Annotated in this window: 60 protein-coding genes, 2 pseudogenes and 1 riboswitch; of the genes and pseudogenes, 31 read left to right on the forward strand and 31 right to left on the reverse strand. The window is 70.5% G+C overall.

Going from position 1 to position 55,032, the window contains the following annotated elements:
• Window positions 1-145 precede the first annotated feature (145 nt).
• Window positions 146-1,498, reverse strand: a complete 1,353-nt coding sequence (locus tag DKT69_RS18620) for a hypothetical protein (RefSeq protein ID WP_109802806.1) — start codon at window positions 1,496-1,498, stop codon at window positions 146-148.
• Window positions 1,495-2,001: a SigE family RNA polymerase sigma factor gene (locus tag DKT69_RS18625; protein ID WP_109802807.1), complete on the reverse strand. Its 507-nt coding sequence runs from the start codon at window positions 1,999-2,001 to the stop codon at window positions 1,495-1,497. Before DKT69_RS18625 ends, DKT69_RS18620 begins: the two co-directional genes overlap by 4 nt.
• An 88-nt stretch (window positions 2,002-2,089) precedes the next feature.
• On the opposite strand from DKT69_RS18625, the gene DKT69_RS18630 reads away from it, so the two are divergent.
• The 3 genes from DKT69_RS18630 to DKT69_RS18640 all read left to right on the forward strand — a co-directional run bounded on the left by DKT69_RS18630 (window position 2,090) and on the right by DKT69_RS18640 (window position 4,844).
• Entirely contained in the window at window positions 2,090-3,058 is a 969-nt protein-coding gene (locus DKT69_RS18630) for a LysR family transcriptional regulator (RefSeq protein WP_109802866.1), read from the forward strand.
• A gap of 153 nt (window positions 3,059-3,211) precedes the next feature.
• Window positions 3,212-4,063, forward strand: coding sequence for an aldo/keto reductase (locus DKT69_RS18635; protein WP_109802808.1), 852 nt, complete (start codon window positions 3,212-3,214; stop codon window positions 4,061-4,063).
• Window positions 4,064-4,619: 556 nt separating this feature from the next.
• Window positions 4,620-4,844 (forward strand): hypothetical protein, encoded by a 225-nt coding sequence (locus DKT69_RS18640; RefSeq protein WP_109802809.1) that lies wholly within the window; start codon window positions 4,620-4,622, stop codon window positions 4,842-4,844.
• Window positions 4,845-4,846: 2 nt separating this feature from the next.
• Here DKT69_RS18640 and DKT69_RS18645 read toward each other — a convergent pair whose 3' ends face one another.
• Complete coding sequence (locus DKT69_RS18645; protein ID WP_161557878.1) at window positions 4,847-5,338, reverse strand: MmyB family transcriptional regulator; 492 nt, start codon at window positions 5,336-5,338, stop codon at window positions 4,847-4,849.
• Between the two features lie 104 nt (window positions 5,339-5,442).
• Between DKT69_RS18645 and DKT69_RS18650 the strand changes: the two genes are divergently transcribed.
• From DKT69_RS18650 to DKT69_RS18665, 4 genes are all read left to right on the forward strand, one after another.
• On the forward strand, window positions 5,443-5,691 hold the full coding sequence (locus DKT69_RS18650; protein WP_109802810.1) for a hypothetical protein: 249 nt from the start codon (window positions 5,443-5,445) through the stop codon (window positions 5,689-5,691).
• Window positions 5,692-5,943: 252 nt separating this feature from the next.
• Complete coding sequence (locus DKT69_RS39920; protein ID WP_236648003.1) at window positions 5,944-6,234, forward strand: aldo/keto reductase; 291 nt, start codon at window positions 5,944-5,946, stop codon at window positions 6,232-6,234.
• A 156-nt stretch (window positions 6,235-6,390) separates the two neighbouring features.
• Window positions 6,391-7,788, forward strand: a complete 1,398-nt coding sequence (gene tnpB / locus DKT69_RS18660; protein WP_236648004.1) for an IS607 family element RNA-guided endonuclease TnpB — start codon at window positions 6,391-6,393, stop codon at window positions 7,786-7,788.
• The gene (locus tag DKT69_RS18665) at window positions 7,785-8,288 is read left to right on the forward strand and encodes an aldo/keto reductase (RefSeq protein ID WP_236648005.1); all 504 of its coding nucleotides are present in this window, start codon (window positions 7,785-7,787) and stop codon (window positions 8,286-8,288) included. Before tnpB ends, DKT69_RS18665 begins: the two co-directional genes overlap by 4 nt.
• 73 nt (window positions 8,289-8,361) lie before the next feature.
• Here the strand turns inward: DKT69_RS18665 and DKT69_RS18670 are convergent, their stop codons facing one another.
• Both DKT69_RS18670 and DKT69_RS18675 read right to left on the reverse strand, forming a co-directional pair.
• Entirely contained in the window at window positions 8,362-9,948 is a 1,587-nt protein-coding gene (locus DKT69_RS18670) for a S8 family peptidase (protein WP_161557879.1), read from the reverse strand.
• Window positions 9,949-10,103: 155 nt separating this feature from the next.
• Complete coding sequence (locus tag DKT69_RS18675) at window positions 10,104-10,601, reverse strand: GNAT family N-acetyltransferase (protein ID WP_109802812.1); 498 nt, start codon at window positions 10,599-10,601, stop codon at window positions 10,104-10,106.
• Between the two features lie 256 nt (window positions 10,602-10,857).
• Between DKT69_RS18675 and DKT69_RS38390 the strand changes: the two genes are divergently transcribed.
• Window positions 10,858-11,358, forward strand: coding sequence for an SRPBCC family protein (locus DKT69_RS38390; protein ID WP_255420212.1), 501 nt, complete (start codon window positions 10,858-10,860; stop codon window positions 11,356-11,358).
• Window positions 11,359-11,450: 92 nt separating this feature from the next.
• On the opposite strand, the gene DKT69_RS18685 is transcribed toward DKT69_RS38390, so the two are convergent.
• Window positions 11,451-12,536 carry a Gfo/Idh/MocA family protein gene (locus DKT69_RS18685; protein ID WP_109802814.1) on the reverse strand — a complete coding sequence of 362 codons (1,086 nt, stop codon included), beginning with the start codon at window positions 12,534-12,536 and terminating at the stop codon, window positions 11,451-11,453.
• Between the two features lie 271 nt (window positions 12,537-12,807).
• Here DKT69_RS18685 and DKT69_RS18690 point away from each other — a divergent pair, with 271 nt between their 5' ends.
• The 11 genes from DKT69_RS18690 (at window position 12,808) to DKT69_RS39045 (ending at window position 17,709) form a co-directional block, all read left to right on the forward strand.
• Complete coding sequence (locus DKT69_RS18690) at window positions 12,808-13,224, forward strand: YbaB/EbfC family nucleoid-associated protein (protein WP_236648007.1); 417 nt, start codon at window positions 12,808-12,810, stop codon at window positions 13,222-13,224.
• Window positions 13,225-13,231: 7 nt separating this feature from the next.
• Entirely contained in the window at window positions 13,232-13,549 is a 318-nt protein-coding gene (locus tag DKT69_RS18695; protein ID WP_109802816.1) for a hypothetical protein, read from the forward strand.
• Window positions 13,550-13,553: 4 nt separating this feature from the next.
• On the forward strand, window positions 13,554-14,048 hold the full coding sequence (locus tag DKT69_RS18700) for a WXG100-like domain-containing protein (protein WP_109802817.1): 495 nt from the start codon (window positions 13,554-13,556) through the stop codon (window positions 14,046-14,048).
• Window positions 14,041-14,559 (forward strand): hypothetical protein, encoded by a 519-nt coding sequence (locus DKT69_RS18705; protein ID WP_109802818.1) that lies wholly within the window; start codon window positions 14,041-14,043, stop codon window positions 14,557-14,559. The genes DKT69_RS18700 and DKT69_RS18705 overlap by 8 nt, the downstream gene beginning before the upstream one ends.
• Window positions 14,559-15,011, forward strand: coding sequence for an SUKH-3 domain-containing protein (locus DKT69_RS18710; RefSeq protein ID WP_109802819.1), 453 nt, complete (start codon window positions 14,559-14,561; stop codon window positions 15,009-15,011). The genes DKT69_RS18705 and DKT69_RS18710 overlap by 1 nt, the downstream gene beginning before the upstream one ends.
• A gap of 157 nt (window positions 15,012-15,168) precedes the next feature.
• On the forward strand, window positions 15,169-15,507 hold the full coding sequence (locus DKT69_RS18715) for an ArsR/SmtB family transcription factor (protein WP_109802820.1): 339 nt from the start codon (window positions 15,169-15,171) through the stop codon (window positions 15,505-15,507).
• A complete protein-coding gene (locus tag DKT69_RS18720; RefSeq protein WP_109802821.1) occupies window positions 15,504-15,959 on the forward strand; it encodes an SRPBCC family protein in 456 nt (151 codons plus the stop codon). Before DKT69_RS18715 ends, DKT69_RS18720 begins: the two co-directional genes overlap by 4 nt.
• A complete protein-coding gene (locus DKT69_RS18725; RefSeq protein WP_109802822.1) occupies window positions 15,956-16,555 on the forward strand; it encodes a dihydrofolate reductase family protein in 600 nt (199 codons plus the stop codon). Before DKT69_RS18720 ends, DKT69_RS18725 begins: the two co-directional genes overlap by 4 nt.
• Window positions 16,556-16,872: 317 nt before the next feature.
• Entirely contained in the window at window positions 16,873-17,238 is a 366-nt protein-coding gene (locus DKT69_RS18730; RefSeq protein WP_236648009.1) for a GYD domain-containing protein, read from the forward strand.
• A gap of 24 nt (window positions 17,239-17,262) precedes the next feature.
• A complete protein-coding gene (locus DKT69_RS39040) occupies window positions 17,263-17,487 on the forward strand; it encodes an SDR family oxidoreductase (RefSeq protein WP_201749732.1) in 225 nt (74 codons plus the stop codon).
• Window positions 17,488-17,547: 60 nt separating this feature from the next.
• Window positions 17,548-17,709, forward strand: coding sequence for a hypothetical protein (locus DKT69_RS39045; RefSeq protein ID WP_201749730.1), 162 nt, complete (start codon window positions 17,548-17,550; stop codon window positions 17,707-17,709).
• A gap of 36 nt (window positions 17,710-17,745) precedes the next feature.
• Here DKT69_RS39045 and DKT69_RS18740 read toward each other — a convergent pair whose 3' ends face one another.
• The 7 genes from DKT69_RS18740 to DKT69_RS18770 form a co-directional block, all read right to left on the reverse strand.
• The gene (locus DKT69_RS18740; RefSeq protein WP_236648014.1) at window positions 17,746-19,254 is read right to left on the reverse strand and encodes an NAD-dependent succinate-semialdehyde dehydrogenase; all 1,509 of its coding nucleotides are present in this window, start codon (window positions 19,252-19,254) and stop codon (window positions 17,746-17,748) included.
• Between the two features lie 84 nt (window positions 19,255-19,338).
• A complete protein-coding gene (locus tag DKT69_RS18745) occupies window positions 19,339-20,166 on the reverse strand; it encodes an SDR family NAD(P)-dependent oxidoreductase (protein WP_109802824.1) in 828 nt (275 codons plus the stop codon).
• A gap of 20 nt (window positions 20,167-20,186) precedes the next feature.
• Window positions 20,187-20,798 carry a hypothetical protein gene (locus DKT69_RS18750; protein ID WP_109802825.1) on the reverse strand — a complete coding sequence of 204 codons (612 nt, stop codon included), beginning with the start codon at window positions 20,796-20,798 and terminating at the stop codon, window positions 20,187-20,189.
• Between the two features lie 34 nt (window positions 20,799-20,832).
• Window positions 20,833-21,891 carry an ABC transporter ATP-binding protein gene (locus DKT69_RS18755; protein ID WP_109802826.1) on the reverse strand — a complete coding sequence of 353 codons (1,059 nt, stop codon included), beginning with the start codon at window positions 21,889-21,891 and terminating at the stop codon, window positions 20,833-20,835.
• The gene (locus DKT69_RS18760) at window positions 21,888-22,697 is read right to left on the reverse strand and encodes an ABC transporter permease (protein ID WP_146231127.1); all 810 of its coding nucleotides are present in this window, start codon (window positions 22,695-22,697) and stop codon (window positions 21,888-21,890) included. The genes DKT69_RS18755 and DKT69_RS18760 overlap by 4 nt, the downstream gene beginning before the upstream one ends.
• A gap of 5 nt (window positions 22,698-22,702) precedes the next feature.
• Window positions 22,703-23,617, reverse strand: a complete 915-nt coding sequence (locus tag DKT69_RS18765) for an ABC transporter permease (RefSeq protein WP_109802828.1) — start codon at window positions 23,615-23,617, stop codon at window positions 22,703-22,705.
• Complete coding sequence (locus tag DKT69_RS18770; RefSeq protein WP_109802829.1) at window positions 23,617-24,798, reverse strand: ABC transporter substrate-binding protein; 1,182 nt, start codon at window positions 24,796-24,798, stop codon at window positions 23,617-23,619. Before DKT69_RS18770 ends, DKT69_RS18765 begins: the two co-directional genes overlap by 1 nt.
• Before the next feature lie 284 nt (window positions 24,799-25,082).
• Between DKT69_RS18770 and DKT69_RS18775 the strand changes: the two genes are divergently transcribed.
• From DKT69_RS18775 to DKT69_RS18795, 5 genes are read left to right on the forward strand one after another with little or no spacing between them, the layout of a single operon-like run.
• Complete coding sequence (locus DKT69_RS18775) at window positions 25,083-25,838, forward strand: IclR family transcriptional regulator (RefSeq protein WP_109802830.1); 756 nt, start codon at window positions 25,083-25,085, stop codon at window positions 25,836-25,838.
• Window positions 25,839-25,848: 10 nt separating this feature from the next.
• Entirely contained in the window at window positions 25,849-26,235 is a 387-nt protein-coding gene (locus DKT69_RS18780) for a cupin domain-containing protein (protein WP_146231128.1), read from the forward strand.
• Window positions 26,232-27,083 carry a transketolase gene (locus tag DKT69_RS18785; protein WP_109802832.1) on the forward strand — a complete coding sequence of 284 codons (852 nt, stop codon included), beginning with the start codon at window positions 26,232-26,234 and terminating at the stop codon, window positions 27,081-27,083. The genes DKT69_RS18780 and DKT69_RS18785 overlap by 4 nt, the downstream gene beginning before the upstream one ends.
• Window positions 27,080-28,069 carry a transketolase family protein gene (locus tag DKT69_RS18790; protein WP_201749731.1) on the forward strand — a complete coding sequence of 330 codons (990 nt, stop codon included), beginning with the start codon at window positions 27,080-27,082 and terminating at the stop codon, window positions 28,067-28,069. The genes DKT69_RS18785 and DKT69_RS18790 overlap by 4 nt, the downstream gene beginning before the upstream one ends.
• A gap of 19 nt (window positions 28,070-28,088) precedes the next feature.
• Window positions 28,089-29,066 carry an NAD(P)H-quinone oxidoreductase gene (locus tag DKT69_RS18795; protein WP_109802833.1) on the forward strand — a complete coding sequence of 326 codons (978 nt, stop codon included), beginning with the start codon at window positions 28,089-28,091 and terminating at the stop codon, window positions 29,064-29,066.
• A gap of 250 nt (window positions 29,067-29,316) precedes the next feature.
• Here DKT69_RS18795 and DKT69_RS18800 read toward each other — a convergent pair whose 3' ends face one another.
• From DKT69_RS18800 to DKT69_RS38395, 8 genes and pseudogenes are all read right to left on the reverse strand, one after another.
• Window positions 29,317-29,721 carry a hypothetical protein gene (locus tag DKT69_RS18800; protein ID WP_236648021.1) on the reverse strand — a complete coding sequence of 135 codons (405 nt, stop codon included), beginning with the start codon at window positions 29,719-29,721 and terminating at the stop codon, window positions 29,317-29,319.
• Complete coding sequence (locus tag DKT69_RS18805; protein WP_109802834.1) at window positions 29,718-29,978, reverse strand: hypothetical protein; 261 nt, start codon at window positions 29,976-29,978, stop codon at window positions 29,718-29,720. Before DKT69_RS18805 ends, DKT69_RS18800 begins: the two co-directional genes overlap by 4 nt.
• A gap of 13 nt (window positions 29,979-29,991) precedes the next feature.
• Window positions 29,992-30,723: a hypothetical protein gene (locus DKT69_RS18810; RefSeq protein WP_236648028.1), complete on the reverse strand. Its 732-nt coding sequence runs from the start codon at window positions 30,721-30,723 to the stop codon at window positions 29,992-29,994.
• Window positions 30,724-31,539: 816 nt separating this feature from the next.
• Complete coding sequence (locus tag DKT69_RS40645) at window positions 31,540-32,199, reverse strand: nucleotidyl transferase AbiEii/AbiGii toxin family protein (protein WP_109802837.1); 660 nt, start codon at window positions 32,197-32,199, stop codon at window positions 31,540-31,542.
• Window positions 32,200-32,213: 14 nt separating this feature from the next.
• Window positions 32,214-32,540 (reverse strand): annotated as a pseudogene (locus DKT69_RS41120) (nucleotidyl transferase AbiEii/AbiGii toxin family protein); the annotation flags it as partial.
• Window positions 32,435-33,010 carry a type IV toxin-antitoxin system AbiEi family antitoxin domain-containing protein gene (locus DKT69_RS18830; RefSeq protein WP_236648029.1) on the reverse strand — a complete coding sequence of 192 codons (576 nt, stop codon included), beginning with the start codon at window positions 33,008-33,010 and terminating at the stop codon, window positions 32,435-32,437. The gene DKT69_RS18830 and the pseudogene DKT69_RS41120, both read right to left, overlap by 106 nt.
• Before the next feature lie 221 nt (window positions 33,011-33,231).
• Window positions 33,232-34,545, reverse strand: coding sequence for an AAA domain-containing protein (locus DKT69_RS18835; RefSeq protein WP_109802839.1), 1,314 nt, complete (start codon window positions 34,543-34,545; stop codon window positions 33,232-33,234).
• A gap of 237 nt (window positions 34,546-34,782) precedes the next feature.
• The gene (locus DKT69_RS38395; protein WP_161557883.1) at window positions 34,783-34,944 is read right to left on the reverse strand and encodes a hypothetical protein; all 162 of its coding nucleotides are present in this window, start codon (window positions 34,942-34,944) and stop codon (window positions 34,783-34,785) included.
• Window positions 34,945-35,176: 232 nt separating this feature from the next.
• Here DKT69_RS38395 and DKT69_RS18840 point away from each other — a divergent pair, with 232 nt between their 5' ends.
• Window positions 35,177-35,767 carry a hypothetical protein gene (locus DKT69_RS18840; protein WP_109802840.1) on the forward strand — a complete coding sequence of 197 codons (591 nt, stop codon included), beginning with the start codon at window positions 35,177-35,179 and terminating at the stop codon, window positions 35,765-35,767.
• A gap of 187 nt (window positions 35,768-35,954) precedes the next feature.
• On the opposite strand, the gene DKT69_RS18845 is transcribed toward DKT69_RS18840, so the two are convergent.
• Window positions 35,955-36,809: a helix-turn-helix transcriptional regulator gene (locus DKT69_RS18845; RefSeq protein WP_109802841.1), complete on the reverse strand. Its 855-nt coding sequence runs from the start codon at window positions 36,807-36,809 to the stop codon at window positions 35,955-35,957.
• 100 nt (window positions 36,810-36,909) lie between these two features.
• Between DKT69_RS18845 and DKT69_RS18850 the strand changes: the two genes are divergently transcribed.
• Together DKT69_RS18850 and DKT69_RS18855 are read left to right on the forward strand one after the other, a co-directional pair.
• Window positions 36,910-37,674, forward strand: coding sequence for an SDR family oxidoreductase (locus DKT69_RS18850; protein WP_109802842.1), 765 nt, complete (start codon window positions 36,910-36,912; stop codon window positions 37,672-37,674).
• 303 nt (window positions 37,675-37,977) lie between these two features.
• A riboswitch (cyclic di-AMP (ydaO/yuaA leader) is annotated at window positions 37,978-38,128 on the forward strand.
• 49 nt (window positions 38,129-38,177) lie between these two features.
• Entirely contained in the window at window positions 38,178-39,266 is a 1,089-nt protein-coding gene (locus DKT69_RS18855) for a C40 family peptidase (RefSeq protein WP_236648033.1), read from the forward strand.
• 191 nt (window positions 39,267-39,457) lie between these two features.
• Here the strand turns inward: DKT69_RS18855 and DKT69_RS18860 are convergent, their stop codons facing one another.
• The 5 genes from DKT69_RS18860 to DKT69_RS18880 all read right to left on the reverse strand — a co-directional run bounded on the left by DKT69_RS18860 (window position 39,458) and on the right by DKT69_RS18880 (window position 44,218).
• Complete coding sequence (locus tag DKT69_RS18860) at window positions 39,458-40,537, reverse strand: sensor histidine kinase (RefSeq protein WP_109802844.1); 1,080 nt, start codon at window positions 40,535-40,537, stop codon at window positions 39,458-39,460.
• Complete coding sequence (locus tag DKT69_RS18865; protein ID WP_109802845.1) at window positions 40,530-41,246, reverse strand: response regulator transcription factor; 717 nt, start codon at window positions 41,244-41,246, stop codon at window positions 40,530-40,532. The genes DKT69_RS18860 and DKT69_RS18865 overlap by 8 nt, the downstream gene beginning before the upstream one ends.
• Window positions 41,247-41,304: 58 nt before the next feature.
• Window positions 41,305-42,009 (reverse strand): VanZ family protein, encoded by a 705-nt coding sequence (locus tag DKT69_RS18870; RefSeq protein WP_109802846.1) that lies wholly within the window; start codon window positions 42,007-42,009, stop codon window positions 41,305-41,307.
• Window positions 42,006-42,311 (reverse strand): hypothetical protein, encoded by a 306-nt coding sequence (locus DKT69_RS18875; RefSeq protein WP_109802847.1) that lies wholly within the window; start codon window positions 42,309-42,311, stop codon window positions 42,006-42,008. Before DKT69_RS18875 ends, DKT69_RS18870 begins: the two co-directional genes overlap by 4 nt.
• A 305-nt stretch (window positions 42,312-42,616) precedes the next feature.
• Window positions 42,617-44,218, reverse strand: a complete 1,602-nt coding sequence (locus tag DKT69_RS18880) for a DHA2 family efflux MFS transporter permease subunit (RefSeq protein WP_109802848.1) — start codon at window positions 44,216-44,218, stop codon at window positions 42,617-42,619.
• Between the two features lie 537 nt (window positions 44,219-44,755).
• On the opposite strand from DKT69_RS18880, the gene DKT69_RS18885 reads away from it, so the two are divergent.
• Both DKT69_RS18885 and DKT69_RS18890 read left to right on the forward strand, forming a co-directional pair.
• Entirely contained in the window at window positions 44,756-47,899 is a 3,144-nt protein-coding gene (locus DKT69_RS18885) for an NACHT domain-containing protein (protein WP_109802849.1), read from the forward strand.
• Between the two features lie 39 nt (window positions 47,900-47,938).
• Entirely contained in the window at window positions 47,939-48,517 is a 579-nt protein-coding gene (locus DKT69_RS18890) for a hypothetical protein (protein WP_146231130.1), read from the forward strand.
• Between the two features lie 7 nt (window positions 48,518-48,524).
• Here DKT69_RS18890 and DKT69_RS18895 read toward each other — a convergent pair.
• Together DKT69_RS18895 and DKT69_RS18900 are read right to left on the reverse strand one after the other, a co-directional pair.
• A pseudogene (locus tag DKT69_RS18895) lies at window positions 48,525-49,846 on the reverse strand (AAA family ATPase).
• 414 nt (window positions 49,847-50,260) lie between these two features.
• Window positions 50,261-51,175, reverse strand: a complete 915-nt coding sequence (locus tag DKT69_RS18900; RefSeq protein ID WP_109802851.1) for a DMT family transporter — start codon at window positions 51,173-51,175, stop codon at window positions 50,261-50,263.
• A 356-nt stretch (window positions 51,176-51,531) separates the two neighbouring features.
• On the opposite strand from DKT69_RS18900, the gene DKT69_RS18905 reads away from it, so the two are divergent.
• Together DKT69_RS18905 and DKT69_RS18910 are read left to right on the forward strand one after the other, a co-directional pair.
• The gene (locus DKT69_RS18905) at window positions 51,532-52,458 is read left to right on the forward strand and encodes an NAD-dependent epimerase/dehydratase family protein (RefSeq protein ID WP_109802852.1); all 927 of its coding nucleotides are present in this window, start codon (window positions 51,532-51,534) and stop codon (window positions 52,456-52,458) included.
• A gap of 58 nt (window positions 52,459-52,516) precedes the next feature.
• The gene (locus DKT69_RS18910) at window positions 52,517-52,729 is read left to right on the forward strand and encodes a hypothetical protein (protein WP_109802853.1); all 213 of its coding nucleotides are present in this window, start codon (window positions 52,517-52,519) and stop codon (window positions 52,727-52,729) included.
• A 75-nt stretch (window positions 52,730-52,804) separates the two neighbouring features.
• Here the strand turns inward: DKT69_RS18910 and DKT69_RS18915 are convergent, their stop codons facing one another.
• Together DKT69_RS18915 and DKT69_RS18925 are read right to left on the reverse strand one after the other, a co-directional pair.
• Window positions 52,805-53,620: a hypothetical protein gene (locus DKT69_RS18915; protein WP_161557884.1), complete on the reverse strand. Its 816-nt coding sequence runs from the start codon at window positions 53,618-53,620 to the stop codon at window positions 52,805-52,807.
• A complete protein-coding gene (locus DKT69_RS18925) occupies window positions 53,617-54,972 on the reverse strand; it encodes a YncE family protein (protein ID WP_146231131.1) in 1,356 nt (451 codons plus the stop codon). The genes DKT69_RS18915 and DKT69_RS18925 overlap by 4 nt, the downstream gene beginning before the upstream one ends.
• Window positions 54,973-55,032: the final 60 nt, after the last annotated feature.

The raw sequence follows: 55,032 nt of genomic DNA on the forward strand, positions 1-55,032 counted from the left end.
CATCTTGCACTTCAGGGCCCCCGTCTCGACATCCACCCGGAACTCCCCGGCCCCGACGGCAGGATCGCCGGAAGCGGAGGTGCCGCCGGCAACCGCCACCGGATCGAGCTCCTGCTGAACAGCCGCCGATTCCGGCCGTGGGCCGTCAGGTCCGGCGCAGCCGGCGCCACAGCAGGAGCGCGGCGCCGAGGACGACGGTGACGACGGGGATCGTCAGGGCGGCCGGCCAGGGGCCGCGCTGTGGGCGGCCGGCGTGCCGGACGGTCAGGTCGGGCAGCAGGCCGGTGGCGAGCTGCAGGTCGAACACCTGGCAGGTCTGCATGCCCAGTTCACAGCTGTCGCCCGGGTCGAAGCGGGACAGTGTCCGGCGGGTGCCGGCGCCGAGCTGCACCTCGGTCAGCGACAGCTGCCCCGCGGCGTTCGCGGTCGCGGCGACCACGCTGCCCGCCGAGCGCCAGCCGAGGAGCTGCACGACGTCCTGGATCGGCGCCGGCGGCGGTGTGCCGCCGTCGGTGATGGCGACGAAGTCGACGTTGCCGGCGATCGACAGGAACACACCATGGTTGGTGTTGCCGCCGGTGGTGCCGTTGAATGGCCCCTCCGAGAGCCAGGGCACGGTGGCGAGGAACCTGCCGTCCGGCGACCAGCCGACGTTGGCGGCCAGCTCGCGCCCGGCCGTGATGTGGACGCTGCCGGACTCGCGGCCGTCGAGGTCGACGAGGTGGACCTCCTGACCGACCTGTACGGCGAGCCGGCGGCTGTCCGGCGCGAACGCCGCCGTCCACGCTGGTTTGATCGCCGGCACCTCGGTGCTGCGTCCGGTCGACAGGTCGAGCAGCCGCAGCGTGCCGGTGCGGGCCACCTCGGGTTCGACGAAGTTGACGCTGCCGAACTCGCCGGAGCGGGTGAGGGGGGCGGCGCTGTACGCGACGTGGCGGCCGTCGGGGGACCAGGCCAGCAGCCGCACGCGGACCGGGCCGCCGAGCGGAATCGACCGGCGCTTGCCGGTGGTCAGGTCGACGAGGACCAGGTCGCCGGTCGCGCCGCGGTCGTCGCCGAGCAGCACGCGGGTGCCGTCCGGGGCGAGCAGCGCCGACGGGCGGTTGCGCTCCTGCAGGGCGTCGACCTGCCGGTACGTGTCCCGGTCGGCCCCGACGACCAGCGGCTGGAACATGTTGAACAGTTCGCCGTTGCCGTAGCCGTAGAGGGCGATCGCGCGGCCGGGCGGGGCCTTGGTGACGGTGCTGGTGAGCAGCGAGTACCCGGCGAAGCGGTCCGGCAGGCCGGGCTTCTTCGACGGGGCGCCCGGCTGGGCAGGAAGCGGCACGCCGGGCACGACCAGGACGGCGAGGGCGAGCACGACGACCGCCCACACCGCGGCGGTGCCGATCCGCCGGCGGCGGGCCGAGCGGCGGCCCAGGGTGAGCACGGTGTCCAGGTAGCCGGCCGGCATCGGCGGCGCCGGCTCGTCCGGCAGGGTGGCGAACAGGTCTCTCATGGGATGTCCGACCCTCCCGGCACGTAGTTCGGCAGCAGGCGTCGCAGCGCCGCGATGGCGTACGACGTCTGGCTCTTGACGGTCCCGGTCGAGCAGCCCAGCGCCGCCGCGGTCTGGGCGACGTCGAGGCCCTCCCAGTAGCGCAGGACCAGCACCGCGCGCTGCCCGCGGGACAGCTTGGCGAGCGCGGCCAGCAGGTCGATGCGGTGCTCGGCGCCGGTCAGCGGCGTAGCCGAGGGCCCGGCCACGTCGGCGGCGGGGCGGACCCGGCGGGTCCACGTGCGCTCCCGCTCGGCCAGGTAGGCGTGGACCAGCATCGCCCGAACGTAGGCGTCGATCGAGTCCGCCGCCGACGCCTTCCGCCAGTGCCGGTACAGCGCGACGAGACACTCCTGCACCAGATCGTCAGCGGCCGACCACTCTGCGCACAACCTGTAGGCAAGCCGCCGCAGCGACGGCGTGCGCGCCTGCACGTAGTCGACGTATTCCCGTTCATCCCGCAACCCGACCTCCCAGCAACACTATGAGTGGTCCGGGACCCGATTCGGTTGTGGCCTCAACGAACCCGGGCCGGAGTACTAGGGTGCGGTGGTGGATCTGCTGCGGCATCTGCGGCACTTCGTGGTGGTCGCCCGGGAGCTGCACTTCGGGCGGGCGGCGGAGGCGTTGGGGATGGCGCAGCCGCCGCTGAGCCAGTCGATCCAGCGGTTGGAGCGGGAACTCCAGGTCGAGCTCTTCGACCGGTCCCGGCGGCAGGTCCGGCTCACCACCGCCGGTCAGCTGCTGCTCGGCGAGGCCGACGAGCTGCTCGCCGGGGAGCAGCGGCTGCGCAACCTCATCCACCAGGTACGCCGGGGGGCGCTGGGCGTGCTGCGGGCCGGCGTACCGCCGGAGACCCCGGCGGTGACGCTGCGCGTGCTGCTGGACCGGCTCGCCGCCGAGGCGCCCGGGCTGGAGGTCGACCTGCACGAGCTGACCAGCGCCGAGCAGGTCCGGATGCTCGCCGAGGGCGGGCTCGACGCGGGCCTGCTGCACCACCCGGTGGACTCGGCCGGGCTGCGGTTCGGCCCGGCGGTCGACGTACCGCTGGGGGTGCTGCTGCCGCGGGCCTCGCCGCTGGCCCGGGGCCGGCAGGTCGACCTGGCCGAGCTGGCCGGGCTGGATCTGGTCACCGCGCCTCCGGCGACCGCGCCCGGCCTGCACGACCACGTCCTGGCGGTGTGCCGGCGGCACGGCTTCACGCCCGGTCGGGTCCGGCACGCCCGCAACCCGGAGTTCCTCTTCGGCCTGGTGCTGGCGGGCGGCGCGGTGGCCATCGAGCCGGAGGCGCTGGCCCGCCGGGAGCCCCGGATCGCCTGGCGGCCGGTGGTCGGGAATCCGCTGGTGAAGCGAACCTCGGCGGCCTGGCCGGACCGTTCGGCGCACCCGGCCGCGCCGATGTTCGGGCAGCTCGCGGCCGAGGTGCTGGCGGTGGCCGAGCCGGCGCTCGCCCCGCCGATCCCGTCGGTGGCCCGGCCGTGGCCGGTCCTCTTCGAGGCCGGTCAAGCGCCGACCGGCTGAGCGACCGAAGGAGACCCTTGTCGCAGATCACCCGCAAACCGCTGTGACGAAGCGGCGCCGTCGGGTACGACAAGGAAGTGAAAGGCGCGCCCGGCGGGCCGTGGCAGCGCTCCCGCGCCGGACGGGCGCCTTGACGATGGGAGAGACAGCCGCATGGCAAACCCGATTCCCGACATCTCGCTCAACGACGGCAACACCATTCCGCAGCTCGGCTTCGGGGTCTTCCAGATCGAGCCGAAGGACACCCCGACGGCGGTGGGCAAGGCGCTGGAGGTCGGCTACCGGCACATCGACACCGCCGAGATGTACGGCAACGAGGCCGAGGTGGGGCAGGCGGTCCGCACCTCCGGGCTGGACCGCGGCGAGGTCTTCGTCACCAGCAAGCTGAACAACGGCTTCCACCGGCCCGACGACGCCTGCAAGGCGTTCGAGTCGACGCTGCAGGCGCTGAAGTTCGACTACCTGGATCTGTTCCTGATCCACTGGCCGCTGCCGACCCTCTACGACGGGGACTTCGTCTCCACCTGGAAGGTGCTGGAGGAGCTGCAGCGCGACGGCCGGGTCCGGTCGATCGGGGTGTCGAACTTCCAGGTGGCGCACCTGGAGCGGCTGGCCGCCGAGGCGGACGTGGTGCCGGCGGTGAACCAGATCGAGGCGCACCCGTACTTCGGCAACGAGGAGGTGCGCGCGTACGACAAGGCGCACAACGTCGTGACGCAGGCGTGGTCCCCGATCGCGCAGGGCAAGGTGCTCGACGACCCGACGATCGTCGACATCGCCCAGCAGGTCGGCCGCACCCCCGCGCAGGTGGTGCTGCGCTGGCACGTGCAGCGCGGCGACATCGTCTTCCCGAAGTCGACCACCCCGAAGCGGATCGAGGAGAACTTCCAGATCTTCGACTTCGAGCTGGACGACGCGGCGATGGACCGGATCACGAACCTGGACAAGGGCGAGGCCGGGCGGCAGGGCCCGAACCCGGACACCTTCGACTACGTACCGAGCTGACGTAACGCACCGGAGGAGCGCGGCGCAGGTAAGGAGGGGGCCCGGGAGGGCCCCTTCCTCGCGTACGAAAGGACCACCTCGCCGCGATGATGCGCCGCCGTCTCCCGCTCGCCCTGCTGTCGTTGCTGATCGTCGCCGGAGTCGGCGCCTGCAGGCCGGCCGCGGCCCCGCGGGCCAGCCAGTGGTCGGCGCCGCCGACCCCCTCGGCGACGCCCCCACCGCCGCTGCGGCCGGCGCCCACCACGGCCGCCCAGATCCGCAGCCGGGTGAAGGCCGCGATGCTGGACCTGGACGCCGACTTCCACCCGGAGACGGCCGACTACGCCGAGAAGAGCACCGAGGCGGTGAAGCTGATCGCCCCCTGCCGGGACAGCCTGCCGTCGGACCGCAAGCGCAGCGGCCAGCGGGAGCGGCTCTGGCGCGGGGAGAAGATCTGGCTCCGCCAGTACGTCGTCGGCTACCTGAAGGTGCCCGGCCGCAAGCTCGCCGACGAGCTGCGCGACCCTGGCCAAGTGCAAGCGGCACCTACTCGTCCGACGGCAAGGTGTCGACGATCGTGCGCCCGTCGCCCCCGCTGCTGCCGGACGGGCCGGAGACCATCACCTTCTGCGAGCGCCTCGCCAGCAGCCGCCCGTTCCACCAGTGCACGCTGCTGCTGGCCCGGGGCAACTTCGTGCTGGAGATCGACGCCTCCGACGAGAACGGCGACCTCGCGGCCACCCAGAAGCTGCTGACCCGGCTGGCCCCGCTGGCCGTCGCGGCCCTGCAGAAGGCCGCCTGATCTCAGGAGCCGACGCGCTCGGCGATCCGGTGGAACGCCGCCGGGGTCGCCGAGCCCGGTTCGGGGACGTAGACGATCAGCCGCTGGTCGGTCTCCGGGACGTGCAGCACCCGGCATTCGAACTCCAGCGGCCCCAGCTCGGGGTGGTCGATCCGCTTGACGGTCGGGCGGCGCTCGCCGACCTCGTGCTCCGCCCAGAGTGCGGCGAACCGCGGCGACACCCCGAGCAGCTCGGTGACGAGCGCGGCGATCGCCGGGTCGCCCGGGTAGCGGCCGTACGCGGCGCGCAGGTCGGCCACCGAGGTACGGGCGAACCGCAGCACCTCCGGGTCGTCCCAGTACGACCCGGGGATCGCGCGCCGGAACATCCAGCGGATCATGTTCCGCTCGGCGGCCGGCACCGCCGACAGCTCGCCGACGAACCAGGTGGCCAGCCGGTTCCAGGCCAGCACCTCGTAGCTCGCGTCGACCAGGTACGCCGGGGTCCCGGTCACAACACCCTCTTGCTCACGCTGGCCTACCTGCGCGCCTTCGCGGTTTTTATCGCTGGCGGCAAGGGCGGCTGGAGCGCTACCTAGGGAACCGACGAGACCGAAGGATGAAGCTGCTCATGTACACCCTCCCGAAGACCGGTGCCGGAATCAGCGTTGCGGGCGTGAGCCTGGCCGCATATCAGCTCACCTGGCTGGCCGTAGCCTTGGTGGTGGCCGGCGGGGTGCTCTTCACCGCCGCCAAGCTCTTCCCCCGCGTGGCCGTCGAGCCTGTACCCGATGCGAGCGGCCGCACCCGCATGCGGATGACCCTGAACGGTCGCCCCATCCGTGCAGCTCGGGGCGCACACCGCTAACGGCGCAGGCGGACGCCGCCGGGAGTTCCAGTCCCGGCGGCGTCCGCCTGTCCAAAGGCGGTCAATCAGTGACTCGGGAGCAGGGCGCAGAGGTGATCGTGCACCTGGCGACGCTGCCGGCGGACGGGCCGAGCGGCCTGCTGTGGGGCTTCCAGATGGACGCCGGCGGCGGCTACGGGGTGCTACCTCGGACAACTACGCCTTCTGGCAAAACGGCGGCCAGGGCGGGGAGAGCGAGGAGCTGCTCTGCCGGTGGCGGCGCAGCCGGGGCGTCGGCGACGAGATCGTCATCGCCACCAAGCTCGGCGCGCGCCCCCTGGCCCCGGCACCAGCTACGCCGACAATCCGGAGGGCCTGTCGGCGAAGGTGATCCGGGAGTCCGCCGAGCGCTGCCGGGAACGGCGCGGCATGGAACCGCTGCACCTGCTCTACGCGCACATCGAGGACCGGACCGTGCCGCTGGAGGAGACCGTCACGGCGTTCGCCGAACTGGTTGCCGAGGGCACGGTGGGCCTGTTGGGGGTGTCAACTGTTGCCGTTTGAGTAAATTTGGGTATGCGTTAGTGACCTTAAAAGAGTGGCTTGCGATGTGGGTGGTGCATTGTGACGGGGGATCAGGCGGTCGGCGGCTCGGCGCCGTGGGGGCCAGGTCGTGGTGGTTGCGGGTGAGTGTCGTACCGGGTGGTTATCGTGCTGGGCGTGGCGGGCCGCGAGCGGTTGGGTGTGGTGCAGGCGTACCGGTTCGCGTTGGACCTGACGCCCCGACAGGAGCGGGCGGTGCTCGCGCATGCTGGTGCGGCGCGCGTGGCACACAACTGGGCGCTGGCCCGGGTCAAGGCGGTGATGGATCAGCGGGCCGTCGAACGCACTTACGGCACCCCCGACGAGCAGCTCACCCCCACGATCGGCTGGTCTCTGCCCGCGCTTCGCAGAGCGTGGAACGCGGCGAAGGCCGATGTGGCGCCGTGGTGGACCGAGTGTTCGAAGGAGGCGTTCAACACCGGCCTGGACGCGCTGGCCAGGGGATTGAAGAACTGGTCCGACTCCCGCACCGGCAAGCGCGCCGGGCACCCGGTCGGGTTCCCGCGTTTCAAGTCCCGCCGCCGCTCCACCCCGTCGGTGCGGTTCACCACCGGGGCGATCCGCGTCGAGCCGGACCGCAGGCATGTGGTGTTGCCCCGGCTGGGCCGGTTGAAGCTGCACGAGTCCGCGCGTAAGCTCGCTCGCCGGCTTGAGGCGGGCACCGCCCGGATTGTGTCGGCGACGGTGCGCCGCGACGGTGGGCGCTGGTACGTGGCGTTCTGCGTCGACGTCGACCGCGCCGCACGCACTCCAAACCAGCCGGAAGTGGTGGTCGGCGTAGACCTTGGCGTCAAGCATCTGGCGGTGCTGTCCACCGGTGAGGTGGAGCCCAACCCGCGCCACCTGCACACTGCCGCCCGCCGGATGCGGCGTTTGGCCCGGCGAGCCTCTCGCCGGGTCGGCCCTGACCGGCGCACCGGCCGGCGTGGGTCGAGGCGGTGGGAGCGGGCGTCCGTCCGGCTCGGTCGGGCGCATGCCCGGGTCGCTCATCTGCGCCGTGACGGTCTGCACAAGCTGACCACCCGGCTCGCCCGCGAGTACGGCACGGTGGTGGTGGAAGACCTCAACGTGGCCGGGATGCTCGCCAACCGGCGGCTGGCCCGGCACATCGCCGATGCCGGGTTCGCCGAACTACGGCGGCAACTGGCGTACAAAACCTCATGGGGCGGCGGGCGGCTGGTGGTGGCCGACCGGTGGTATCCGTCCTCGAAAACCTGCTCGGGCTGCGGCACGGTGAAAACCAAACTCGCCCTGTCCGAGCGCACCTACACCTGCACCACCTGCGGCCTCGTCCTGGACCGGGACGTCAACGCCGCACGAAACCTGGCCGCGCTGGCGGTCACCGTCGCCGGGAGTGGCCCGGAGACGCGAAACGGACGTGGAGCCGACCGTAAGACCCCGCTCGCGGGGCTGGTGGCCGTGAAACGTCAACCCGGCACCGCCAAAGCGGGTAACACCGGGACCGTCCCACCGCAAGGTAGGACATCCAATCATGAGCTCACCCACGCATCATGAGAGGAAACGGCGAGCAACCACCGGGCCGGGTGGAGCGGGCCCGGGCGCTCGCCGCCGCGGCCGGCCTGCCCGGGTACGAGGTGCTCCAGTACCACCACACGTACCTGCAACGCCGCTTCGACGTGCCCAGCGAGCTGGACCCGGACGGCGACGTCGGCGCGGTCGGCCCGGACCTGGCCAGCTACCTGCGGGCCGAGCCGGAGCTGACGCTGGTGGCGTACTCGCCGCTGCTGACCGGCGCGTACACCCGGGCGGACAAGCCGCTCGGCCCGGCGTACGACCTGCCGAGCGTCCCGGGGCGGCTGGCGGCGCTGCGGGAGGTGGCGGCGCAGACCGGGGCGACGGTGAACCAGGTGGTGCTGGCCTGGCTGATGGGCGGCGACGTGCCGGCGATCCCGCTGGTCGGGGCCTCGTCGGTGGCGCAGCTGGACGAGAGCCTGGCCGCGGTGGACCTGGAGCTGACCGCCGAGCAGCGGGATCGTCTGGACCAGTCGCGGTAGTGGCCCCGAGTCAACGGCTCGGGCGCCGCGACCGGATGGTCACGACGCCCGAGCCGGGGCGCTGATCCTCCCGTCAGCCGTTGCCTCCGGTGTCGTGGGTGACGGCGCGGAGGGCGTTGACCTGGCCGTTGCCGTACCACGAGTTGAAGCCGGGGCCGCCCTGGCAGGCCTGCGGCTCACCCAGGCTGGTGGTGACCGTTTCGTACCCGGCCGGCACCGACGCCGGACACGGCTGGGGGTCTGCGGTCTGGGTCACGTACTGCTCGACCTGTCCCGGACGCATCTTGCCGTTCTGCGGGTTCTGCAGGTCGCCGTAGCGGCTGACGACGAGCGCCGCGACGCCGGCGACGTGCGGGCCTGCCATCGAGGTGCCCTGCAGGTAGCAGTACACCGCGGACGGCTCGTTCGGGTCCACCTCGCGCCGCAGGCACGGCGTGGTGGCCGGGTACGTCGACAGGACGCGCCCGTTGGGCGCCTCGGCGTTGCTGCCGAAGACGGAGTCACCGCCGGGGGCGACCACGTCCACCGCGCTCACGCCGTAGCTGGAGTAGAACGACTTGAGGTAGTCCGGCCCCTCGTCGCTGTCGGCCTGCTCGTTGTGGCCGTTGGCGCTGACCCCGATGACACCGGGAATCTCGACCGGCACGACCACGCAGGCGTTCGTGACGTCGCGCGTCTGCTCGTTGCCAGGCGGGAAGTCCGGGCTGGTGGTGTCGATGCCGGGGTGCGAGAGGTCCTCGCTCTCGTTGCCGGCCGAGGCCACCACGGTGACGCCCTGGTTCATCGCGTGGCGGATGGCCCGCTGTTCGGCCTTCCAGATCGCGTGCTGCGCCTTGTCGTTGCGGCAGTTGAACAGGAAGGGGTCGGCGAAGTAGCTGTTGTTCGTCACGTCCAGGTGCCGCTCGGCCGCCCACATGAACGAGCAGACGACCATCTCCGGGAAGAAGAACCCGGCGTCGGTCGAGGACTTGATGCCGGCGATCCTTACGTTCGGGGCTACGCCGACGATGCCGATGCCGTTGGACGCCGCGGCGATGGTGCCGGCGGTGTGGGTGCCGTGACCGTTGACGTCGTTGCCGGGTCGCAGCGGCGCCGGCGCCCCGCTGGAGCAGTCGGCGCTGTCGGCGGCCGAGTAGTTGGGCGCGATGTCGGGGTGGGTGAAGTCCAGTCCGGTGTCGATGTCGCCGACCACGACGGTCCGGCTGCCGCCGGTGACCGCGTGGGCCTGCGGCGTGGAGATCTGCCGCATGTCCCACTGCAACGGGGAGAGGTTGTCGCCGTCGGTGGCGGGCGAGTTCGGCAGCTCGGGGGCCTGCTCGTCGCGGCCGTCCGCCTGGACGCCGCCGACCTGGACGCCGAACCTGTCGGTCGCCGAGGCACCCTCGACCTTGACGTCCTTCTGGATGGCGTCGGCGAAGCCGGAGTAGCCGGAACGAGCCACCAGGATGCCGGTCGCGTCGTAGGCCGCGACGATCTCACCGCCGGCGTCGCGGACGGTGTCGGCGGCGTCCGACGGCACCGCGGTCTGCTTGTAGAGGACGAGGTAGGTGCGGGTCGGACCGTCCGCTGTGGCGGGGGCCGCGCCGGCCGGCGGCGCGCCGACCAGGGCGGCCGTGACGGCGGCGGCAGCGAACGCCGCTCCTAGCTTGCGGGGACTCATGCGCATCATTGCGGTCCTCCCTCACCCAGCCGCCCCCTCGCGAGTCTCGCGAGGACGGAGACGGGTGGGCTTAGCTGGAACGTAGATGAATGTCCCGGGGCGTGGGAAGACCAAGCGCTGGGAAAAGTTGCCAGTGGACAACAGCTGTGAACTGATCAGAATAGGTCGATGCGCCAGTCGTTGGAGCGCATCAGGTGCCCCGGCGGGTACTCGAACTCGGTCTCGCCCACCAGCGTGAAGCCGGCCTTGCGGCAGACCGCGTTCGACGGCGGGTTGTCCACCGACGGGTAGGCGTGCGCCCAGCGCCGGTCGCCGCGCGCCGCGGCCTCCGCGACCGCCGCGCGCACCGCCGCGGTCGCGAGGCCCCGGCCCTGGTACCCGGGCAGGATCGCCCAGCCCATCTCGTAGACCTGCTCGCCGCGCCACTCCCGGGCCCAGTAGCCGACGCTGCCCACCTTTTCGCCGTCGGGCAGCACGACGCTGAACATGGTGCCGCTGCGCGGGCCCGGGCCGCGGACGTACCGCTCGTGCCGGGCGACCACCTGCTCCTCGGTCTCCGGGCCCCCGGTGTGCGCGCGGACCTCCGGCGCGTTGAGCTGTCGCAGCAGGTCGAGGTCGCCCTCGCTCCACGGCTCAATGCGCACCTCAGTCATGTCGCCCCCCCGTTCTCCCGAGGGCTCATTGAAACAGCCGCCACCGACGATTCCTTGCACATCACCCTTGATCGCCGGATGCCCTCGTCGACCCAGGGACACGCGACAACTGGTGGCTCGACTGCGCCGAACGGGGATCGCCGCCAACCAGCTCGGTGAGTCGTCGGCATGGCGGATGGGTCAGCGGGTACGCGAGGGCGCGACAGATCACGTCGAGCGGCAGCGCCCACGGTTGGGAGACCGATCGGAGACTGCGATGCGGGGAACATCATCGCGACCGCGAGCACACAATGCGGTCGAAGCGCGAGTGACGATTCGGCGCCCGGTGCGGGAGGTTTTCGCGTTCTATCGCGACTTCACGAACCTGCCACGGTTTCTGGGCGATGTCATGGCCGTCGAACAGGTGGGCCCAGCGGTGTCCCGATGGACGATACAAGGCCCGCTGGGCGTTCGGTTCAGGTCGACGATGAGGGTGACCGAGGAGCGTACGAACGAGGTCATCGGCTACGAGACGCGCTCCCTGCCCGGGCTGCGGACCTACTGGGAGGTCCACTTCATCAGCGGCTCCGCGGTTGGCGAGACCGAGGTGCGCGAGGTGATGCGAACGCCGCTGGGGAGGCTGGGGCACCGGGTCCTCGCGTTGATGGGTAAACCTCCCGCCGGGGAGGTGCCGGCAAATCTGCGGAGATTGAAGGAAGTGCTGGAGACGGGAAGGGTGACCAGCTTGGACCATTCCGTGGCGGGCAAGTTCGGCTAGGGTACGGCGGCTCCTGGAAGCCGTAACCCCCTGGCGTGGGGCCGGCCTCTGCCGCCCCGCTCCGGCGGTCGGCTGGGCCGGGCTGGCGCGAGCTACCCGGCCCACGCCTCCCGGGTGGTGACCACGGGCCTACCGCTGCGCACCGATTCCTCGATGGCGAGGCTGATGAGGTGGTCCTGGCACGCCTCGGCGAGGGGATAGGGCGCCGGCCCTTCCTCTCGCGCCCAGGCACCGGTACGAGCCACGATGTCGGCCACCGCGAGGTCGTCATCGGACAGACCGCTGCCGACGAACGGATTGCGGTAGACGACGCGGCCGTCGAAGCTGATGTGCTTCAGGTCGAGCCCTTCGAGGTTCAGGTCGACGCCGGTCTGCCGCCGCACCAGGGACGACTCCACAGGCGTCGTCGGGTCGACCAGGCGGACGACCGGGTCATCCACCATCTCGCCCAGCGAGCCCCGGACGACCAGCCGACGCGAACGCAGCGGGTTCCACCACTGGTTGTCGGTGAAGTCGTACAGCCCCATCCGCCCGCCGAAGTCGATGGTCGCGAGGGTGGTGACAAGCTGCTGGGGCGTCATGTCACCGCTCCAGCCCTCCGGTGACAAGGGGTTGGCCAGCGATGCGACGAAGGCCCGCGCGCTGACCTCGGCGGTGTCGTACCCGACTCCCAGCAGGCCACGGATCAGCGAGACCGCGTGGTACAGGTGCGTCGAGGAGATCTGGACGGAGGTGGGCTCGCCCAGCACCCCGGCGCGGATCAACTCCAGCCGGGCCGCGTGCCCGGGCATCAGCAGGTACTGCTCGGCGACCTGCACCAGGCCGCTGTCCCCCACGTCGGACCACAGCGACCGCAGCCCGGCGAGGTCAGGGGCGGGGGGCGTCTCGGCGAGTACCGGCACACCAACGGCGACCAGTTCGCGGGTCACGTCGGGCGTCACCGACCAGGGCACCGACACGATGACGAAGTCGGGCCGCTCGTGCGCGAGCAGGTCGGCGGCGGAACGGAAGGTCGGCACGCCCCACTCGGCCGCGACCTCGTCCCCACGCGATGCGGCACGGGTGACCACCCCTGTCACCCGGAAGCGCTGTGGCAGCAGCCTGGCCAGCCGCAGGAAGAACGCCCCCCGCCAGCCGCTGCCGACGATGGCGAACCGAGTCTGGACCGCGGTTGTCATCTCATTTCCTGACGTCGAGACCGGATGTTGAGCCGTAGACGACGCACCCTCTCAACGATTGGCTGCTCCGGCCGGCACCTGGCCGGGATCTTAGCGATGGCGCCCTTCGGAAGCTGGCCAGGTTCTCCGTCGCGGAGGGTGGGACGCGGGCCATCTGAGGCGGACCAGTGGCTGGTAACCGAATATCGACAGCGCACCGACAGGTGTCGATGCGCTTGCGAGGGTCGCCTAAGATCACGCTGACGTAGTCACAACGGAAGCGGGGGCTGAGGTGGCGTCTACCGACCCGTCCGGCATGGACAAGCTGCTCACCGACACGTTGCGTAGCCTTGCCGCCTACCAGTCCACAAGGGAGGACGCAGGTGCGGCGCCGCCGGAGGGGCGCGGCGAGGCGGCCGACGGCCTGGTCCGCGTCCGCACCGCACCGCCGGGCCGGATGACCGCGCTGGAGGTCGACCCGCGGCTGCTCCGGCTCGACCTCGCGACGCTGACCGGCCACATCATGGTCGCGGTCAACAACGCGATGGAGGACCTCCAGCGGGCCACGGCGACGCCGGCGGGCCCGGTCGACCTCGGCGACCTGGGCCGGCAGCTGAGCACCATCCAGCAGGACGCCGCCCGACAGTTCACCACCTTCCTCGACGGGCTCGCCGAAGCGCAGGACCGGCTGAGCCGTCGGGGCGGGTGACCGCGCCGTGCAGATCGATCCGGACGGGCTGGCCGCCGCCGGCAACGCGATGCGTTCGGCGGCCGACGACTTCGCCAGCCGGGTGACGGCCTTCCAGGCGCGACTGGCCTCGATCGGCCCGGCGTTCGGCGACGACGACACGGGTTCCCTGCTCGGCGTGGCGCACGAGGAGGCGTCGGGCTTCGTCTTCGAGGTGCTCACCGAGGCCCTCGAGGAGGTCGGTCTCGCCGGCGACGACCTCGCCGCGATGGCGCGGTCGCACGAGGAGAACGAGGCCGACACCGGCGACCTGTTCCACTCCATCCTCGGTCGGCTCGGAGGCTGACGGCGTGGGCCTGCAGATCCCCGGCGAGCTGCGCAGTCTGCTCGACATCCTGGGCTACGACTGGCCGGCTTCGGACGAGCAGAAGCTGTTCGAGCTGGGCCAGGCGTGGCTCGAGTTCAGCGACGACATGGCCGAGTTCCTGGCCGGTGCCGTCACCGCCGCCACCAACGCGCTCACCGGCAACGAGGGCGGCGACATCGAGGCGTTCCGGAACTGGTGGGCGGGTGAGGAGAGCCCGGCCGCGAGTGTGGTCAGCAATGTCACCGGGGCGGTGGTCGGCGGCGCCGGGCTCATCATCTGCGCCGCGATCGTGCTGGCCCTGAAGATCGCCGTCATCGTGCAGCTGACGATCCTGGCGATCCAGATCGCGCAGGCGATCGCCACCGCGGGCCCGACCTTCGGCGCGTCCCTGCTGGAGATTCCCGTGTTCCAGACGCTGGCCCGCACGATCATCGGCAACCTCATGCAGGAGGCCGTCTGGCGGTTGATCGATGGTTAGGAACCGCACCGGCAAGATCGCCGCCAAGTTCGCCCGGGAGTGGGTCCGGGATCTCAAGAAGGTCAAGCGTCGGCGGCGGGGCACACCCGACGCACGGCCGACCCGCAACGCGTCCCCGGCCCGGCAGGCGTCGTACCGGGCCCGGCGGGAGGCCGACCGCCAGCAGCGCAACGGGCGGGTCAACGGCACCGCCGAGGCGGTCACCACGGCGGACGGTCGGCACACCGCGGTCTCCGTGAGCGACGGCCCGGACAAGATCTACCCGCACCACCGCGAGGTGGCCCGGGCGCTCGACAGCGTGCCCCAGAACCTCCGCGCGCCGTGGCACGGCAACTGCGCGCTGCCGCAGTCGTTGTCGAAGCTGCTGGACCGGGGCATCGACCCGCGCGGCGGCGCCATCGGCGCGGCGCGGATCCGCGCCCCCGGCAACCCCGGCCACGGCGCCCACAACCCGTGCTGCAACAGTTGCAAGTCGTTGCGGAACGAGTTCGACCTCAAGGAGGCGCTGTGATGCGCGGCGACGAGCGCGACCTGCCGGCGCGGGCGGCACAGGAGCTCAAGGCGGCGGGCTGGTCGCCGCGCCGCCGGACGGACGTGTCCGAGTGGGAGAGCGCGCTCGCCCCGGAGGGGTTCACGATGCACCCCGCCGCGCGCGCGTTCCTGACCGAGTTCGGCGGCCTGGCCGTCCCGGTGAGCGGTCCCGGCCGGGACTACGCCCGCATCGGCGTACGACTCGACCCGACCCTGTGCCTGGGGCAGAAGACGTGGTTCGACAGCCTCGACGCATCGACGGCCGGCCAGCTCTATCCGGTCGGGGAAGAGTACGACGGGCACGCCAGCCTGGCGATCGACGCCGCCGGCACCGTCCACATGCTGTTCAACGACCAGATCAAGCGGGTCGGCCCCGGCGCGACCGGCCTGGCCCGGCTGCTGGAGGGCGAGGACGCCCCGGACGAGCCGTAGGCCGCCGCGCCCACGAGAGCCCTCGACCAGCTGAACGGCGCGGTCGGGGGCTTCCTCGTATGCGCCGCCCCGACGCATCCCGCTCGGCCGCGGCCAGCCCGGATAAAATTCAACCAATCGGTTTACGAACGGTCCGCCGGCGATTATCGTCAACCGCATGGTTGAGGATTCGGTGGGGATGGACGCGGTGTTCCACGCCCTCGCGCACGGGGCGCGGCGCACCATGCTGCGCCGGCTCGCCGGACGGGAGCTGACCGTCGGCGAGCTGGCCGAGCCCCTCGAGATGTCCCTGGCCGCGGCGTCGAAGCACCTGCAGGTGCTGGAACGCGCCGGCCTGGTCCGGCGCACCATCACCGGCCGCCGGCACGTCTGTCGGCTCGAACCGGCGCCGCTCGCCACGGCCTCCGCCTGGCTGAACTTCTACCGACGCCACTGGGACGACCGCCTCGACGCCCTGGAGACGCTCCTCATCGACGACGAAGGGACCGACCGATGAGCACCGCCGTACGGCTGCACCGCGAACTGCCCGCCCCACCCGAGAAGGTCTACCGGGCCTGGCTCGACCCCGACCTGCTGCGTCGCTGGCTCGCCCCCGGCGGGCTGGAGGTGAGCCACGCCGAGGTGGAGCCCCGGGTCGGCGGCCGGTACCGGATCTGGCACACCGACGCCGGCGCCGACGTCGGCGGCTTCGACTGCGAACTGCTCGAGCTGGAGCAGGACCGGCGCATCGTCTGGCGCTGGGGCTTCGTCGGCCCGCAACGCACCGAAGGCCCGACGTTCGACTCGCTGCTGACCGTCACCCTCGAGGGGAAGCCGGAGGGCGGGACCGCGCTCACCCTCGTACACGAACGGCTGGACGACCTGGCGGCGGCGATGCCGCAGGTGGCCGACGGCGTCGCGCCCGGCTGGAAGTCGGTGCTGGACAAGCTCGCGGAGGTGGCGGCGTGAAGCTCGTGGTGGTCGAGTGGATGAGCATGGACGGGGTGGTGCAGGCGCCCGGCGCGCCCGACGAGGACCCCAGCGGCGGTTTCGCGCACGGCGGCTGGCACCTGCGCTGGTTCGACGACACCTCCCGGCAGTGGGTGGTCGACGGGTTGGATGCCGCCTCCTCCTTCCTTTTCGGACGGTTGACCTACGAGCGGTTCGCCGCGCACTGGCCGCGCGTCACCGGACCCGAGCGGGTGGTCGCCGAACCGCTCAACCAAAAGCCGAAGTACGTGGTGTCGACGACGCTCGCCTCGCCGCTGCCCTGGGAGCACTCTTCGTTGTTGGCTGGCGATGTGGCCAAGGCGGTGGCCGAGCTCAAGGAGTCGGGCGAGGGTGAGCTGCAGCTGATCGGCAGTGCGCGGCTGGCCCGGACGCTGCTCGAGCACGACCTGGTCGACGAGCTGCGGCTGATGCTCGACCCGGTGCTGCTGGGCGGCGGGAAGCGCATCTGGCCGGAGGGTGGGCGGCTCGCGTCGTTCCGCCTGAGGAGCAACGAGCCAACCAGCACCGGTGCCCTGCTGCTGACGTACGCCCGGGAGCCGGCACTCGCCGGCTGACCGGTGCGACCGCGGTCGCCGCGGGATGACTAGCGCCCCACGTAGCGGGTACGCGCGGCGCATGGGTAGCCACAAGGCAAACAAGCACGACCCCGGCGGCGAGTCAGCACGCGCGGGGCGGAATCCGGGCAGCGGGGCACGGGGCCGGCAGGGCTCCGAGGTCGAACACTCGCCAGACCGCCGGCACCTGCGGGCGGCGACCGGGACATCGGGCACGGAACGCGACCAGGGCCGGGCCAAGGTCGAGGGCGCTGAGCGGATCCAACGCCAAGGGACGCGCTGAGGCGCGATCTGATCCACGAACCGAGCAGGCGCTGGTGGCCGTCGAGCGGCCGCCAGCACATCTGGGAGTTGATGCCGAGGTGCCCAAATTCCTGTTGCAGTCGACGTACACCATTGACGGGCTCAAGGGGCTGATCACCGACGGTGGTTCCAAGCGGGTCGAGGTCGTCCGAAACACGATCGAGGCCAGCGGCGGCCGGCTGGAGTCGATGCACTTCTCATTCGGTAAGAACGACACCTATGTGTTGTGTGAATTGCCGGACCACAAGGCCGCGGCCGCACTGGCCATCGCCATCCGGGCGGCGGGCGGTGTGGACTCGCGGATCACACCGGTGCTGACAGCCGAGGAAGTCGATGAGGCGGTCCGGGCGAAAGAGGCCTACCAGCCGCCGGGTAGATGACCTCTGTCCGATGAGCGAGCGGTGATGCCACCGGTCCTGGTCACGGGCGGGACGGGGACACTCGGCCGCCACGTCGTGTCACGTCTGCGCGACGCGGGCTGCGACCTACGCGTCCTGACCCGGCGCGGCCGACCGGCCGAGGACGGAGTCGAGTTCGTCACCGGCGATCTGACCAGCGGCGCAGGCGTCGACGCGGCCGTGGGCGCGTGTCGAGACGATCGTCCACTGCGCCAGCAGCTACCAGGGTGACCTCGGCGCCGCTCGGAATCTCGTCCGGGCGGCGTCGCGGGGCTGGTAGGCCGCACCTGAGTGTGCATCTCCATCGTCGGAGTCGACCGGATTCCGATCAGCAGCCCGGTCGACCGCGGCATGTTCGGCTACTACGAATTCCGGGGCGGGGCTAACCTGGCGCCGGAGCAGGCCGTAGGTCGGCGGACCTGGGAGGAGTTCCTCGCCGAACGGGCTCACTGAGGGGCACCCCTGGCCACGCCGCAGCGCATCCGACCGCTACACGTTCGCGGCGATGTACTTGGTCTCCAGGTACTCCTCGATGCCCTCGCGGCCACCCTCTCGTCCGACCCCGGACTGCTTCATTCCGCCGAATGGGGCTGCGGGGTTGGACACAATGCCTTGATTGAGGCCGACCATGCCGAACTCCAGCGCCTCAACGACCCGGAAGCATCGCCGCATATCGGAGGTGTACACGTAGGCGGCGAGGCCGTACTGCGTGGAGTTCGCGATCGCCAGCGCTTCCTGTTCGTTCGTGAATGTCGCGATGGGTGCGATGGGACCGAAGATCTCCTCCGTGAATACCCGGGCGCCCGGGTCCACGTCAGCGATGACGGTGGGCTGGTAGTAGTAGCCACGCTCTTCGGGAGTGTTGCCCCCGGCGAGCACCCGACCGCCTCGCTCGGTCGCATCGGCGACGAACGCCCGCATGCTGTCCCGCGCCTTCGCCGTGATCAGCGGGCCGACCTGGACGCCGGGTTCGGTGCCGCGGCCGACCTTCAACGCACTCATCCGTACGGCCAGGCGTTGGGCGAAGTCGGCCGCGACGGACTCCGCGACGAGGAACCGGTTCGCTGCCGTACACGCCTCCCCGATGTTCCGCATCTTCGCGATCATCGCTCCCTCGACGGCCGCATCCAGGTCGGCGTCGTCGAAGACAATGAACGGTGCGTTGCCGCCCAGTTCCATCGATACGCGGAGCACCTGATGGGCCGACTGAGCGATGAGTGTGCGACCAACCTCCGTCGACCCGGTGAACGACATCTTGCGTAGCCGCGGGTCGGTGATAAGCGGTGCAGTCGCGTCACCTGCTGTGGAGGTGGTGATCACATTGAGGACACCAGCGGGAAGACCGCTGTCGGACAGGACTTCGGCCAGCGCGAGCATCGAAAGAGGTGTCTCACGCGCGGGCTTGACCACCATGGTGCACCCAGCGGCGATCGCGGGCCCGATCTTGCGCGTACCCATCGCCATCGGGAAATTCCACGGCGTGATCAACAGGCACGGCCCGACGGGCTGCTTCATCACCATCAGACGGCCTTGACCGTTCGGCGCGACAGCGTACCGCCCGTCGATCCGTACGGCCTCCTCGGAGAACCAGCGAAGGAACTCGGCCGCGTAGACGATCTCCGCCTTCGACTCCGGGAGCGGCTTACCCATCTCGAGTGTCATCAGCAGGGCCAGCTCGTCAGCCCGGGCAATGAGCTGCTCGAACGCGCGTCGGAGGATGTCCGAGCGCTCCCGAGGCGGGCACGCGGCCCAACCCGACTGGGCTGCGGCGGCCGCGTCGAGCGCAGCCACCGCGTCGGCGGGCCCCGCATCCGCCACGTGGCACAGAACCTCACCGGTCGACGGGTCGTGCACCGGCAACTGGCGCCCATCCGTAGCCGGCCGCCACCGCCCGGCGATCAGAAGCTCCTTCCGCACCGCCTCGACGACTGCCCGTTCGTCTTCTTTCGAGGGGTTGAGGAACCTGCGCACGCCCTCTTCGCTGGCCGACCGACTCACTTCTTCCTCCGTGTCACTTCTTGACCGCTCACCGCATCAGTCATCGACGGCCGGGACTGGTGCGTGACCGGGTGTCATCCATGGTCAGCTGTCGGACAGCCCTGGGGTACGCGGGGACAGCGGGCGCTCCACCGCGTCCCAGTCGCTCGCCCGGTAGCCGGCGGTGAGTCCGCCGTCGCACATCACGACCGACCCGGTCATGTACGAGGCGTCGTCGCTCAGCAGAAAGCAGGCGACGGCCGCCAGTTCCGCCGGCTCGCCCGGACGGTCGAGCGGAATTCGAGTCCGGTGCTTGCTCCAGATGGCGACGTCGTCCACTTCGGCCAGTGTCGCCCGGGTGCGTACCCAACCGGGCGCGAGGGCGTTGACGCGGATGCCGTACCGGGCCAGGTCGACGGCGAGCGACCGGGCCAGCGCCATCACCGCGCCCTTGGACGTGTTGTAGATGATCTGCCCCTCCTCGCCGAAAAGCGAGGCGGTCGACGCGGTGAGCACCATGGCGCCGCCACCGCGCCGGCTCATGTGCCGGGCGACGGCGCTGGTCACCGCGTACTGGCCGCGGGTGTTCACCCGCATCACCCGGTCGAAGTCCTCGATCGGCGTCTCGAGCACGTTCTCCCAGATGCCGATCCCGGCGTTACTCGCCAGCAGGTCGACCCCGCCGAACGCGTCGCACGCGACGGTCAGCGCACGCTCCGCGGTGTCGGCGTCACCGACGTCGCCGGTCACCGTGACGACCTTCGCCCCTGCCTCGGCGCGCAGCTTCTCCGCCACCGTCTCCAGGTGGGCCTCGTCCTGCGGCGCGGCGAGCAGGCACAGCGAGGCACCCTCTGTCGCCAACCGCTCGGCGATGGCCGCGCCGATGCCGTTGCTGGCACCGGTGACCAGGGCATTCTTACCTTCGAATCGCATGATTTCGCTCCTGGTACGGGCTAGAGGATTTCTTCGCCGAGGTTCGCGTAGACGCCGGCGGTACGGAGCACGACGGGCGCCGTCACGTCCTGCAGCTCGCTGGCGATCTCGTCCAGGTGTCCGTAGTCCGGCAGGCCCCACACCGCGATACACCGCGGGTCAGGGCCGAGGTGGCCGATGCGGTCGGCAACGACGTGCAGCCGCAGTGCCGGGTGCTCGCCCGCGCGCTTGTCGAAGAAGGCGGCGACCTCGTCGGGCGTGGCGCCGGGGGCGAAATCGAGGAACTCGGCGTAGTAGGGACCGACCCGGCCGGCGACCGGCTCCCGCAAGGGCCGGTAGCAGCCCGCGCGGTCCAGCCGGCCAACCACCTCCATGGGCTTCTCGAACGCGTCGGCCTCGCCGGACCGGAAGGCCCGCTCCCACTCCCCCAGCAGCTCAAGGCCCGCGTTGCGGTTGAGCCACACGGCGAGGTACTCCGGCTCCGGGCCGATACGCCACGTCCGACCGAGGTTCAGCAGCAGCTCGTCGTCGCCGTACTGCTTGGCCCACCCCGTCTGCCCGGCGCCCGCGATCGCGTGGAAGTGCTCGATGGAGATGCCCGGACGGCGGGAGATGAATTCGATGTAGATCATGTGGTACGACTCCTGCTCTGCTCTCAGCGGGCGGTCAGTCGGTGAGGACGTGGACGGGGTGATCCGGCAGAACGACGCGTACGACGTCACCGACGCCGAGTGTCAGGGGGGCAGCGCCCGCCGGCTCCTGTACGCGGAGCGTCATGCCGTCAAGGTCGACGTGGAACTGGACAGCGGAGCCGAGGAACGCGATGTCGGAGATGGTTCCGGACAGGCCGTCGTCACCGGTGGCCGAGAGTCGAAGGAGCTCGGGACGCACCACCAACACCGCCTCACGCTGCGGCAGTGTCTGCCGCAGCCGCAGGCGCTGCCCGGTCTCGACGACCTTCACCTCGGTGCCGTCCCCCGCGCTGTCGAGGGCCTCGACGGCGACCAGGTTCGCGTCACCCACGAAGCCGGACACGAACTTGGTGGCCGAGCGGTGGTAGACGTCCGCCGGCGTGCCGATCTGCTCGATGCGGCCCGCGTTCATCACCACGACCCGGTTGGAGAGCGACATGGCCTCCTGCTGGTCGTGCGTCACATAGACAAAGGTCGTGCCGGTCTCTCGGTGGATGCGCCGCAGCTCGGCCTGCATGCTGATTCGGACCTTCTGGTCCAGCGCCGAGAGCGGCTCGTCGAGCAGGAGCACCTGTGGGCGCTTCACCAGCGCCCGGGCCAGGCTGATCCGCTGCGACTGGCCGCCGCTGAGCTGTGTGGCCCGCCGGTCGGCAAGATCCTCCAGCCCTACCAGCTCCAGCGCCTCCCGCACGCGTCGCTCGATGTCCCGCTTGCCGACCTTGTCGATCCGCAGCCCGAAGGCGACGTTGTCGAAGACCGACAGATGGGGAAAGAGCAGGTAGCGCTGAAAAACGATGTTGACCGGGCGGCGGTGCGGTGGCACGTCGGTGATGTCCTTGCCGGCCAGGACCACGCGGCCGCGGTCCGGCCGTTCGAACCCGCCGATGATGCGCAGGATGGTGGTCTTGCCGCATCCGCTCGGGCCCAGCAGCGACAGGATCTCACCCTCGTGGACGTCGAGGTCCACGCCGTGCAGGATCGGCACCTTGCCGAAGCTCTTGCTGATGCCCGTCAGGCTGAGAACGGTATTCACGAGGCCTTGACTCCCTTTCGAGCAGCCCTGCCCGTCCGTGCCAGGACGGCGATCACGACGCCGGACAGGAAGGTGACGAGCAGGAGGAGGGTCGCGAACGCGTTGATCGACGGGTCGATCGCGCGTCGCATCGCTGAGTAGATGACGAGCGGCACCGTGCTCTGCGGCCCGATGACGAAGAAGGTGATGAAGAACTCGTCGAAGCTCAGGACGAAGGAGAGCATGCCGCCGGCGACGAGCACCGGCCACGTCATCGGCAGCGTGACCCTCGTGAACCTCAGCAGCGACGACGCCCCCAGGTCGGCCGCCAACTCGTCGTACTGCGGGTCGATCCGGTCGAGGACGGACTGGGCGACGAGCAGGAAATACGGGAACGTGTAGACCACGTGCGCGGCGGCCACGGTCCACAGTGAGAGCTCGATGTCGAGCTTGGCGAACCACGCCAGCAGCGACAACCCGAGGAAGAGCCCGGGAAGCGTGATGGGCGCGAAGAACAGCACCGCGAGCCACGGGCGCACCCGGGGGGACACGTGGGTCAGCCCGAACGCCGCCAGCGTGCCCAGAACGGTGGTGATGATCGCGCAGACCACCGCCACGATCAGGCTGTTCCGCAGGGCCGAGGTGTAGGTCGGGTCGGTCAGCACCGCCTCGTACCAGCGCAGCGAGAACCCCTTGATCGGAAGGTTCAGGGTGCTGCTGGAGTTGAACGAGAACAGCACGACGACCGCGATCGGCAGGTACAGGAAGGCCAGGACGACGGCCAGGTAGAGACCCGGCGACCGGCGCCTGCTCCGCAGAAGACTCATGCCGCTCACCCCTTGATAACCACGGAGTTCAGGCCCAGCACGCGGAGGAACACGGTGACGACGGCGTAGGCGAGCATGAACAGCAGCAGCACGATGATCGAGGTCGCCGCGCCGAGCGGATAATTACCGAACTGCGTGAACTGCTGCGAGATCTGCAGCCCCACCATGTTCCCGTCCGTTCCTCCGAGAAACTGCGGGGTGACGTAGTCGCTGGCGGCCAACACGAAGGTGTAGAGGAAGCCGGAGGCCGCCGCCGGCGCGACCAGCGGCAGGACGACGCGGCGCCACCGCTGCATCCGGCCGGCGCCGAGGTCGGCGGCGAGATCGAAGAAGTCGCCTGGGATGTTGCGGAACGCGGCATAGGCGACGAGAGCGACGTACGGCACGAAGATATGGACCAGCGCGATGACGACGGCCGGCTTCGAGAACAGCAGCGATCCGTCCTGCGGGGCCAGACCGATCGGTCCGAGGACCTGCGTGAGCAGCCCGTCCTTGCCGAGGATCACCCGCCACGCGTAGATGCGGACGAGGTAGCTGGTGAACATCGAGAACACCACGAGCGCCAGCAGCGGGTATTCCATGCGCCCGGCGCGGTACCGAATCGCGTACGCGAGCGGCACCCCGAGCGCCAGGGTCAGGGCCGCGGTGACGAACCCGATCCCGAGCGCATTCAGCGTGAGCCGGCGGGTCAACTCCGAACCCACGGCCGAGGTGAAGTTCGACAAAGTGACGGTGCCCGTCACCTCGTAGAAACCGCCCTGCAGGAACGCGTAGACGGTGAACACCAGGAAGGGAGCCAGCAGGAGGAAGCCCAGGACGACAACGGCCGGCAGGGTCAGCAGCCACCCGCGCCGACGAGCCGGTGCGGGTGGCTGTGCCGCGGCGACGCCCGCCTGAGGCGGTACGACGGCCGCAACCATCACACGCCTCCCTGGATGTTCGACCACTCGCTGAGCCACTCCTCGTGCTGCACGATCCCCGACCGCCCCTTGTCCGGGAAGCCGAAGACCGGGGCCTTGGTGAAGAACTCGTCGAGGTTGTCGTACGGGTAGAGCTTCTGCTGTTTGGCAGGCAGCAACTTGACCGCCTCCGGCGAGGTCACGGCCGTGCCGAGCGCCACGGCGGCCTCCGCCTGCACCTCTGGCGAGAGGGCCTGGTTGACCCAGGCGTACGCGGTGTCGCGGTTTTGCGTCGTCTTGGGCACCGCCCACGCGTCACAGGAGGTGTAGGTGCCCTCCTTCGGGATGATGCTTTCCACCTTGGCGCCCTTGTCCCCGGCCCACAGCCCGACCGTCGACCAGCCGGCGAAGGAGGCGATCACCTCACCGCTGACCAGCTGGTTGGTGAGGTCACCGAAGGAGGGCGCGAAGCCCTTGATCTGCCCGCGGAACCGGCGGAGCAGTTCGACGATCTGCTTGAACTGGTCCTGGGTGTAGTTGGGGACGTCGAACCCGAGGATCCGGCCGCCGAGGGTGAACGCTGCCGTCGCGTCCGGGACCCAGCCGATCTTGCCCTTGAACTCGGGCTTCAGCAGGTCGAGCCACGACTCGGGCTTCGCCATGCGGTCGGTGCGGTAGTCAAGCGTGGTGGCGCTCCAGAACATCGGGATGCCCACCTGCTTGCCGTCGATGTTCCAGAACTTCGCCGCGGCGTCACCCTCGCGGAAGAACGGGAAGAGCTTCGCGGCGTTCGGGATGTGCGCCAGGTCGAGCGGCTCGATGATCTCCAGCGGCTTCTTCGAGTACAGGGGTCCGTACGCCTGGTAATAGGTGATGAGGTCGTAGCCGACGCTGGAGCCGGACTTGATCTTCGCGAGGATGTCGTCGCTCGTCGAGATGTAGGTGGGGTTGACCTTGACGCTCGTCTCGCCCTGCCACGCCTTCATCTTCTGTGATCCGGTGAGGTCGTAGCCCTCCCAGGACAGGAAGTTCAGCGCCCCACCGACCTTGTCACCCACCTTGGGCACCGCCGCGGACTCCCCACCGTCGCCGCAGGCGGCCAGGAGGGTCGGCGCGGACACGGCGAGGGCGGCGAGGAGCCCTCCCCGACGCAGCAGACCGCGTCGAGTAAGACCTTGCGGTTTCAACGGCGTTTCAGCCATGTGTATCTCCTGTCACACATCGACTCGGTGGCAGTACTGTTCCACCGGACGGACGACTTGTCCATAGGGCGGTACAGAGTTTCTTGCCGTCGCCCCTCCAGCGCCCACCCGCGATCCCGACACTCCCGCCCAGACGCGCCGAACGCAGCCATGCCACCTGCAATAGTTTGGCTATGGCACCTCGGAAAGAGGAATGCACTGTGGTCTGTACAGCGGTCGCCGTGCTCCGCTATAGTCCCGCTCTACGGTCAGCCTGACCGCTACGCGGGACAACGGGAGACGTCATGCCGCCGGTGAATGTGCTCAGCAAGGCCGACCGGGTGCTGGAGCTGCTCGCCGACCAGGGCGAGATGCCGATCGCCGGGCTCATCGAGGCGCTGGAGGAGCCCCGTACGAGCGTGTACCGCCTTCTGGAGAGCATGCAGGAACTCGGGTGGGTGGAGCCAGGTGCGCGGCGGGGGCAATACCGGCTCGGGCTCAAGGTGTTCCGGCTGGGCGCGGCGGTTGCTCAGCGGTTCGACGAGCGTCAGGCCGCGCTGCCCGTCATGGAGCGGCTGCACGAGCAGACCGGCGAAACCGTTTTCCTGTGCGTACGCCAGGGGCTCGAGGCGGTGTGCATCGAGCGCATCGACGGCGCGCGCGTCCAGATTCTCGAGCTCAGGCTCGGCGGCCGGCTGCCGTTGCACGTCGGCGGGGCACCTCGTGTCCTCCTCGCTTTCGCTGGCGAAGCCCTCTGGGACGAGTACCTGTTCCGCTCGCCGCTCACCACCTACACAAGCAAGACCCTGAACACCCCCGAGCTGGTGCGGCAGTCCCTCGCGGCGGACGTGAACGCGGGAATCGTCATCAGCGACGAGGACGTGACCCCCGGCATCGCGTCGATCGCCGCTCCCGTCTTCAACCACACCGGCACGGTCTGCGCCGCGCTGTCACTGGCCGGCGTGTCTCCCGTGCTGCTCGGTGACAACCGACAGCGACACGAATCGATGGTGCGGGAGGCGGCCGCGGAGGTCTCCCGCTCGCTCGGCTACTCCAGTTAGGAGAAACGCTTTGTCTGACGGAACAACCCCCGTCGTACGTCGTGATCAGGGACGAGAGTTCCTCGCGCTCGGTGCACCGGTCTACCGACTGGTGCATCCGAAGACCGTGGGCTCCGTCGGGGTCGGCGTTTCGCTGTGCGTCATGCAGCCGGGCCAGCAGGTCCGCCGCCACCGGCACGACTACGAAGAGGCCTACTACGTGGTGCGCGGCACCGGCCTGATGTATCTCGAAGACCACGAGCCCATCCGCTTGGAGCCCGGCCTGTCCGTCTACATCGCGGCAAACCGCGTGCACGGACAGATCAACGACGGCTCGGAGACGCTCGAGATCGTGTGCTCCCTGTCGCCTCCCCCGGTCGAGGGACAGGTTCCGGAATTCGTGGAGGAGAACCAGTGAGTGCAGCAGCCGACGACGGTGAGCTGATCGCCCGGATCAAGGAGAAGGCGCTCTTCGCCCGCGAGGAGACGGTGCGCCTGACCGGCATCGCGAAGACCGGGCACTACGCCTCGGCCTTCTCCTGCGCCGAGATCCTCGCGACGCTCTACTACGGCGACATCATGCGGCTCAAGCCGGGCGAGCCGCAGTGGAAGCAACGCGACCGCTTCCTCTTCGGCAAGGGCCACGCGGCGATCGCGCTGTACCCGTTCCTCGCCGACTACGGCTTCTTCGACAAGTCCGTGCTCGACGAGTACACCCGCCTCGGCAACCCGCTCGGCGACCACCCGGACATGCGCAAGGTGCCGGGCATCGACTTCAGCTCCGGCTCCCTGGGGCATGCGCTGTCCGCCGGTCTCGGGATGGCCCTCGGCGGCCGGCTCAACAAGATCGACTACAACGTCTTCGTGCTGCTCGGCGACGGCGAGCAGCACGAGGGTCAGGTGTGGGAAGCGGCGCTGTCCGCGGCCCACCACCGCACCGGCAACCTGATCGCGATCGTCGACCGCAACGAGTACAGCCTCGACGGCAAGGTCGACGACGTCATCGGCATCGAGCCGGTGCTCGACAAGTGGCAGGCCTTCGGCTGGAACACCATCGACATCGACGGCCACGACGTACCCCAGGTGTTGCGGGCCCTGCGCGACGCGACCGCCGCCAGCGACGGCGGCAAGCCGACGGTCATCGTGGCCCACACCGTCAAGGGCAAGGGCATCCCCTACATGGAGACCCAGTTCGGCTGGCACCTCGGCTACCTGCACCCCTCCGACGAGAAAGCCGCCCTCGCGCACCTGAGGAGCAACGCGTGACCACCACCGAGCCCGAGCTGCACCCCGACTCCTGGCACCTGCTGATGCTGCTGGACCAGGCGCCCGGGTTCGCCGCCATCTCGCAGGCCCTCATCGAGCTGACCGACGAGGGACACCCCATCGCGGTCACCACCGCCGACCTCAAGTACTCCAACGGGCTGGTGCGCTTCCAGGAGAAGCACCCCGAGCGGTTCCTGCAGTTCGGCATCTCCGAGCAGAACATGGTGTCGGCGTCGGCCGGGCTGGCCACCACGGGCCTGCTGCCCTACACCGCGACGTTCGCGTCGTTCCTGGCGCTGCTGTGCTGCGAGCAGATCCGCACCGACGTGGCGTACTGCAACCAGCCGGTCCGCCTCATCGGCCACCACGCCGGCATCAGCCTCGGCTTCTACGGCACCTCGCACCACGCCACCGAGGACCTGGCCATCATGCGCAGCATGGCCAACATGACCGTGATCGCGCCGTCGGACCCGGCCCAGTTCCACGCGGCGATCCGCGCCACGGTGAACCACCCCGGGCCGATCTACTTCCGCGCCAGCCGCGGCCGCGACCCGATCATCTACGAGCACGGTGTCGACTTCCAGCTCGGACGCGCCATCGCGCACGGCGAGGGCAGCGACCTCATGCTCATCGCCACCGGCTCGTCGGTGCACCCGACGCTGGCGGCGGCCGAACAGCTCCGCGAGCAGGGGATCTCGGTGGGCGTGCTCGACATGCACACCGTGAAGCCGCTCGACGGCGACGCCGTGCTGGCCGCGGCGCGGGGGGCCGGCCGGCTCATGACCGTCGAGGAGCACAACGTGCTCGGCGGGCTGGGCGGCGCCGTCGCCGAGGTGCTCACCGAGGAAGGCGTGGCCACCAAGCTGCACCGGCACGGCATCAAGGACGAGTACAGCCTGATCGGGCCGCCGACGCACCTCTACCGGCACTACGAGCTGGATGCCGCCGGCATCGCGCAGGTCGCCCTGCGCTTCCTGAACGCGTGAACGGAAAGGTTGATCAGTCATGAGGGCGGTTGTCTTCACCGGGGCGGGCGGCAACGAGGTCATCGACCTCGTCGAGCGGCCAGACCCGATCCCGACCGGCAACGACGTTCGGGTCCGCGTCCGCTACGCCGGCATGAACCCGGCGGACGCCCAGCAGCGCAACGGGATCTACCCGGCCCCTCCGGGCAGCCCCGCGGACATTCCCGGTCTGGAGGTGTCGGGCGTCGTCGAGGCCGTCGGTGACGCGGTGACCACGTGGTCGCCCGGCGACCGGGTGTTCGGCCTCGTGGGTGGCGGCGGCCTCGCCGACCGGGTGATCGTCAACGAGCGGCACCTGGCCCGCGTGCCGGACTCGCTGTCCGAGGCCGACGCCGCGGCAGTGCCGGAGGCGTACATGACCGCGCACGACGCGATCCGGTCGCAGGCCGGGCTGCAGATGGGCGAGACACTCCTCGTTCACGGGGCCGCTGGCGGCGTCGGGAGCGCTGCCGTCCAGATCGGGCTCGCGGCCGGTGCGCGGGTCATCGGCGTCGTGCGCAGCGAATCGTCGTACCAGGCGGTGAAGGCGCTCGGCGCGGAGGTCGTCCACGACGCCGACTTCGCGACCGAAGTCGCCGAGCTCACCGGCGGTCGAGGTGCCGATGTCATCCTGGAGCTGGTCGGCGCCCCGCACTTCCCGGCCAACCTCGACGCGATCGCCGTACGCGGACGGATCATCGTCGTGGGCGTCGGTGCCGGCAGTGAGACTCAGATGCCACTGCTGCGGCTCATGCAGAAGCGGGTGCGCGTGCAGGGGACCGTCCTCCGCGCCCGGCCCATCGAGCAGAAGGCGGAAGCCGTCCGCGCCTTCGAACGGGAGGTGCTGCCCGCGCTCGCGAGCGGACGCGTCCGGCCGGTCATCGACCAGATCTTCCCGGTGGCGCAGGTGAAGTCGGCATTCGACCGGCTTGAGGGCAAGGGCAAGGTCGGCAAGATCCTGCTGGACTTCGGCGGCTGAGCAGGAACTGCCCGCTCCGCACGTCTGACAGTGCGGAGCGGGCAGTCGGCCGCGCTGGCAATTGCCACTGGAGCGGCGGGCGACGTCGAGTTGGACGAGAACGCCCTCCGGGACGTCGTCGCGTACGAGGAGCTTCTCGCCAGCCGGGTGCTGAGGCCACAGTGTGTTCGCGCGGGCCCTCGGTGTTCGCGCGAGGCCTCGCCATCGGGCGAAGGAGCAACAGATCGCGGTGTCCGGGCGGCGGGGTTGGTCAGTGGGCGTCGGTGACCACATGAGAGCAGGCCGGGCAGGCCACCGGCCCCTGCTCGGCGAACCACCGGCAGCTACGCCGAATCGCGCACTTGGGAAGCTCGATCTCCGCCGGCCCCACGGTCTCCTGGTAGGAGGCGGCCATCCGGGCGCCCAGCCCGCAGTGCTCGCCGGTCCAGAAGCCGCAGGACGAGGTGACGCACGGCCCGGCGAGCCGGTAGCGGGCCTCGACCGGCGTGTCCGAGCCGGCCGCCGCGGCGAGCGCTACGTCGGCGGGAACCTGCGGGGTGACGTAGGCGACCCGACCCGCCGGAGTGATCATGCCGAGGAACACCGTGGCGTTGGCCGCGGGGGTGCTCGGGCACATCCGCTCCGGCGGGTCCGGACGACGGACGACGACGGTCACCGCTGGATCCAGAAACCGATGTCGTTGATCTTCTGACCGAGGTCCTCGGCGGAGATGCCGTCGAGCACCCACAGCCCGTACCACTCGGGGCGGAGCTTGAGGTTGGCGTGGCCGAGGGTGAGCGGGTTGGCCAGCTTGGCGTTGGCGGAGGAGAGGGCGGCCAGGCCGGCCTTCTGGATCTCGCCGGCGATGAGGGTCTGCTGCTCGGCGGTCAGGTCGACGCCGTCGACCACGAACCGGAACTCGTTGCGGGACATGTGTTACCTCCGGTCATTCGTACGATTCGGTGCCCAGCCCGCGGCGCAGGCTGGTCCGGGTGAAGGCCGCCCAGCCGGAGCGGGATGCGACGTCGACGTGCTGCCCGGCCCGGGTGAGCGCCCGGTTGGCGTGCTCCCGCCAGCGGGCCCTGCCGGCCGATCGGTCGCCCCACAGCTCCCGGCACGCCGCGACCGCGAAGGCCACCTGTGCGGGCGAGCCGGTGAAGCCGGCGACCCCGTCGCCGACCCGGACGGCCCCGCCGGCCAGCACGGTGACGGTCGGGAAGTGGTGGTGCAGGCTGGCCAGGGTCGCCCAGTGGCTGCCGTCCATCCGGCCGGCGGCGAACCCGTCGTGCAACCCGTCGTCGCGCCGGTAGCGGATCGCGTGCAGGGTGAAGGCGTCGCCGGCCGGGTCGACCCGGCCGACCACCTGGACCGGGGCGCTCCAGACGTGGGGCGAGTTCGCCGACCAGAAGGCCAGCCAGCCGGCAAGCCGGTCGTGGAAGTCGGCCTGGAAGCGGCCGGTGGTCGCCGCCCCGCCGGGTGCGTGCAACGTCGCGGTGGCGATCCGGCCGCGAGAGACCAGCGGGGTAGCGGCGGTCGGGCTCGCGGCGGTCGCGGCGGTCGGGGCGCCGGCCACGCCGGTCACGGTGACCGCCGAGGCCGCCGCCGCGCCGGCGAGGAGTCGCCGGCGCGAGAACAGGTGTCCGTTGTCGTTCATCGTCGGCCTTTCGTCGACGGCCATTGGCCCGACGCTATCGACCGGAAGAGATCGGGTGAACACGTGGAGTGACGGGAGGTTGACATGAATGTTGGGAATCAACGGCGGCGTGAACGGGCATTCGTGTGCTGCCGGCAGCGCGGCGCACCGCCCGACCCGATCGGTTGTGCCGGCCACCGCCGCGGCTGCGCCGCCATCGACGGACGCGACGGCTCGAGGTATGCGGGGCGCAACGGTGGCCCCCGTCGGCCGTGCGGTCAACGCAGGATCTCCAGTCCCTCTCGGAGTGGTCGCTCGACTCTGGGAAACTGCCGAGCCATCCTCGGCGGTTTCGCCGGTCATCGCCCGAACAGGATCGGGATCGATCAAGATCGGCAGTCATGGCCCAGAGGGTGGCTGACCGCGCCGAGAGCGGCCAACTACCCGACGAAATCCTTGCCGTGGCGAAGCGGCTGGCCGACCTGATCGGCGGGCTGCCCACCGCCGACATCGCCATCCCCGGTGCGTCGTGGACCGTCGCCGAGGCGGCAGCACACTTGGCGATGGCCAACGAACTCATGGCGACGATCGCCGGCGGCCGACCGGCGACTCACGGCGACGGAACGAAAGCCGGGCTGGCCAGCGCGAACGCGCAGTCTCTGAGCTACGACGGGTTGACCGGCGGTGGCTGTGGAAGGACCGGGAGCACGACATCGCCATGGAGCTTCCGGTGCTGCCGGCGTCCCCGGCGAGTCGCCCGACCCGATCCAGCTTTGCCTGCCCGGGCGCGGCTGCACCGCCATCGACGGCCGGGAGGGCCCGAGCCCAGCAGCGATGAGTTGGACTGCGACCCGGCGTCAGTCACATAGCCCTCCAGCCCTGAGCCGTTGCGGTCCAGGTCCGCCCACGGCAGTTCCCGAGCAAGGCCGGGTCGGCGAGCGCGAACACCTGCTGCAGCACGGTGCCGAAATCCGAGGGAAGACGGTCGTCGAGGCGGTGCTTACGTCGCCAGGCCGCCCACCGTGATTGCGCCAGCGTCGCAAAGCCGTCGAGGGCCTCGCTCAGCAGCACGGGCGTCACTACACGATATTCGGCCACCCGCTGCACTGCCGCCGCCAGCTGGTCGCCGTCAACATCGTGGCGGCAGGACAGCAGGTAAACGTCGGCGAAGTCACGCCAGCGAGTGTTCGCCTCGCCTCGCTGCAACGCCGTCACCAACTTCTCCGCGTACACCATCGGGAGCGGATAGCCGGTGACCACGATCTCCCCGTCGAGCAGCCGCGGAAGTTTGATCGGTTGCGGATCGGGCCAGATCGGGTCGCCGACGTTGACGTCGACATGGAAGGTCAAGCGTGCGGCGGAGAGACTGCCGGTGAGGCTGACCCGCACTCCGGCATAGACGTCGTCGTCCCGGATCGTGTCCGCGCTGGCGCTCGCCGCGTCGAAGACCAGGCCGTCGTCGAGGTGCAGGGTGGCGATGTCGCGGACGATGCCGAGCACCTGATCCGTGTCATTCGAGATCCATCGGCCTGAAGATCTACGTCGCGGGTGGGCCGGCGCGCGGCGTAGGCGGCCAGCAGAACCCCGCCCTTGAGGACGAGCTTGTCCGCGTACGGGGACTGGGACAGGCGGGCGAGGAAGCCTTCCAGGGCGTAGACCTGGTGCAGCTCGTCTGTGGGCCGACTGGTGCGACGAGCGAGGTTTTGGAGGTCGAGGTAGGCGCGGCCAGCGACGGTGGTACGCGTGGGACGTACGGTCACAGCAGGATCTCCAGTGCCTCTCGGAGCGGTCGCTCGGCTTTGGGGAACCGGCGAGCCATCGTCAGTAGTTTCGACGGCGAAGCGTCGCTCCGCCTCAGCCATCGCCGTAGCGCCGCGTACGCCACATCCGGCCCCTCCCGGTGCCGCAGACGAACGGCGTCGATGATGCTGCGTTCGGGGCTGTAGAGCCCGATCGAGGTCTCCGGGTCGAGTCGCAGTTCCGTGCGCCCAGTATCGAAGGTGGCCGGGTCGAACCAGTGCCAGGCGACCGGCGCGGTAGTGGCCGGTCGATGCCGCCCGCGAGGCAGCGCAACGTCGATACGGGAGGGGATCTCGTCGGTGAGGCCGTGCCGAGCCAGCGCGGTGGTCAGGCACAGGGTGGCAGACGGGGCGCGGCGGGCGACCTCGATGAGGTCGATATCCGCCGTCTGCGCGTCATGTCGCCGGTAGAGCCCCCGTCCGACAGGCTCGATGAGCCCGTGATCGCGCAGCCGGTACAGCTGCCGCTCTGACAGGCCAGCTTCAAGAGCTTGGGTGTAGCTGAAGGTGGCCGGGAGCATGCTCAGCAACACGCTCTCAGCCCCCGGTTCATCCGCTGACCCCATGGGGAAACTCTATACACGTTGCCGCCACCTGTAGCGGATTTCCTACCTGATGCGCTTCGGCCGATGGCGCCGGGATGGGGCGTGCAAGATCCGCGTTGACGTGAGACGAGGCGCCCTTGGTCTGATACCTGAAGCGGCCAGCGAAGTGCGCGAACCGTTCTCAATCATGAGCAGCTTCGGCCGCTCGGCTACGTCGCGCCCAGATGGGCGATCATCGTCTGGTTCGCGGCCCAGCCATCGGGGAACTTGACCGGCACGTCGAGGTGCACGGTCTCGGTCGAGGGGTGGGCGTCGAGCAGCTCGCCGATGCCCGCCCGGGCCACCACGATGCAGGCGTGCCGGTGCCGGGACGTCAGCACGCAGAGCCGCCCCGACTCCAGGTGGAAGGCCGTCGCGTCCCGCCGTCCGGAGAGTGGGTGCGGGACGATCGTCACGTCGTACTCGCGGCCCTGGAGCCGGTTGGCGGTGTCTACGGTGATGCCCGCGCCGGCCTCGCCGAGGTGTGCGCGGATGGCCGCGACTTGGTCGCGGTGGGCGGCCCCGACGGCGATCCGGTCCGCGGTGACCGGCGCGCCGGCCGGCGCGTGTTCGGAGAGCGCGACCGCTCCGCGCTGCAACACCCGCAGGGCGAGGACCGCGCAGGCCGCGGCGGCCTCCGCGTCGGTACGCAGAGTGTGCCGGGCCGGCAGCTCGTACAGCGCCCACCCGGAGGTGGCCGCCAGCTCCACCGCCGCGTCGACCGCGTCCCCTGGTCCGGACGCGGTGAACGCCAGGGCCCGGTCGTCGGGGCCGGTGCCGGCGCGGAACCCGGTGAACGGGTAGAAGGCCGCCGCGACGACCGGCGCCGCCGAGGCGGGCAGTCGCCAGGACACGGGCAGGCGGTGCACCGGAAGCTCCGGGTTGTGCCGCAGGAGCACCGCCACGGCCGACTGCATCGGATCCCAGGTCAGGCCGGTCCAGCGCGCGGTCTCGACCGTGGAGAAAGGGTCGAGCTGCCCGGGGTCGCCGACGAACAGCGCCCGCTCGAACCTGCCGGCCACGCGCAGCAGGGCGTCCGACCGCATCTGGTACGCCTCGTCGACGATCGCCCACGGCCAGGAGCCCTCGGTGACGGTGGCCCACTTGGCGGCCGTACCGAGGATGACGGCCGGACCGCCGAGGTCGATGACCTTGGCGGCGACCTTGACCGTCTCGTGGTCTCTGACCCGGGCGGAGGGCCGGTAGTCGGCGGCGGAGAGCCGGCCGATGCGCAGCTCGGGGGCCTTGCGGGCGAGGCGGTCGATGAGGTCGTCGACCTGCTCGTTGGTCTGCGCGATGATGATCAGGGGCTCGCCGGCGACGGCCAGCTCGACGGCGGCGCGGACCACGAGGGTCGACTTGCCGGCCCCTGGTGGGGAGTCGACCACCACGCCCCGATGCGTGCCGCAGCGCAGGTCGGCCAGCACCGCGCTGATCACGCGGTCGGCCTCCACCCCCGGCGGCACGGCCAACCCAGCGAGCATGGACCCGTCACCTCCCGACCCGGCACCCTACCGGCCGCGCACGCGCCTCCTGCGATACCGCCGGGTCGGGACCGGACGCGCCCTGCCTGAACTTCGACAACCTCGTCGATGGTCAGCGCACCTGGGAGTGCTCCCGGTCGCTCTACCTCCAGCCCGGCCATTCGAGTCACGCGCTAGCCGCGATTACCTCAAGAAGCAGTTTCGGGCGAATTCGCCTGCCGGTCCTCCACTGCCGATTCAGGCATACACCAGGGCGAGTCTGCGATGTTCGCGGTCGTCGGTGCGCTTGGCCAGGGCCCGCAACTGGGCCGAGGCGGTGGCGGGATGGCGCGCGCACCAGGCCTGCATGAGGGCGGCGGCGGTTTTCGGCGGGCTCCCGGTGGCGGTGGCAACCACCACCAGGACGAGCCCGGACCTCAGCGGACCGCCGAGCAGCGCAGAACCAGGCTGACCCCCAAGCCTGGCCGGCTCCTGGCGTTGTGGGGTCAGGGGTTCGAGTCCCCTCGGCTCCACTCCCGGAACGATGCCGTGGTCAGGTCAATGGAGGCATATGCGAACCGAGATCCGAGCGCGATCGGGGGGAGATGTCCGCGCCCCATCCTGCCGTTGTCGATCTGTCGAGGAGGCGGCCATGCACTGGGTCCGCACGAACTTGAGTCCGCCGGCGTTCGCCGCGGTCGCTCTCCTGTTCGCCCTACCGTTCGCGGCGCTGAAGGGTGAGGCCGGGGAATGGCGTGTGGCGGTGACCTGGACTGGTTGGGGCTTGACCGTCGGTGGCGGGGCTCAGGTCCACCTGGAGACCCTGCTCTGGGATGGCGACCGTGGTCAGTACGTCATGCAGGAGGTGCCGAACGAGGCGCCGCAGATCGGTCCCGAGGAGCCCATCTACCTGCCGGGGCAACCGCTCTTCATGGTCGCCGCGCTGGGTGTCCTGGCTGGCGTGCTTGCCAGGATCCTGGCCGGTGTCAAGTCCCGCCTGGTGGTATCGGCGGTAGCGGCATTCGTCGCGGCGGGGGCGCTTGCGCTCGGCCTACGGGGCGTACTGCGTCGCTTTGATCCGCCGCCTTACGACGAGGCCATGTCCGCCGTACCGGCCGTCGGGTTCTGGCTGGCGGTCGGCATCCTGGCATTGCTCGGCGTCGGCAATGCGATCGCGGCGTACCGGTTGCGGAGGCGTGGCGAAGCCCTCAAGCCTGAACTCGGTGACGAATTGACTGGGTAGGCCCCGTACCCGGACCTTGCCCGCTGGCTCTACGGCGGCTGATCCGCCTCACGTGGGTGGCCGACAGGAAAGCCGCGGAGCGTGGCCGCTACTGCGGTCAGTTCCCGCCGCGGTACGGGCCATCCACGTAGACGAGCGTGTCACCGACGGCCCTCGTCTGCAGGTGTAGCGGATTTCTCCGGCAGGGCTAACCGGGCGTCGTGTCGGCGGGGAAGCGCTCGTGTCCCAGCACGGCGAGCAGCTGCAGCTTCTCGCAGCCCTCGCTGCGCGGGGATGCGGTGAGCACGAGCAGTGCCTGGGACTGGTCCTCGGTGAACAGCGCCTGGCAGTCGAGTTCGATCGCACCGAGCTGGGGATGGATGAGTGTCTTGTGGTCCGCGAAGCGCTTGGCGACCTCGTGCCGTTCCCACAGCTCGGCGAACTCCGGGCTCGCCTTCTGCAGCGCCCGCACCAGCTCACCGGCCCGCGATTGCGGGCCCATCGATCCGTACGCGGCACGCAGGTTGGCGACCTGGGCGCGGCTCTGCCGGTCGCGGTCCTCCTCGGGGTAGCGCAGCCGCTCCGCGGGAGCCGTGAACCACCGGTAGATCTCGCTGCGGGCGAGGCCCGTGTAGCCCGAGTTGTCGCCGAGCAGGGCTGCGGCCATCCGGTTCTGCACGAGCGTCTCGCCGAGGTTGGACAGGATGAGCGCCGGGGTGTCGTCGAGCCGGTCCAGCACGCGCAGCAGCGCCGGGGCGACGTGCGTCGCCGCGGACACGACTGCCGGGGCGTTGTGCCCCGCCACCCGGAACAGGTAGTCGCGTTCGTCCTTCGTCAGCCGCAGCGCCCGGGCGAGCGACGCGAGCATCTGGGCGCTCGGCTGCGGGCCGCGCTGCTGTTCGAGCCGGGTGTAGTAGTCGGTCGACATCGCGGCGAGGGCGGCGACCTCCTCACGGCGCAGGCCCGGTGCACGCCGGCGCGCGCCCGCAGCCAGCCCGACGTCCCCGGGCTGCAGCGCCTCGCGGCGGCGGCGCAGGAAATCGGCCAGTGCTGCACGATCCATGATCCCAGTATCCGGCTGCGGCGGGCGCGAACCAGGGATTGCGGATCCCCCGATGACCGGTCTCTGCCCCGAACCAGGGACGACGGCCGAAGCTCGGTGCATGAACATCTCCGGAAACACCATCTTCATCCCCGGCTCCACGAGCGGGATCGGTCTCGCCCTGGCGCTCGAGCTGCGGGCCAAGGGCAACACGGTCATCGTCGGCGGTCGGCGCACCGACCTGCTCGAGCAGATCGCCGCGGACCACTCCGACATCGACACCGTGGCGATCGACACGACGAGCGCCGCGAGCATCGAGGCCGCCGCGAAGGAGGTGCTGGCGAAGCACCCGGACCTCAACGTCCTGGTCACGATGGCCGGCATCATGCGTATCGAGGACTGGCGCAAGCCGGAAACGTTCCTCGCCTCGGCCGAGGCGGTGCTGACGACCAACGTGCTCGGCCCGATCCGCCTGATCGCCGCGTTCATCGAGCACCTGCAGGCGCAGCCGGACGCCACCATCATCACCGTCTCCTCGGGCCTGGCGTTCGCGCCGCTCAAGGTCACCCCGAGCTACAACGCGTCGAAGGCCGCGATCCACATGCTCAGCGAGTCGATCCGGCTGCAGCTCGCGGACACGACCGTGAAGATCGTGGAGCTCGAACCGCCGGCCGTCCGCACCGCGCTGCTGCCCGGGCAGGAGACCAGCGAGTTCGGGGTGCCGCTGGACGAGTTCGTGGCGGAGGTCGTCGCGCTGCTCGAGTCGCAGCCCGACGCGAAGGAGATCCAGGTCGAGCGGGTGAAGTTCCTCCGCTACGGCGAGGCGCGCGGCGACTACGACCAGGTCGTCGCGACGCTCAACGCGTCCGACCCCCACGGGAAGTAGTCTCGGCCGGCCCCGGCGGCGGGTGGCTCGCTTACGGGACCATGGAGCCGCCATGACGTCGGGAAACGGTCAAGCGTCACCTGAGGGTTGCCGAAGAAAAATAGCGCGCAGGTTGAAGGCCAAGATTAGGAAAGATTAAGAATCCGATTAGCGGAGTCTTACGTACGCACAATTCCGGCACCCAATGTGCCCGCTTGACAGCGCAGGGAATTGGCGTCACCGGCTCGTTGATTTCTCCGGGCCGTCCTCACTAATGTTGGTCAGCGTCCGTTCCGGATGTCGGTCTCCACCTGGAGTGCCCCGGGACGGCCACCGCCGAGTCGCTGGACGTCACTGGCGTCGCCAGGCGAGCCGGGGAACCACCGCAGGTTTCGGGGTGAATCCGCATCAGCGGTAGGGCGCCTTCCACGCCCGAACCCGTCAGCTAACCCGGCAGGCGGTCGAGGTCGGTGCACGTGGGGTGCGTCGGCCTCGAGTGGAAGGAGCCGAAGCCGTTGCCACCCGTGCGCACCCGGCCCGCCGGATCGCGTCTGTTCACCAGAATCCTCGCCGTCGCGGCGGCGGCCATGGTGGCCGTCGGGCCAGCGGCCCCCGCCCACGCCGCACCGTCGGCCGCCGATGTGCAGCAGCAGATCGATGCGGCGTGGCAAAAGCTCGAACCCGTCATCGAGCAGTACAACAAGGTCCGGTCGGAACTGGCCGTGGACCAGCGGAGGTCGGCCGAACTGAGCCGGAGGATCGAGCCGCTCGGCAAGTCGGTGGAGATCAGCAGGACCCGGGTCCAGGAGATTGTGACGGGGTACTACAAGCAGGAAAAATCGCTTTCCACATTCAACGCCCTGCTGTCCCGCGGCTCGCCGCCGATCGCGTTGGGGGATCAGCTCGCGCTCGTGAATCAGGTGGCAAATTCGGAGCAGCGACAGATCACCCGGCTGTCGGCCCAGCAGGCGAGCTACGACGCCGACAAGGAGAAGGTTGACGCGCTGATCGCGATACAGCAGCGCCAGCAGGCCCAGCTGGCGGCTCGCAAGAAGGCCATCGACGCCGAGATCAAGCGGCTGGATGCGCTACACAGACAGGTCGCCGCCGCGGAGGCGACCGCAACGGCCAAGGCGGCCGCGGACGCCGCGGCGGCCAGAGCCGCAGCCGCCGCGCAGACAGCCGCCACCGCGAGCAGCAGCTCACCCATCACGTCGACCAGTTCGCTGTTCATCGGTGGGAAGTGTCCCGCCGTCCCCATCACGGGAAGCGGCGGCGTCGCGGCGAAAACCGCGTGCAATCAGATCGGCGAGCCGTACGTGTGGGCGGCCGACGGTCCCGACTCGTTCGACTGCTCCGGCCTGACCCAGTACGCGTGGGCCTCCGCCGGGGTGCAGCTGACCCATTACACAGGTTCTCAATGGACCGCAGGTGTGGCGGTGAGCAGAGCAAACCTTCGCACGGGTGACCTCGTCTTCTTCTACTCCGATCACCATCACGTGGGCATCTACGTCGGCAACGGACTGATCGTCCACGCCCCGCATACCGGGGACGTGGTCCGAATGGCCCAGCTGGCGGATATGCCGTACAGCGGTGCTCGCCGCCCCGGCTGACCGTCCGGTCCCGAGCTGTAGGTTCTCAACCTCGATGACGCTTTCTCAAGATCATGCCGCCGCGGATGTGGGCAACGAGCCCGCTGGCGGTGCTCCGGCTCCGGGGCGTCACTCTGGAGGTCGATGCTGGCGCCCGGCCTGATCGCCAAGAACGGCGCCAGGCTGAACGGGGCCCCGCTCGGGGACGATGCCTACGGCGTGCCGGGCAGCCGGACCGTGACGAGGAGACCGCCGACGGGGCTGGGGACGAGGTCGAGGGTCCCGTCGTGGGCGCGGACGATGCTGTGCACGATGGCCAGGCCGAGGCCGACGCCGGCGTGTTCGTCGGTGTGTACGCGTTCCGTTCCGCGCTGGAAGGGTTCGGTGAGGGTCGGTATCAGTTCTGGTGGGAGCCGACGACCCGTGTTCTCGACCTGCAGCACGCTCGTGTCGCCGTGCGCCTCGGTGTGGACCGTCACGGTGCCGTCGGCGGGGAGGTTGTGGACGATGGCGTTCTGGACGAGGTTCGTCACCATCCGCGACAGAATTTCGGCGGAGCCGCTGGTCTGAGCCGCCCCGCCGGTGACGTCCAGCGTGATCCGGCGCTGTTCGGCGAGGGGAAGCAGCGTTTCGGCGGCTTCTTCGGCGATGAGGGAGAGGTCGACGCTCTCGCGGGTGAAGTTTCCGCGGTCGCCGCGGCTGAGCAGCAGGAGGGCCTCGGTGAGGTCGATCGCCCGCTTGTTGACGACGTGCAGGCGTTCGATGAGTTCGCCCCGGACTCGCGTGGGGTCCTGGCGGGCGACGTCCAGGAGCGTCCGCGAGATCGCCAGCGGGGTGCGCAGTTCGTGGGAGGCGTTCGCGGCGAACCTCTGCTTCTCGGCGACGTGGGACTCGAGTTGTTCGAGCATCGAGTCGAACGCGTCGGAGAGTTCACGGAATTCGTCCTGGCGGCCCTTCATACGGATCCGGTGGGACAGCGACCCCCTCCCGGCCATCCGTGCCGCATCCGTAATCTGTGTGAGTGGTGCGAGCATCCGGCCGGCGAGGGTCCATCCCCCGACGAGCCCGAACATGAGCAGGAAGACCATCGCTACGGCCGCGGCGGGGGCGAAGGTGTGCACAAGGAGGTAGCGGTTGGGCGAGATCCCGAGAAGGCCCTGGGAGGTGTCGGGTACGTAGCGCAGCAGGAACCCCCACACCACGGCCAGCAGGAGGGCGCCGGCGACGGCGAGGAACCCGGCGTAGCTGAGGGTGAGTTTCAGTCGGGCGCTGAGCCCTGGGCGTCTATGCATGCGTACTGCCGGGGGCGGTGGTGTCCCTGTCAGGGGCGATGGTGTTCATACCGGTGTCGATCCGGTAGCCGACGCCGGGAACGGTGGCGATGATCCATGGTTCGCCGAGCCGTTTGCGCAGTGCGGAGACGGTGATGCGCACGGCGTTGGTGAGGGGGTTGGCGTTCTCGTCCCAGGCCCGTTCCAGCAGCTCCTCGGCGCTGACGACCCCGCCCTCGGCGGCGACGAGGACTTCCAGCACGGCGAACTGTTTGCGGGTGAGCGCGACGTAGCGTCCGTCGCGGAAGACCTCCCGACGGAAGGGGTCGAGCCGCAGGTCCGCGATCACGCGGACCGGGGGCCGGGCGTACCCGCGTCTGCGGTCGAGCGCCCTCAGCCGCAGGACGAGCTCCCGCAGCTCGAACGGTTTGGTGAGGTAGTCGTCGGCGCCGAGCTCGAACCCGGAAGCCTTGTCGTCGATCCGGTCGGCAGCGGTGAGCATGAGGATCGGGATGCCGCTGCCGGAGGCGACGATGCGCCGGGCGACCTCGTCGCCGGAGGGGCCGGGGATGTCGCGGTCGAGGACCGCGAGGTCGTAGGAGTTGACGCTGAGCAGTTCCAGGGCGGAGTCGCCGTCGCCGGCGATGTCGGCGGCAATCGCCTCCAGCCGCAGACCGTCACGGACCGCTTCGGCCAGGTAGGGCTCGTCCTCCACGATCAGTACGCGCATGCCTGAAGCCTATTGTCAGCACAAACTATCGCCGACGGGTGCATACCGGACACGCGCCTCAGCCTCCCGATGCCGGCGCGGGGCGAGGCTGGTCCGACGGCACCTCCGCCGTAGTGCGCCACCAGTGGCGCGACGCCAGCGCGGCCAGCACGGCGCCGGCGGCGTTGACCAGTACGTCATCCACGGAGGACACCCGGTCCAGCCGCAGGACGTACTGTGCGGTTTCGACCAGGACCGAACAGCCTGCCCCGAACGCCAGGATCCGCGGCACGGACGCCAGCGCCGCGAACCGCATCGGAGCGAAGAACCCCAGCGCCGCGAAGATCAGCAGGTTGCCGACGATCCCGACCGGCCCCATCGTGACCAGGTCCCGCAGCGGGACCAGACTCACCCGGCCGGGGACGATGCCGGCCCCAAGGCCCGGCATCATGGTCATCCATACGAACGGCACCGTCCCGTGGACCATGCCCACCTCGGCCAGCGACATCCGCCACGCCGATGTGACGCCAGCGGCACGCCGACGGCGCGCCAGAGCCCATACCACCAGAGCGGCCAACGGCACCGCGACCAGCATCATGAGCAGCACACCGTTGAACGTATCGAAGCAGCCGTGCCACCGCCCGGCCATGCACCTCGGAGCGGACATCATGAGCGGCCGCCGCACGGCGAACGCCACGCTCGCCACGCCCAGGATCGCCAAGCTGACAAGCACGATCCTGCGCGTGCGGCGAGGCGGTGCTGACAGGGATGCGCTGTGGTTCATGTTCCCATTGGAAACGGAGGGCCGTTGCGGTGGCGTATGCGATTTTGGATAAGTCCGCGATACACGGAATCCCCGGCGTCGTCGCCCGGCACCTCTGCCGCGACCAGAGCCCGCAGCCGGCTGTCGACATCGACGGGCAACCGGTCCACGACCCGGACGGTCAGCGCTTGCTCGACCCGGTGCAACGCGGAGCGCACGATCCGGTCGATCCGCCCGGCCACCGGCGGCTCGATCCGCTCCGTCCGGCAGCGCACCAGCAGCTCGTCGCGAACCGACTTCGGGTGCCGTTCGGCCTCGCACACCCCGGCATCGGCGGACTTCCGTCCCGTCCACGCCGCTCAACAACCCGCCGCGGAAAGCGCCATGATCTTGACGAAGCAGCGCCGACAGCAACCTGAGAAACCGACATGATGGCGCTGCCAAGTACACCCCACCCGCGACATCGGGTGTGAGAACCTACACGAGCCACCGGACACCGCTGACGCTTCCGCCGTAGTCAGGTGACGGTAGCGCCGACGTGGGTCTCGGCGCACACCGTTCGTGTGCGGTGCGCTCCTCCGCCCGAAGCGGGACCGCCGGGACGTACCCGACGGCCCCGACGGTCAACTCAGTGGACGACGACGGGCGTCTTCCCCTGCTCCCCCGGCTGGTCGTCGAGCAGGTGCGACCGCTCACGCCGGCGGGGCAGGAACGCGGCCGGGATGAACGTCAGCAGCACCAGCGCGAACGCCACCCAGAACGTCGTGCCGAAGGAGCTGGCGGCGAAGTCGAGCCCGCGCTCGATGAGCGACGGGTCGACCGGGAACTGCTGGGTCAGTTCCGGCCGCTGCTGGGCGGCGATGGCCAGCCCAGCCTCGGTAATCGGCTTGCCGCTCGGGTCGGTCACACCGGGGATCGGCTGGGAGCCGTTCAGCTCGTTGGTGAGGATCACCGACATCACCGCGGCGCCGACGGAGCCGCCGATCTGCTGGAGGATGTTCACCAGCGTGGAGCCGCGGGCGACCTCCTGCGCGTGCAGGGTCTTCAGCGCGGACGTCATGATCGGCATCATCGTGCCGCCCATGCCCAGACCCATCACGAACAGCGAGCCGCAGAGCAGCACGTACGAGGTGTTCGGGTCGACCTGGGTGAAGGCGAAGAACCCGAGGACGATGAGCGCCAGCGCGAACGGCACCGTACGGCCGATGGGCACCCGGTCGGCCAGCGTCCCGGCGATCGGCATGGTGATCATCGCGCCGATGCCCTGTGGCGCCATCAGCAGGCCGGCGGCCAGCGTCGACTCGCCGCGCACCTGCAGGAAGTAGCTCGGGAACAGCAGGCCGGCCCCCATGAACGCGATGATGAAGACGAACATGGTCACCGCCGCGATGGTCAGGCTGCGGTTGCGGAACAACCGCAGGTCGAGCAGCGGGTGCCGCGGCTTGAAGGAGTAGAGGACGAACGCCACCACCAGCGCGGCGCCGATCAGCATGGGGACCCACACCTCGGTATCGGCGAACGTGCCGGCCTCGGGCAGCGAGGAGACGCCGTAGAGGAACAGGGCGAGCCCCGGCGAAAGCATCAGCATGCCGAGGAAGTCGAACGACTCCGACGGCTGGGGGCTGTCCTTCGGCAGGGCCAGCTGCGCGTAGATCAGCGCGATGGCGCCGATCGGCAGGTTGATCAGGAAGATCCAGTGCCAGCTCGCCACGTCGATCAGCCAGCCGCCGAGGATCGGGCCGCCGATCGGGCCGAGCAGCATCGGGATGCCGAGGACGGCCATCAACCGGCCGATCCGGTGCGGCCCCGCCGCCCGGGTCATGATCGTCATGCCGATCGGCATGAGCATGCCGCCGCCGAGGCCCTGCAGCACGCGGTACGCGATCAACTCCCCGATGGTGTCGGCGGTGGCGCACAGCACGGACCCGATCGTGAACAGCGCCAGGGCGACCATGTAGAGGCGTTTGGTGCCGAACCGGTCGGCGGCCCACCCGCTGAGCGGGATCACCGTGGCCAGCGCGAGCGTGTAGCCGGTCATCGTCCATGCGACGCGGGCGTAGGACGCGTCGAACTCGCTCTGGAACGTCGGCAGCGCGACGCTGACCACCGTCACGTCGAGGATCGACATGATCGCACCGAGCACGACGACGCCGGCCACCTTGAGAACCGCGGCGTCGAGCTTGTCCGATGTCGGGACAGGCTGCGGTGCCGCGACAGCTTGCTGTGTCACGAAGTCTCCTGAAGTCGGATCTGACCGAACGGGTGAGCGGTGGTGGCGGCGCGGCGCCGGCCGATGGGCAGGCGCGACGTGCGGAGAAGTGACGCTCGCAGGCAGATTAGCCGCCGCCACCGACACTCCGCCCTTGGATTAGCTCCCAGCGCCTCGACTTGTGAGGACGATTACGGCCTGGTGGCTACCGGCAATCCTCTGGCCACCTGACGTCCGCTGTTGTTCTCGGCACAGCGCCGTCCGGGGCTCCACGGCGGCTGAGCCCGCCCGTGGCCGCCGCACCGCCGCGAGAATGCCGGAAGCGGGCACTGACCTGCAGGAGCGGGCACTAGCGTGGGCGTTGGCGAGGAGGTACGGCACCTCCGCCCGGTTGCCGGCCATGTCGATCATGGGGGTGTCCATGCGCGGGCCGAGACGTGGTCCGGTCTGGGCGGCCCAGCTGTGGTTACGCCAGCGCCGGCGCAGGTGGCGGACCCGACGGGAACGCCAGGCCGAGCGAAGCCGCCGCCGGCGGACGGACGAGCGGCCTGACCTCGGATGAGCTGGCGGCATCACCGCGGGCTGCGCTGGGCGATCGTCGGCACCGCCGGGGTGCTCGTGGTGTGGACCGTCTTCTCCCTGGTCCTGACGGTCCTCAACACCGAGCCCGCTGTCCTGCCGATGTCGAAGTGGTGCGCGGGGCAACCGCCCCGGTCGTACTACTGCGGGCAGGTGGAAGGCTTCGTCAAGGGCCCGCTGATCCTGGCCTTGGGGCTCGCGGTCTTCCTGTTCTGGCGGTACGTGCCGGTCCGTCGCTGGTACGACCGCAACGCCGTGCGCAACCTCCGGATGGTGCTACCCACCGCCGAACGCGACACCAGCGCCAGCTACGTCGTCGGCCGGGACGAACTGTGCGAACTGATGATCCAGCGGCTCCGGAACGAGCCCACAAGGCGCCCGCTGCTGCTGGTGGGCGGCATCGGCACCGGCAAGACCGCCACGCTGGTCCGGCTCGCGGAGATGCTGATGGCCACCGACGTGGTACCGATCGGGATCGACCTGCGCACCGTCACGGACCCGGAGAAGCTGAACTTCCACCAGCTCGCCCTCGACCAGTTCACCCGCACCATCGACACCCAGTTGCACTCCGCCGGCGAGGCCGACAAGGTGTGGCGGCGGCTCTGGCTGGAAAACCGCATCGTGGTGCTCGCCGACGGCCTGGAGGAGGTTCTCGCCGACTCCGCCCAGCCCGCCGACCGGGACAGCGTGCTCCGCGAGGCCGTCCGGGGCGCGGTCCGCGAGCGGCTCCCCCTGGTGGTCGCGTCGCGGCCGGACGATCCGCTGCGCGGGCTGGACGCCCTGCTGCTGCAACTGGAGCCGCTCTCCCAGGGGGCCGCGTTGGAGTACGTGCAGGCCCGCAGCCGCCGCACGGACGCCGGTCACCAGTGGGACCGGATCACCGGGCTGGTCACCGCCGCCGACGTCGCCGACTCACCGTTCTACCTGCGGGTCATCAGCCAGCTCCACGAGGTGGACCGCCTGGACCGGGTCGCGCCGACGGACCGGGGCAGATCCGCGCTGCGCTGGTGTCTGCTGGAGGAGTGGTGGGCCGCCATCGTCGCCGGGGACCTCTACGAGGACTACGGCATGCCGCAGACCGAGCGGTCCGACGCGATCGAGGTACTTTCCGCGCTCGCCTGCATCGGACTGCGCGACAACCGGCTGTCGGTGCGTACCAGCGAACTCACCGGCGCCGACGGCAGCGGGGACGCGGGCCGCCAGTGGATCCTGGCCGAACTGCGGGCCCGGCTGCACAAGCTCAGCGCCGACAACCCGCAGGACCTCGGACTCGCCGAGACCACCGGGGACGCGCTGAACATCGTGGTGAAGCGGCAGGACGGGGTCCGCTTCCAGCATGGGGTGATCCAGGCGTACCTCGGCTCCCGCTACCTCGCCGCCGCCCTGCGCGACGGCGACTTCCTGGAGCGGGCCTTCACCCGCAACCACGGCCCCGGCCGGGAGCTGCTCTCCGCCCTCACCCTCTACACCCGCAGCGCGGGCGCGTTCGAACGGCTGGACGGGCGACGGAAGCCACCGTCGCCGCACGGAAGTCTGCTCCGCCTCCGTGAGACAGTCCGGCAGGCGGTGGGACGGTCCGCGGGCGCCTGGGACGCCAAGGCCACCCGGAGCCGGTCGACCGCTCTCGTACGCCGACTCTGTGACGCGGCGACCCGCACGCCCAACCGCACCCGCGCCCTGGAGATGTTCGCGGTCGCGCTGGAGATGGACGCCGCCACCGGACACACGAGTCACCGGAAACTGGCCGACGCCATCCGCGAGGCCTGGCCGCAGTACCAGGGCGACGGCTCGGTCACCGACCGCCCCCTCGAGGACGCCAAGATCGCCCTTGTGCACCGGTACGGCGACGCCGCGCGGCAGCTGCGGGACCGACCCCCGGAACCCACCGGGCTGCGGGGACAGCAACCCACGCCGCAGTACCGGCAGCTGTTCCAGATGATGGCGGACGAGTCGTCGTACCTGCCCCGACTAACCGCGGCCCGCCAGATCGCCAGCGGCGGCAACGCGGCCGTCCGCGCGCTGCGCGACCTGCTCGACCAGCCGCCGCAGGCGGCCAACACGCAGGGCCGGGAGCGCCTGGAGGAGCTGCGGACCTGGATCGCGCCGTCGCTCTTCCTCTTCGCCGACGCCGCACCCGCCCCCGGCGAACCGGACTGGCAGGGCGTGGCCCGGGAGACCCTGCGGCGCTGGGTCGACCGCCTGGCCACCGACTTCCGCGAGGGGGCCCGCGTCTACGAACTCACCCTGGCGCAGGGGTTCCGGCTGGCGGCCAACTGCCGGACGTACCCGGCGCACCGCAGCGTGCTGATCGAGGAAGCCGAGAAGGCGCTGCGACATTCCCGGTTCTGGTACTCCCACCTGGTGCTCGTCCAGGCGCTCACCCTGCTCGCCCTGCCCCAGGATCCCGGCGAGACGCTGCGCGAGCGGGGCCACGGTTCGGACCCGCGCGGGCTCGTCGGCTTCTGGACCTCCATCGCCGGGGGCGGAAACCGCGCCCCGCAACCCGGCAGCGGCACGGCCCACCCGCTCGTCCTCGAGGTCGCGGAGCTGTGCGTGGAGGCGCTCATCGACCGCCATCCCGAGCGGCACTGCTGGCTGGACGAGCGGGAGATCGTCGGGCGGATCGGGTCCGTCAGCCCCCAGCCGGGCATCCGCCGGCTCCAGAAATCCTGGCTGCCGCCCTCGCACGGCTGGGCCGTCCTGGAACCGCAGGCCCAACGGCTGCTGGCCGACGTGATGCTGCTGCTCAACCTCGCCGACCGGGGACGGGACAACGACCAGCGGGCGCGGCGGCTCAGCCGGGCCAGCCGGGCTGAGCTGCCGCCGTGCCTCACCATCGACCGCAGCGCCATGCGGGTCACCCTGAGCCGCCGCCAGGCCCACGACGTGCAACCGGGGGCCACCTGCATCGACGACTGCCCGTTCCGGCTGTGCCCGCTGCCGCCGAAGGGGGACGAGTTGCCGTACCAGATGGACGAGGCGTTCTGCGCCCACCAGGTCGATCTCGTCGGGCGGTGGCTGCGGTCGCCGGGGCGGGCGGACTGGCAGGCGGTCAATCGGGAGGACCTGCGGACGTTCTGGCGGGAGATGTCCGAGCGGATGGCCCCCGCCTGGCGGAAGTGACCTACTTGACGCCGTAGACCACCTAGAGTCGGGCACGTTATGACGGCACCGTGGCTGACGAGATCGGGGGCCGCCGGGCAGCCCGCAGAACGCCGATCGCTGACCCGGCTGACCGTGGTCAGCCTCGCGGGACACGTGGTATTCGAGCTGGGGGCCGGCGTCGGTATGCCGCTCGCCTCGGTGATCGGGCCTTACGGCGCTGCCGGTTTCTGGACCCTCGTCACCGGCGGTGTCCTGGCTGCGAGTGCTCGCGACGAGTCCGCTGACAAGATCCTAGCAGCGGCGAACGGCTTCGGGATCGCCGCGATATCGGCCCATCTGCTCGGCTGGCCAACTCGTCGCACCAGAACAGGTCTGCCCTGGTTGAGGGATTGCGAAGGGCTGGGCCTCGAGCTGATGCCCTTCTACAACCCGATCCTCTACTTCTCGGGAGCAACGGGGCTGCTCGCCCTCCTCCGGGAGAACCGCACCGCCCGCTTGTACCTCCCGCTGGCCATGCTCGGACTCGTGCCGGGACTCATCGCGTTCCAGCACTGGGAGCATCGGCGATTGCGCAGACAGGCGCAGACCCGCCCGGCGTGGTGGAATCGCCGGCTTCAGCGAATCGGGGCCTCCTGATCCACAGTCAGCAGGCGCGGTGCGAGGCGAGGTGGGCGACCATCGTCTGGTTGGCGGCCCAGCCGTCCGGGAACTTCACCGGCACGTCGAGGTGCACGGGCTCGGTAGACGGGTGCGCGTCGAGCAGTTCGGCGATCCCCGCCCGCGCCACCTGGATGCACGCGTGGCGGTGTCGGGAGGTGAGGACGCAGAGCCGCCCCGACTCCAGGTGGAACGCGGTCGCGTCCCGCCGCCCCGGCAGCGGGTGCGGCACGATCGTCACGTCGTACTCGCGGCCCTGGAGCCGGTTGGCGGTGTCGACGGTGATGCCCGCGCCGGCCGCGCCGAGCCGGGCCCGGATCGCCGCCGCCTGGTCGCGGTGCGCCGCGCCGATGGCGATCCGGTCCGCCGTCACCGGCGCGGCGCCCGGCGCCTGCTCCGACACCGCGACGGCTCCCCGCCGCAGCACCCGCAGCGCCAGCTGCGCGCAGGCCGACGCCGCCTCCCCATCGGTACGCAGGGTGTGCCGGGCCGGCAGCTCGTGCAGCGCCCAACCGGTGGCGGCGGCGAGTTCGGCACAGCGTCGAGCGCGTCGCCCGGGGCGGGCTCGGTGAAGGTCAGCGCCCGGTTGGCGAGCCCGGTGCCGGCCCGGAACCCGGTGAACGGGTAGAAGGCCGCCGCCACGACCGGCGCCGCGGTGGCGGGCAGCCGCCACGACACCGGCAGCCGGTGAACCGGGAGCTCCGGGTTGTGCCGCCGCAGGGTGGCCACCGCCGACTGCATCGGGTCCCAGCTCAGGCCCGTCCAGCGCACGGTCTCGACCGCCGAGAAGGGATCGAGCTGGCCGGGGTCGCCCACGAACAGGGCCCGCTCGAACCTGGCGGCCACGCGCAGCAGGGCATCCGACCGCATCTGGTACGCCTCGTCGACGATCGCCCACGGCCAGGAGCCCTCGGGGACCGTGGCCCAATTGGCGGCCGTACCGATGGTGACCGCTGGCGCGCCGAGGTCGGCGACCTTGGCGGCGACCTTGACCGTCTCGTGGTCCTTGACCCGGTCGGAGGGCCGGTGGTCGGCGGCGGAGAGCCGGCCGATCCGCAGGTCGGGGGCCTTGCGGGCGAGGCGGTCGATGAGGTCGTCGACCTGCTCGTTGGTCTGCGCGATGATGATCAGCGGTTCGCCGGCGGCGGCCAGCTCGACGGCGGCGCGGACCACGAGGGTCGACTTGCCGGCTCCCGGCGGGGAGTCGACCACCACGCCGCGGTGGTCGCCGGAGCGCAGGTCGGCCAGGACGGCGGTGATGACCCGCTCCGCCTCGACCGCGGGCGGCACCTGTAACCCCGCGAGCATCGACGCCACCTCCCCGAACGTGCCTGTGGGACCCTACCTGGCCGCCCGCTCGGCCGTCCGGTCGCCGGGCCCGGCCTCGTTCGCGGTCTTCGCCGCGCCGACGGCTCGGTCGTCAGCGCGAACGCTGGTCGGTCGACGGCTGGGCCGCGAGCCGCAACGTACCGTCGGGGTCGATGACGTAGGTGCACGCTCGTCACGGTCGCGCGGATCTGCGGCCGCCAGGAAGGTGTCGAGATCGGCCGATGCTCGGATGGGCGCGCCCGCGGGAGCGTCGGCGACCGACGCCTGCACGTCGCCGGGCCGACGTACCGGTATCGACGCCCCGTCCTTACCACGGCACCGGCCCTACGCCCGTGCAGCCGCCGCAGTTGACGACTTCTCGGGGTCCTGTTGGTCCTGGCCGGACCCCTCCTGTCAGTGGTGGGTGCTGCGGGTGTTCAGCACGATGGCGGTGGTGATCAGCCCGGCGCCGACGACCCCGGTCGAGCTGAGGCGATCGCCGAGGAACAGCGTGGCCAGGAGTGTGGCGACGAGTGGTTCCAGGAGCGCGATCAGCGCTGCCGTACTGGCCGGGGTGGTGCGCAGGCCCCGGAAGTAGAGGGCGTACGCCATCGCGGTGGGTGCGATGCCCAGTAGGAGCAGCAGTCCCACGGCCGCCGGGGTCGGGACGAAATCCATGCCGGATGTCACCGTGGCCGCAGGGGCGAGCACGGCCGCGCCGATCGCGAAGCTCACGCCGGTCCCGGTGAGATCGTCGAGGCCGGCGACGGGCCGGGTGCCGATGAAGGTGATGGTGGCGAAGCCGGCTGCCGAGAGCAACGCGAGTCCGGCTCCGGTGAGCGCATCCTTGGTGGTGATACCGCCGGCCGGCGTACCGACGAGCAGGGCCAGACCGCTGACGGCTAGCGCCACCGTGGCGAGCATCGACGCGCCGACCCGCCGCCGTCTGGTGATCCGTTCAGCGGACAGGACCAGGGCTGGTGAGGCGCCGATGGTGAGCAGGGTGGCGAGGCTGACGTTGGTCACTGACACCGCGGCGAAGAAGCAGGCCTGGAAAACAGCGGCGAGCAGTCCGTTCACGACCAGCCGGGCCCAGGCGTGCCGCCCGCGTGGCAGCGGCTGCCGGGTCAGACAGAGCCAGATCAAGACGAGTATGCCGCCGGCGGCGAGCCGGTAGGCGGCCACAGCCAGCGGTGACAGCCCCGTTTCGTGGGCAAGGAGGCTGCCGGTGGGGCCACCGGTGCCCCACAGCACGCCGGCGAGGACAAGCGACCACAGGCCGGTGACGGGGCGTCGGGCGGCAGCCACCGGTTGTTCGGAGACAAGCATGAGGAAATCGCTCCTGCGACGAGAGGAATGGGGGTCGCGGAAGCGGGGCGTACCGGACTCAGCGCTGCACGGACCGCGCGTCCAGCCGATACCGGCTGGACACGATGAGCAGAGGCGCCCCGCTCAGGAGCGCGGCGGGCTGATGATGTCGAAGGTCCGGGCCATGTTCCGATCCTATTCACGGCCGCCGGACGGCACGAACCCGTTTCGCGAGCCGACGCATTCTCAGGTCCCCGAACCGGTGCGACACTTCTACCGATGCCGCCGGCTGTGCGAGACGACACACCGCCGGGTCATCACACGTCCGACCAGTACCCCGTCCACAAGGGTGAGACCTGCAGGAAGGGACCGAAGCCATGAGAGTTCTGCTCGCCGGCGCCTCGGGCGCCATCGGTACGCCCCTCACCCACCAACTCGTCGCCGCCGGCCACCAGGTCGTCGGCATCAGCCGCAGCCAGTTCAACGCCGAGCGGCTGCGCAGCGCCGGCGCCGAGGCCGTGGTGGCCGACGTGCTGGACCGCGAGAACCTGCTCGCCGCCGTACGGGGCGTGCGGGCCGACGCGGTCATGCACCAGTTGACCGCGTTGGGCACCACGAACATGCGGGCGGCGCTTCAGGGCACGAACAGCCTGCGTACCACCGGAACCGCCAACCTCCTCGCGACCGCCCGGGCGGTCGGCGCCCACCGCTTCCTCACCCAGTCGATCGTGCTCGGGTACGGCTACCACGACCACGGCCCGCACGTGATCACCGAGGACGACCCGTTCGCCGAACCCGTGAGCGGCAAGCTCGGAGAGGCCGTCGCGGCCATCCGCTCCACCGAGGAGCAGGTGTTCTCCGCCGACGAGATGGAGGGCATCGCGCTGCGCTACGGATTCTTCTACGGGCAGGACAGCATGACCAGCATGATCGTCAACCTGCTGCGCAAGCGCCGGTTGCCGGTGCCCTCGTCCGGCGGCTTCGCCAACTTCATCTACCTGGAGGACGCCGCCGCCGCGACCGTGGCCGCCTTGGAGAAGGGGCGCGCCGGACAGGCGTACAACATCGTCGACGACGAGCCGGTGCGCTGGGGGGACTACCTGGACACCCTCGCCGCCGAGTTCGGGGCGCGCCGGCCGTGGCGGGTCCCGAGCTGGATGCTGCGGCCCATCCCGTACGTCCACGCGATGATGACCACGTCGATGCGCGTCTCCAACGCCAAGGCCAAGCGCGAGTTGGGCTGGGCTCCGGCGGTGCCGACCTACCGCGAGGGCATCCCGCTGGTGGCGCAGGCGAGCCGCTGAACGCCCGTTGTCAGGGCGCCCTGGACAGGAGGTTCGGGATCGGTCAAGATTCGCGGTCATGGCCCAGAGCGCCTGCTACGAGCTACGGCTGCGCGGCGTTTCCCGGTTCTGGGTGTTCTTCACCGACGGGGTGGCCACGGTCAGCGACACGGCGCCGGGGCGGGTCGACTGCACCATCTCGGTCGACCCGGTGTCGTTCTTCCTGTTGAGGGCGGGCCTGAGCGGCCAGTGGCCGTTGATCGCGCGGGAAGCTGCGGGCATGGGGACGTAAGCCGTGGCTGGCCTTCCGGTTTCTCGGCTTCTTCGCCATCCCGTGACGACGTGACATGCCCCTGGCCGGGACCCGTCAGCGGGGTACGGTCACCTGCTGCTCCGGAGTCGGCTTGCCGGCGCCCGGGAAGTGCACCTCGGTGTCGAAGGCGAGCACGCCGTAGTGACCGCCCGAGGTGTATCCGGTGAATCGGATCGTGTAGGCGTCGCTGCCCGTCGTCGCGGTGACCGCGTGCGGCACCAGCCGACCGCAGGACGCGGTGTGCCCGGGACCGTTCCCGCTCGGCGAGGTGGCAGTGAGGGAGTAGTCCTGTTCGCCGGCGTGGATGACCCGACAGGTGATGGTCAGGCTCAGCGGCTCACGCGAGTCCGGGAGCCATCGGCCGCCGTCGAGGAAGAACGGCTCGACGAAGACGTACGGGTTGAGGTAGTAGCCGCCCGTGTCGTTCTTGCGCAGCCGTTGAGTGCAGAAGCGGAGATTTCCCTTCGTTTTGCCGCTGGGCGAGACGTACACCTGTTGGCCGGCCCGGAGGGTGCAGGTCTGCGACAGCAGGGTGTAGCCGCGGGGGAACTCCGGGGCCGGAGTGGCCCTGGCGGCCGGGGCCGGCGGCGGGGCGGCGGCCGAGCCGCCCTGCGCTGCCGCCGGTGGGCGCGGTTTCGGCGTGGGGGAGGCGCTCGCGGACCCGTTGCTCGGCGTTGGTGTCACGGCCGCACTCGTCGTCGCCGCAGCGGCACTCGCCGTCGCTGCGGCGGTGGGCGCCGGGGTGGCCCAGGCGGCGCCGGCGCCGGCGGCACCGGGTCGGGCGCAGCCCGCAAGGCCGGTGGCGAGCAGCAGCAGCGTCAGTGCGCCGCGGCCGACGAGCGGACAGCGGCGCCGGATCGGTCCGCTCACCGCTGCAGCACCGCGGTTGCGTAGCCGTCCGGGTAGAACTGGTAGTAGTCGCGGTACCGGACCGTCAAGGTGGTGGTGCCGCGTGGCAGCGAGTAGGTGAGGGTGTACCTGCCGCTGGCGTCCAGCTTGCCGCGCCAGAACTCCCGCTCGGCCCCGCCGTTGGTCGACGCGGTGATCCACCAGTAGTTGTCGTCGCCGATCGGCGAGCTCCAGGTCACGGTGAGCTGCGCGGTGCCCTTCTCCTTGCCGGTCCCGACCTGGGCGGTGACGGCCAGGTCGGTAACCGGCGGCGCCGGCGGGTGCGCCGGTCCGAAGGAGTGCAGCAGCTGAGTTTCCTGGTAGGGGTCGGTCGAGCTGACCGCCCAGGCCCGGGTGCCATCCCGGTTGACCAGGAGCGTGCCCTCCCAGAGGCTGTCGCCGCTGCGGAAGTCGACGGCGTACGTCGGGACCGTGCTGCCCTTGGCGTAGAGGTAGACATCGGCGTCACCGGAGGCGGTCGAGGCGCGGCCGATGGCGACGGTTGCGCCGTCCCCGGACCAGGCGGCGTCCTGCGGATAGACCCCGCTGGGATAGACGGTGGCGTCGGCGAGATCCGGCAGCCGGTACGAGTGATGCTCGTACGGGTAGCCGACCGTCTCCACCACTTCGGTGCCGTCCGGACTCACGGCGTAGTCGATGAGGTTGCTGCCGGTGTTGTCCCGCCGGGCCACGATCGTCGGACTGTCACCGGACACGTCGATGACATACGTGGTGACCGGCGAGTATCCGGTGTCGCCGGCGACGAGGAGGCCGGGCGCGCCGGGGCTGGCGTCGATGATCGGGTGGTAGTTGGGGCCCCCGGTGTAGACCACCGGCGGGGTGCCGGGCGCGGACCAGATCAGCAGACCGCCGGAGCCGATCCCGGCGTCGATGAACCCGCCGACGACCTTCCCGCCGGTCGGTTCGACGGTGTACAAGTGGGCGCCGGGGGGCGCGGGGTAGCTCGCGATGATGGTGAGCGTGTTGGCGTCCAGCGCGATGATCCGGTTGAAGCCTAGCGCCGCGTACAGGATGCGCCCGTCGTCGCTGAGGACGAGGTCGGAGATGTCGGCGACGGCCGTGACCCGGTTCAGCAGCCGGCCGTCGAGGTCGGTCACCACCAGCGGCAGCCCGCCGCCGACCCCCTGGGCGACGTAGAGGCGGCCGCGCGCCTCGTCGAGTTCGATCGCCCGCAGGTCGTTTACCGGCAGCTGAACGCCGACGCTTTTCAGCGGGGCCGTCTCGGCGGCGGCCGGTGCTGCTGTCAGTAGGTCCGCGGTGCTGAGCCCGATCGCCGTGAACATCCCGGACGCCAGCAGTTGACGACGCCGCATTGACACCTCCCCGTGTCCGCCAGCCGCCGTACCGACGGCCAGACGAGACCCTACAGCGTG

This window comes from Micromonospora sicca (genome assembly GCF_003172935.1).
Lineage (GTDB): Bacteria > Actinomycetota > Actinomycetes > Mycobacteriales > Micromonosporaceae > Micromonospora > Micromonospora sicca.

Coding starts and splice junctions, on each gene's coding strand:
- DKT69_RS18620 (WP_109802806.1), bottom strand. CDS start 1,498: ATGAGAGACCTGTTCGCCACCCTGCCGGACGAGCCGGCGCCGCCGATG.
- DKT69_RS18635 (WP_109802808.1), top strand. CDS start 3,212: ATGGCAAACCCGATTCCCGACATCTCGCTCAACGACGGCAACACCATT.
- DKT69_RS18650 (WP_109802810.1), top strand. CDS start 5,443: ATGAAGCTGCTCATGTACACCCTCCCGAAGACCGGTGCCGGAATCAGC.
- DKT69_RS18665 (WP_236648005.1), top strand. CDS start 7,785: ATGAGAGGAAACGGCGAGCAACCACCGGGCCGGGTGGAGCGGGCCCGG.
- DKT69_RS18670 (WP_161557879.1), bottom strand. CDS start 9,948: ATGAGTCCCCGCAAGCTAGGAGCGGCGTTCGCTGCCGCCGCCGTCACG.
- DKT69_RS18675 (WP_109802812.1), bottom strand. CDS start 10,601: ATGACTGAGGTGCGCATTGAGCCGTGGAGCGAGGGCGACCTCGACCTG.
- DKT69_RS38390 (WP_255420212.1), top strand. CDS start 10,858: ATGCGGGGAACATCATCGCGACCGCGAGCACACAATGCGGTCGAAGCG.
- DKT69_RS18685 (WP_109802814.1), bottom strand. CDS start 12,536: ATGACAACCGCGGTCCAGACTCGGTTCGCCATCGTCGGCAGCGGCTGG.
- DKT69_RS18705 (WP_109802818.1), top strand. CDS start 14,041: ATGGTTAGGAACCGCACCGGCAAGATCGCCGCCAAGTTCGCCCGGGAG.
- DKT69_RS18710 (WP_109802819.1), top strand. CDS start 14,559: ATGCGCGGCGACGAGCGCGACCTGCCGGCGCGGGCGGCACAGGAGCTC.
- DKT69_RS18715 (WP_109802820.1), top strand. CDS start 15,169: ATGGTTGAGGATTCGGTGGGGATGGACGCGGTGTTCCACGCCCTCGCG.
- DKT69_RS18720 (WP_109802821.1), top strand. CDS start 15,504: ATGAGCACCGCCGTACGGCTGCACCGCGAACTGCCCGCCCCACCCGAG.
- DKT69_RS39040 (WP_201749732.1), top strand. CDS start 17,263: ATGCCACCGGTCCTGGTCACGGGCGGGACGGGGACACTCGGCCGCCAC.
- DKT69_RS18745 (WP_109802824.1), bottom strand. CDS start 20,166: ATGCGATTCGAAGGTAAGAATGCCCTGGTCACCGGTGCCAGCAACGGC.
- DKT69_RS18750 (WP_109802825.1), bottom strand. CDS start 20,798: ATGATCTACATCGAATTCATCTCCCGCCGTCCGGGCATCTCCATCGAG.
- DKT69_RS18760 (WP_146231127.1), bottom strand. CDS start 22,697: ATGAGTCTTCTGCGGAGCAGGCGCCGGTCGCCGGGTCTCTACCTGGCC.
- DKT69_RS18765 (WP_109802828.1), bottom strand. CDS start 23,617: ATGGTTGCGGCCGTCGTACCGCCTCAGGCGGGCGTCGCCGCGGCACAG.
- DKT69_RS18770 (WP_109802829.1), bottom strand. CDS start 24,798: ATGGCTGAAACGCCGTTGAAACCGCAAGGTCTTACTCGACGCGGTCTG.
- DKT69_RS18775 (WP_109802830.1), top strand. CDS start 25,083: ATGCCGCCGGTGAATGTGCTCAGCAAGGCCGACCGGGTGCTGGAGCTG.
- DKT69_RS18795 (WP_109802833.1), top strand. CDS start 28,089: ATGAGGGCGGTTGTCTTCACCGGGGCGGGCGGCAACGAGGTCATCGAC.
- DKT69_RS18805 (WP_109802834.1), bottom strand. CDS start 29,978: ATGTCCCGCAACGAGTTCCGGTTCGTGGTCGACGGCGTCGACCTGACC.
- DKT69_RS18810 (WP_236648028.1), bottom strand. CDS start 30,723: ATGGCCGTCGACGAAAGGCCGACGATGAACGACAACGGACACCTGTTC.
- DKT69_RS18835 (WP_109802839.1), bottom strand. CDS start 34,545: ATGCTCGCTGGGTTGGCCGTGCCGCCGGGGGTGGAGGCCGACCGCGTG.
- DKT69_RS18840 (WP_109802840.1), top strand. CDS start 35,177: ATGCACTGGGTCCGCACGAACTTGAGTCCGCCGGCGTTCGCCGCGGTC.
- DKT69_RS18845 (WP_109802841.1), bottom strand. CDS start 36,809: ATGGATCGTGCAGCACTGGCCGATTTCCTGCGCCGCCGCCGCGAGGCG.
- DKT69_RS18850 (WP_109802842.1), top strand. CDS start 36,910: ATGAACATCTCCGGAAACACCATCTTCATCCCCGGCTCCACGAGCGGG.
- DKT69_RS18860 (WP_109802844.1), bottom strand. CDS start 40,537: ATGCATAGACGCCCAGGGCTCAGCGCCCGACTGAAACTCACCCTCAGC.
- DKT69_RS18865 (WP_109802845.1), bottom strand. CDS start 41,246: ATGCGCGTACTGATCGTGGAGGACGAGCCCTACCTGGCCGAAGCGGTC.
- DKT69_RS18870 (WP_109802846.1), bottom strand. CDS start 42,009: ATGAACCACAGCGCATCCCTGTCAGCACCGCCTCGCCGCACGCGCAGG.
- DKT69_RS18885 (WP_109802849.1), top strand. CDS start 44,756: ATGAGCTGGCGGCATCACCGCGGGCTGCGCTGGGCGATCGTCGGCACC.
- DKT69_RS18890 (WP_146231130.1), top strand. CDS start 47,939: ATGACGGCACCGTGGCTGACGAGATCGGGGGCCGCCGGGCAGCCCGCA.
- DKT69_RS18900 (WP_109802851.1), bottom strand. CDS start 51,175: ATGCTTGTCTCCGAACAACCGGTGGCTGCCGCCCGACGCCCCGTCACC.
- DKT69_RS18905 (WP_109802852.1), top strand. CDS start 51,532: ATGAGAGTTCTGCTCGCCGGCGCCTCGGGCGCCATCGGTACGCCCCTC.
- DKT69_RS18910 (WP_109802853.1), top strand. CDS start 52,517: ATGGCCCAGAGCGCCTGCTACGAGCTACGGCTGCGCGGCGTTTCCCGG.
- DKT69_RS18925 (WP_146231131.1), bottom strand. CDS start 54,972: ATGCGGCGTCGTCAACTGCTGGCGTCCGGGATGTTCACGGCGATCGGG.